Annotated in this window: 44 protein-coding genes and 1 tRNA gene (1 of these 45 running past the window's edge); 2 read left to right on the forward strand and 43 right to left on the reverse strand. The window is 35.9% G+C overall.

All coding sequences use genetic code 11. The annotated features are described in order from the left end of the window. Nucleotides 1-448: 448 nt before the first annotated feature. Together QMO11_RS19095 and QMO11_RS19100 are read left to right on the forward strand one after the other, a co-directional pair. Entirely contained in the window at nt 449-1,687 is a 1,239-nt protein-coding gene (locus QMO11_RS19095) for a tyrosine-type recombinase/integrase (RefSeq protein ID WP_282039276.1), read from the forward strand. 177 nt (nt 1,688-1,864) lie between these two features. Beyond that, a tRNA-Leu gene (locus QMO11_RS19100) sits at nt 1,865-1,948 on the forward strand. A 60-nt stretch (nt 1,949-2,008) separates the two neighbouring features. Here QMO11_RS19100 and QMO11_RS19105 read toward each other — a convergent pair. From QMO11_RS19105 to dnaG, 43 genes are all read right to left on the reverse strand, one after another. Further along, the gene (locus tag QMO11_RS19105) at nt 2,009-2,380 is read right to left on the reverse strand and encodes a heavy-metal-associated domain-containing protein (protein ID WP_282039278.1); all 372 of its coding nucleotides are present in this window, start codon (nt 2,378-2,380) and stop codon (nt 2,009-2,011) included. A 25-nt stretch (nt 2,381-2,405) separates the two neighbouring features. Next, a complete protein-coding gene (locus tag QMO11_RS19110; protein ID WP_282039280.1) occupies nt 2,406-4,301 on the reverse strand; it encodes an efflux RND transporter periplasmic adaptor subunit in 1,896 nt (631 codons plus the stop codon). Nucleotides 4,302-4,316: 15 nt separating this feature from the next. After that, nucleotides 4,317-5,552, reverse strand: coding sequence for a TolC family protein (locus QMO11_RS19115; protein ID WP_282039282.1), 1,236 nt, complete (start codon nt 5,550-5,552; stop codon nt 4,317-4,319). Nucleotides 5,553-5,556: 4 nt separating this feature from the next. Further along, a complete protein-coding gene (locus tag QMO11_RS19120; protein WP_282039284.1) occupies nt 5,557-9,351 on the reverse strand; it encodes an efflux RND transporter permease subunit in 3,795 nt (1,264 codons plus the stop codon). A 142-nt stretch (nt 9,352-9,493) separates the two neighbouring features. Further along, on the reverse strand, nt 9,494-9,871 hold the full coding sequence (locus tag QMO11_RS19125; protein WP_282039285.1) for an HYC_CC_PP family protein: 378 nt from the start codon (nt 9,869-9,871) through the stop codon (nt 9,494-9,496). A gap of 104 nt (nt 9,872-9,975) precedes the next feature. Beyond that, nucleotides 9,976-11,235: a permease gene (locus QMO11_RS19130; RefSeq protein ID WP_282039286.1), complete on the reverse strand. Its 1,260-nt coding sequence runs from the start codon at nt 11,233-11,235 to the stop codon at nt 9,976-9,978. An 88-nt stretch (nt 11,236-11,323) separates the two neighbouring features. Beyond that, nucleotides 11,324-11,866 (reverse strand): helix-turn-helix domain-containing protein, encoded by a 543-nt coding sequence (locus QMO11_RS19135; protein ID WP_282039288.1) that lies wholly within the window; start codon nt 11,864-11,866, stop codon nt 11,324-11,326. Nucleotides 11,867-11,933: 67 nt separating this feature from the next. After that, on the reverse strand, nt 11,934-12,731 hold the full coding sequence (locus QMO11_RS19140) for a cation efflux transmembrane domain-containing protein (RefSeq protein ID WP_282039290.1): 798 nt from the start codon (nt 12,729-12,731) through the stop codon (nt 11,934-11,936). Beyond that, on the reverse strand, nt 12,728-13,321 hold the full coding sequence (locus QMO11_RS19145) for a methyltransferase family protein (RefSeq protein ID WP_282039293.1): 594 nt from the start codon (nt 13,319-13,321) through the stop codon (nt 12,728-12,730). The genes QMO11_RS19140 and QMO11_RS19145 overlap by 4 nt, the downstream gene beginning before the upstream one ends. A gap of 67 nt (nt 13,322-13,388) precedes the next feature. After that, complete coding sequence (locus tag QMO11_RS19150; protein ID WP_282039294.1) at nt 13,389-13,799, reverse strand: Fur family transcriptional regulator; 411 nt, start codon at nt 13,797-13,799, stop codon at nt 13,389-13,391. Nucleotides 13,800-13,850: 51 nt separating this feature from the next. Next, the gene (locus QMO11_RS19155) at nt 13,851-14,420 is read right to left on the reverse strand and encodes a glycoside hydrolase family 108 protein (protein ID WP_282039297.1); all 570 of its coding nucleotides are present in this window, start codon (nt 14,418-14,420) and stop codon (nt 13,851-13,853) included. Next, entirely contained in the window at nt 14,417-14,827 is a 411-nt protein-coding gene (locus tag QMO11_RS19160) for a hypothetical protein (RefSeq protein ID WP_282039299.1), read from the reverse strand. The genes QMO11_RS19155 and QMO11_RS19160 overlap by 4 nt, the downstream gene beginning before the upstream one ends. Beyond that, nucleotides 14,824-15,156: a hypothetical protein gene (locus QMO11_RS19165; protein WP_068475754.1), complete on the reverse strand. Its 333-nt coding sequence runs from the start codon at nt 15,154-15,156 to the stop codon at nt 14,824-14,826. Before QMO11_RS19165 ends, QMO11_RS19160 begins: the two co-directional genes overlap by 4 nt. A 2-nt stretch (nt 15,157-15,158) precedes the next feature. Further along, on the reverse strand, nt 15,159-15,683 hold the full coding sequence (locus tag QMO11_RS19170; protein ID WP_282039301.1) for a P-loop NTPase family protein: 525 nt from the start codon (nt 15,681-15,683) through the stop codon (nt 15,159-15,161). A gap of 113 nt (nt 15,684-15,796) precedes the next feature. Continuing rightward, nucleotides 15,797-16,651: a hypothetical protein gene (locus tag QMO11_RS19175; protein WP_282039303.1), complete on the reverse strand. Its 855-nt coding sequence runs from the start codon at nt 16,649-16,651 to the stop codon at nt 15,797-15,799. Between the two features lie 42 nt (nt 16,652-16,693). Continuing rightward, on the reverse strand, nt 16,694-18,703 hold the full coding sequence (locus QMO11_RS19180) for an LPD1 domain-containing protein (RefSeq protein WP_282039305.1): 2,010 nt from the start codon (nt 18,701-18,703) through the stop codon (nt 16,694-16,696). After that, nucleotides 18,700-22,647, reverse strand: a complete 3,948-nt coding sequence (locus QMO11_RS19185; RefSeq protein WP_282039306.1) for a strawberry notch-like NTP hydrolase domain-containing protein — start codon at nt 22,645-22,647, stop codon at nt 18,700-18,702. The genes QMO11_RS19180 and QMO11_RS19185 overlap by 4 nt, the downstream gene beginning before the upstream one ends. A gap of 1 nt (nt 22,648) precedes the next feature. Then, nucleotides 22,649-23,392 (reverse strand): hypothetical protein, encoded by a 744-nt coding sequence (locus QMO11_RS19190; protein WP_282039309.1) that lies wholly within the window; start codon nt 23,390-23,392, stop codon nt 22,649-22,651. Between the two features lies 1 nt (nt 23,393). Beyond that, nucleotides 23,394-24,731, reverse strand: coding sequence for a hypothetical protein (locus QMO11_RS19195; RefSeq protein WP_282039311.1), 1,338 nt, complete (start codon nt 24,729-24,731; stop codon nt 23,394-23,396). A gap of 8 nt (nt 24,732-24,739) precedes the next feature. Then, nucleotides 24,740-27,529: a hypothetical protein gene (locus QMO11_RS19200; protein ID WP_282039313.1), complete on the reverse strand. Its 2,790-nt coding sequence runs from the start codon at nt 27,527-27,529 to the stop codon at nt 24,740-24,742. Nucleotides 27,530-27,548: 19 nt separating this feature from the next. Further along, a complete protein-coding gene (locus tag QMO11_RS19205) occupies nt 27,549-28,172 on the reverse strand; it encodes a hypothetical protein (RefSeq protein ID WP_282039315.1) in 624 nt (207 codons plus the stop codon). 14 nt (nt 28,173-28,186) lie between these two features. After that, the gene (locus QMO11_RS19210) at nt 28,187-28,663 is read right to left on the reverse strand and encodes a hypothetical protein (RefSeq protein ID WP_282039316.1); all 477 of its coding nucleotides are present in this window, start codon (nt 28,661-28,663) and stop codon (nt 28,187-28,189) included. A gap of 9 nt (nt 28,664-28,672) precedes the next feature. Further along, entirely contained in the window at nt 28,673-28,849 is a 177-nt protein-coding gene (locus tag QMO11_RS19215) for a hypothetical protein (protein ID WP_282039317.1), read from the reverse strand. Nucleotides 28,850-28,870: 21 nt separating this feature from the next. After that, nucleotides 28,871-29,974 carry a hypothetical protein gene (locus QMO11_RS19220; protein WP_282039318.1) on the reverse strand — a complete coding sequence of 368 codons (1,104 nt, stop codon included), beginning with the start codon at nt 29,972-29,974 and terminating at the stop codon, nt 28,871-28,873. A gap of 12 nt (nt 29,975-29,986) precedes the next feature. Beyond that, nucleotides 29,987-30,355, reverse strand: a complete 369-nt coding sequence (locus QMO11_RS19225; RefSeq protein WP_282039319.1) for a hypothetical protein — start codon at nt 30,353-30,355, stop codon at nt 29,987-29,989. Beyond that, nucleotides 30,352-31,539, reverse strand: a complete 1,188-nt coding sequence (locus QMO11_RS19230) for a hypothetical protein (protein WP_282039321.1) — start codon at nt 31,537-31,539, stop codon at nt 30,352-30,354. The genes QMO11_RS19225 and QMO11_RS19230 overlap by 4 nt, the downstream gene beginning before the upstream one ends. An 18-nt stretch (nt 31,540-31,557) precedes the next feature. Continuing rightward, on the reverse strand, nt 31,558-31,947 hold the full coding sequence (locus QMO11_RS19235; protein WP_282039323.1) for a hypothetical protein: 390 nt from the start codon (nt 31,945-31,947) through the stop codon (nt 31,558-31,560). An 89-nt stretch (nt 31,948-32,036) separates the two neighbouring features. After that, nucleotides 32,037-32,879 carry a hypothetical protein gene (locus tag QMO11_RS19240; RefSeq protein WP_282039325.1) on the reverse strand — a complete coding sequence of 281 codons (843 nt, stop codon included), beginning with the start codon at nt 32,877-32,879 and terminating at the stop codon, nt 32,037-32,039. Nucleotides 32,880-32,942: 63 nt separating this feature from the next. Then, on the reverse strand, nt 32,943-33,614 hold the full coding sequence (locus QMO11_RS19245) for a hypothetical protein (protein ID WP_282039327.1): 672 nt from the start codon (nt 33,612-33,614) through the stop codon (nt 32,943-32,945). Nucleotides 33,615-33,647: 33 nt separating this feature from the next. Beyond that, nucleotides 33,648-36,155 carry a hypothetical protein gene (locus tag QMO11_RS19250; RefSeq protein WP_282039329.1) on the reverse strand — a complete coding sequence of 836 codons (2,508 nt, stop codon included), beginning with the start codon at nt 36,153-36,155 and terminating at the stop codon, nt 33,648-33,650. Nucleotides 36,156-36,308: 153 nt separating this feature from the next. After that, nucleotides 36,309-39,503, reverse strand: coding sequence for a WG repeat-containing protein (locus QMO11_RS19255; RefSeq protein WP_282039332.1), 3,195 nt, complete (start codon nt 39,501-39,503; stop codon nt 36,309-36,311). Nucleotides 39,504-39,557: 54 nt separating this feature from the next. Further along, nucleotides 39,558-42,776, reverse strand: a complete 3,219-nt coding sequence (locus QMO11_RS19260) for a type I restriction endonuclease subunit R (protein WP_282039334.1) — start codon at nt 42,774-42,776, stop codon at nt 39,558-39,560. 95 nt (nt 42,777-42,871) lie between these two features. Beyond that, the gene (locus QMO11_RS19265) at nt 42,872-43,969 is read right to left on the reverse strand and encodes a PD-(D/E)XK nuclease family protein (protein ID WP_282039336.1); all 1,098 of its coding nucleotides are present in this window, start codon (nt 43,967-43,969) and stop codon (nt 42,872-42,874) included. Nucleotides 43,970-44,004: 35 nt separating this feature from the next. Next, entirely contained in the window at nt 44,005-45,030 is a 1,026-nt protein-coding gene (locus tag QMO11_RS19270; RefSeq protein ID WP_282039338.1) for a hypothetical protein, read from the reverse strand. A gap of 2 nt (nt 45,031-45,032) precedes the next feature. Continuing rightward, nucleotides 45,033-46,547, reverse strand: coding sequence for an AAA family ATPase (locus QMO11_RS19275; RefSeq protein WP_282039340.1), 1,515 nt, complete (start codon nt 46,545-46,547; stop codon nt 45,033-45,035). A gap of 39 nt (nt 46,548-46,586) precedes the next feature. After that, complete coding sequence (locus QMO11_RS19280; protein ID WP_282039342.1) at nt 46,587-48,554, reverse strand: ATP-binding protein; 1,968 nt, start codon at nt 48,552-48,554, stop codon at nt 46,587-46,589. A 129-nt stretch (nt 48,555-48,683) separates the two neighbouring features. Beyond that, a complete protein-coding gene (locus QMO11_RS19285; RefSeq protein ID WP_282039344.1) occupies nt 48,684-49,130 on the reverse strand; it encodes a hypothetical protein in 447 nt (148 codons plus the stop codon). Nucleotides 49,131-49,180: 50 nt separating this feature from the next. After that, entirely contained in the window at nt 49,181-50,353 is a 1,173-nt protein-coding gene (locus tag QMO11_RS19290) for a restriction endonuclease subunit S (protein WP_282039346.1), read from the reverse strand. After that, nucleotides 50,337-51,293 (reverse strand): PGN_0703 family putative restriction endonuclease, encoded by a 957-nt coding sequence (locus QMO11_RS19295; RefSeq protein WP_282039348.1) that lies wholly within the window; start codon nt 51,291-51,293, stop codon nt 50,337-50,339. The genes QMO11_RS19290 and QMO11_RS19295 overlap by 17 nt, the downstream gene beginning before the upstream one ends. Continuing rightward, entirely contained in the window at nt 51,293-52,096 is an 804-nt protein-coding gene (locus QMO11_RS19300; RefSeq protein WP_282039351.1) for a hypothetical protein, read from the reverse strand. The genes QMO11_RS19295 and QMO11_RS19300 overlap by 1 nt, the downstream gene beginning before the upstream one ends. After that, on the reverse strand, nt 52,097-53,668 hold the full coding sequence (locus QMO11_RS19305; protein ID WP_282039353.1) for a type I restriction-modification system subunit M: 1,572 nt from the start codon (nt 53,666-53,668) through the stop codon (nt 52,097-52,099). It lies immediately after the preceding gene. A 340-nt stretch (nt 53,669-54,008) separates the two neighbouring features. Then, on the reverse strand, nt 54,009-54,242 hold the full coding sequence (locus QMO11_RS19310) for a DUF4248 domain-containing protein (protein ID WP_282039355.1): 234 nt from the start codon (nt 54,240-54,242) through the stop codon (nt 54,009-54,011). An 893-nt stretch (nt 54,243-55,135) separates the two neighbouring features. Continuing rightward, nucleotides 55,136-57,671 carry the 3' portion of a DNA primase gene (dnaG, locus tag QMO11_RS19315; RefSeq protein ID WP_282039357.1) on the reverse strand. The gene runs 686 nt beyond the window's last position, so the window shows 2,536 of its 3,222 coding nt (coding positions 687-3,222); its start codon lies off the right edge, out of view; the stop codon is at nt 55,136-55,138.

Consider the following 57,671-nt stretch of genomic DNA (forward strand, 5'->3'; position numbering starts at 1 on the left):
GCAAATTATTCATTTGAAAAACTTACCAAAAATACGACTAAATTCAGACACGAGATATTGGCTAGTGTGTAACGGTTCGTATAAAAAATGTAGCCAATTTAATAGATAAACCAAATTGTTTATACAAAGCCAAGCTTTTGTTTGGATAACTAAATTACATTTTATGTTAGCAAAAAAAAAGTTTGGCGACCTTATTTGATATACAAACCCTCGAATCAATAACTGCTTGGCTATGATTTTTATACATTGTACATTATCTACGTTATATTACCTTATAGTGCTTAATGCTTCAATTTCAACCCAATAGAAACTTTTTAAGTTCGTTATATTACTCAATATTACTATATTTAACATGTATTTGTATGTTAGAATGTATATGAAGTATAACAATTTGAATTTCCAATTATAAAGGAATTACAATATAGTACTAAACGTAAAATAAATCTTTATGGGAGCTAAAGTCACGACCGCAATAGTTTTATATAAGGCACAAACTAAAAAAAATGGTAAACACCCAGCTAAACTAAGAGTTACTTATAACCGCAAACAAATGTACTATAGTATTGATAATAAAGAGCGTGTTTATGAATTTACTCTTGATGAATTTAATAAGGTAATAGCCCCGAAACCCAGAGGTGTTTTTAAGGACATTAAATTGGAGTTTTCATTAATCGAGGATAAAGCGAAAAAGATCATTACGTCAATGGATTCATTCTCTTTCAGGCAGTTTAAAACAAGATTTGGGATTGCTGGTGGTGACCTAACTAATATACTTTACTACTTTGAAAGGCGTATAACCGAATATGGTGATAATGACCAATGGTGTAGTTGGGCACAATTCACTACAGCAATGAGAACCCTAAAACGATATTTTGGAAGTAATCAGGTTGATTTCAGAGAACTTAGTGCTCATGAACTTGAAAAGTATGAACAATGGATGACTTCGCAGGGTCTTTCAATGTCCTCCATCGGTTCATATATGGCTGCTACTAGAACAATATTCAAGATTGCCCAACGTGAGGGAGCTATATCAAAAGATTTTTATCCTTTTGGCGAAGGTGGTTATAAATTACCTTCTGGTCAAAACATAAAAAGGGCATTGAAAATGAGTGAAATTGAAAAGATTTATAAATACGAATGTGAGGCATTTTCTCCCCGAGAAGAAGCCAAAGATTTATGGCTTTTCAGCTACCTTTTAAATGGAGCGAATATGAACGATATCATTAGATTAAAATACAAAAATATTAATGATGAATTCATCACCTTTATTCGACGAAAGACTAGAAGAAAAAGCAAGTCAACTAAACCAATAAGCGTTGCTCTTACTGATGATTTAAAAAGACTAATCGACAAATGGGGAAATAAAGATCGCTCTTCTGAAAATTATATATTCCGTTTCTTAAATGAAGAAATGACAGAAAAACAAATAAGAAGATGCCTAGACCGACTTATTAAAAGAACAAATGACCAAATGAAGAAAATAGCCAAAGAAGTTGGCATTGAAAAAACTGTGACTACCTATACCGCCAGGCATAGTTTCTCAACTGTTCTAAAACGATCTGGAGTTTCGACAGAGTTTATAGGCGAAAGTTTAGGTCATAATAACCTGAGAACAACAGAACTTTACCTAGACAGTTTTGAGGATGAAACTAAAAAAGAAGTGGCTAAACATTTAACTGCATTTTAGTTAAATAAATACAATATGGTAGACATGCAAGTTTTAGGGGCATTTACTTAACTCTAGTTACAATGAGCCACTAAAGCTGATTAATACTGAGTTTTTAAAGAACGTGAGGTAAAAATACAGAATTTATTCGGAAACAATTCGGAAACATTCTGTAAAAAGATAATTTTGAAACCTATTGCCCTGGTGGCGGAATTGGTAGACGCGTCGGCTTGAGGGGCCGGTGACCGCAAGGTCGTGAAAGTTCGAGTCTTTTCCAGGGCACTTAAAAAACTCCCGATTGATTTAGTTCAGTCGGGAGTTTTTTATTTGTATCAAATCATTTTAATGATGGTGACCGCTATGGTCTTCTTTCTTTTTAGCAGCTCTATCATATTTGCAACAACCAGGTAATGAGTTGTAAGTTTCATCTTTTGCTTTATGCATTTCAGTATCATGACCTGCTTTAGCAATCGCCATATGCACCTTATGCACATCAGTTTTTGAAGCATCAAAAGAAACAGCAATCATCTTGGTTTCTTTATTCCAATCAGCAGTAGTAACTCCATCTACTGACTTTGCTGCTTTTTCAATTCGGTTTTCACACATACCGCAGTTTCCATACACTTTGAACTTTTCAGTTTTAGCTTGTCCAAATACACTTGTTAAGCTCATTAGAGCTATTACCATTGTTAAATAAATCGCTTTTGTTTTCATATCTCTGTGTTTTTTATTGTAAGAATTAATCTCTTGTATATTGGCAGCACCCGTGAAGATTATTGTAGACTTCATCATCTGCTTTTTCCAATTCTGTATCGTAACCAGCTTTGGCTATGGCTTTATGTATTTCGACAAGTTTAACCTTGTCTGAATTAAAGGATACATGAATCATTTTGGTTTCCTGACTCCAATCTGCTTCATTCACACCTTCGAGAGCTTTAGCTGCTGTTTCGATAGTTTCTTCGCACATTCCGCAATTCCCCGAAACTTTAAATGTCTCATGTTGAACGTTTGCTTCTGTTGCTGTTTCCGTAGCTCTGGTGTATTGGCAACATGCAGGAAGGTTGTCATAAGCATCTTTTGTCGCAATCACTTCTTTGGTATCGTAGCCAGATTTAGCGATTGCTTTATGAATATCTGAAAGACTGCTTTTCTCATCATCGAATGATACATGCAATTCTTTTGTTTCAATATTCCAATTAGCCACGTTAACACCAGGTAATGACTTTGCGGTTGACTCAATGGTAGATTTACACATTTCACAATTCCCTGATACTTTAAAAGTCTCATGATTCAGGTTTACATCTGACATATCATGCCCGGCATGTTCATTTCCTCCTTTCATAGAAACATCGCCATGATTGTGTCCTGTAGATACCTGACCGCCACCCGGATTCATCATGCTCGATTTCCCTGCTAATTGAGCAGCTGCATCAATCTTAAACACTCCATTCATGGCAATTTCTTCGCCTTCAGATAAACCTTCACTCACTACATAAAAATTGCCTGCCTCCGGTCCTAATACAATTTCTCGATAGATAAAGGAGCTTGTTTCTCTATCCGGAACTTTCACATAAACCACAGCTCTTTTACCTGTCCATAGAATTGCTGATTTAGGTATTAGTAGTTCATTTGTGTTTTGAGCTGTATTTGATTTTAGAATACCATTGGCAAACATCTCAGGTTTAAGCTGACCATCGGTATTTCGTAGTTCAACACGTACCTGTGCTACTCGTGTTTGAGCATCAATAAAGGGGTCGATAAAAGTTACCTTCCCATTAAATTGTTTCCCCGGAACCGATTGAAGCGTAAACTCAATATCATCACCTTTTTTAATCCAAGGCAAATCGCTTTCGTAAGCATCAAACAGAACCCAAACCTTTGACAGATTAATTACCTCAAACAGTGGAGAACCTTCTTTTACGTAGTCTCCAATTGATACATGTCTTTTGGTAACCGTTCCGCTAATCGGAGATTGAATATCAAAGAATGTCTTTGTTTCTCCACGTGTTTCAATGGCATCAATTTGTTGTTCTGTTAAATCCCAAAGCTTTAGTTTGGCTCTCGAAGCCTTGTAAAAAGATGGATTAGAAGTCCTGTATTTTAATGCTTCCAATAATTCTTTTTGAGCTGTTATCAGTTCAGGAGAATAAATAGTACCAAGCTTTTCGCCTTTCTTAACTTGTTGTCCGGTGTAATTGATAAACAGTTTTTCAATTCGTCCTCCAAAACGTGCTGTTAATTCAGAAATATTACGCTCATCAGCTTTTACCTTACCCAGCAATTGCACATCTTTTTCAGGAATTCCCTTTTTAACAATGGTTGTTTGAACCGAAGCTAAAGCCAATGCCGATTCTGTCATTTGAATCTCATTAGGGTCAACGTGTTCACCCTCAATTGAACCTGTTTCCATAGGAACTAAATCCATTGCGCAGATAGGACATAATCCCGGTTTGTTTTGCTTAATCTGTGGGTGCATAGAGCATGTGTAAACCGTTTCTTCAGCTACGGTTTGTTCTTCATGGTTGTGTGAAGTTTCACTACTTAATGAGTGAAAAAACAACCATCCTAAAAATAAGCCTGCAACCATTGTAATGGCAATCAGCTTAATATCTCGTTTATTTATATTTGTTTTCATACTAATTCTTTTAAATTATTGACCTTGTAAGTATTGAATAAATGCAACGGCAGCTTCTTTATCGGCTGTAGCTTTTTGCATTTCTAAAGCATACTTTAAAAGCTTGCGTTCCATGCGTAGTATCTCTTCAAAATTCAAATTGCTTGTGGCGTATTCCGATTCAAGAATAGAAAGTGATTTCTCTGCCAACTCTTCTTGTTCTTTATATAGAACTGTTCGCCTAAGTGCATCCTGGTAATCTTTCCAAACGCTTTCAAACAATACCGTTATGGAGTTTTCCTTTTCGGTCTTTTCATTTGTTTTAGCTTCTTGTAAATAGATTACTTCTTGCACTTTTGCTTTGTACTTATTTCGATACAAAGGAATAGTAATACCCACCTTCGGGAACATAAAGGCATCTTGCCCTGCATTAGATGCTGTAGAATTTCCTTCGCCAATAAAGGTGTAGTCAAAACCAATATTAAATTGAGGTAATCCCTCTTTGGAAGCTACCTTCTGACGGTATTGTAAATCTTCAATCTGATAGTCGAATGCAGCTAATGTGTTGTTATTAATTAAAACGCTATCCAAAGCTAAACGTTTGTCTAAAAGGGTAATTCCCTTCAACTTATCAACTATTTCGATATTGGAATTCACATCAATATTTAAAAAACTATTGAATTTAACAGACAGCACTCGTGCATTATCTTTTAGTAGAGCCAATTGATTTTCAAGGTCGTTAATTTCCATTTGAACTCGATAGGCATCAACAGCAGAAGCCGAACCTGATTCAACTTTAATATTTGCCAAACCTTTAAATGAGGCTAAAATGTCTATGTTCTCAATAGTTATATCTATTGCCTGATGCATAAAAAACAGGTTGTAATAGGTAGATTTAACATCATAGAACAGCTTAGACTTAGCTTCCTCAAATACTTCGTATTTAGCCTTTGCCATTGCTTCAACTGAATTTTCACGAGATGACAATGTTCCAAACCAAGGAAACATTTGTGAAGCCGATATTTTGGCTTGCTGTGGGCCGACTCTTGTTTCAACAGGTTGAATAAAGTACCCAAAGGCTAATGTTGGGTCGGGTAAAGCTCCAACTTGTGGAACTTTTTCTAAGGCTGCCATATACTCATTAAACTTCACTTTAAGACCAGGATTGTTTTCTGCTGCTGTTTCCAAGTATGTGTTCAATTCGTTTTGTGCAGAAACCCTCACTGTTAAAGCAAGCATGAAGAATGACAGGATATATATTATCTTTTTCATGTGATTATGCTTTTAAATGTTTAGACATCTTCTTTACATTTCTCTCTTGCCACATACTATACAGTACCGGAACTACAAATATGGTTAGCGTAGCGATAAGCATACCGCCAACTGATGGTATAGCCATTGGAACCATAATATCAGAACCTTTACCTGTGGAAGTTAATACCGGAAGTAGAGCAATAATGGTTGTTGCTGTTGTCATCATTGCTGGTCGTACCCTTTTTAAACCAGCTTCTAATACTGTGGCTCTCACTTCTTCAATGGATTTAGGTGTTTTTTTATCGAATAACTGCTTGAGATAGGTACTTATTAAAACACCATCATCGGTTGCAATTCCAAAGAGCGCAATGAATCCAACCCAAACAGCCACACTTAGGTTTATGGTGTGAATTTGGAACATGTCTTGCAGATGTATTCCTCCTAAACTAAAGTTCATAAACCACGATTGGCTGTATAACCAAAGCATGATGAATCCACCTGAGAATGCTACAAATATGCCTGAGAAAATCAAGCTTGCTGCGGTAACAGAACGGAACTGAAAGTAGAGAATTAAGAAAATTACAATTAAGGATATTGGAATCACAATCAACAACCTTTTAGTTGCTCTAATCTGGTTCTCATAGTTCCCTGTAAATTTATAATTCACCCCAGCAGGAACATTAAAAACGCCTTGCTCTGCTTTCTCAGCTAAATAAGCTTGAGCATTTTCAACCACATCAACTTCGGCATATCCTTCTTTTTTATCAAAGATTACATACCCTACTAAAAAGGTGTTTTCACTTTTTATCAATTGTGGGCCTCGTGTATAATTAATGGCTGCTAATTCGCCAAGAGGCACTTGAACACCTGAAGGAGTTGGTATAAGAATACGTTTTAAATCTTCGGGATTATCTCTGTATTCACGAGCATAGCGAACACGAACCGGAAAACGCTCACGACCTTCAACCGTAGATGTAAGGTTCATTCCACCAATAGCACTACTCAAAGTCATTTGCAAATCGGCAATGGTTAAACCATAACGTGAAATAGCACTTCGGTCTATATCCAATTCCAGGTAAGGTTTTCCAACCACCCTGTCTGCAAAAACCGACATAGGTTCAACACCTTCTACATGTTTTAAATGATTTTCCAGTTCATAACCAACCTTTTCAATGGTTTCCAGGTCTGGCCCAAAAACTTTAATTCCCATTGGGGCACGCATACCTGTTTGCAACATCACTAAGCGTGTTTGAATGGGTTGCAATTTAGGTGCAGATGTTAATCCGGGGATGCTTGATTGGTTAACAATCTCAGTCCAAATGTCGTTTGGAGAATTGATATGCTCACGCCATTGTCTGAAATATTCACCTGTATTATCAGGAATTAATAGGTGTTTACTTATCACCTTAAAACCATCGGCAGGATTATAAGTAGAACCATCACTAAGCTCAAAAGCACCATCCTTATTCGTTTTAAATCTTAAACGATGACCGCTTTCATCAAGCATGTATTCAGACTTATAATTAATCACATTCTCGTACATTGAAGTTGGTGCAGGGTCAAGAGCAGAACTAACACGTCCCCATTTACCAATTACATTATCAACCTCAGGAATGGCATTAACCTTTTTGTCCAACATACGGATGACCTCAAGGTTTTCTTCAATACCTGAATGAGGCATTGTTGTTGGCATCAATAAAAACGAACCCTCGTCTAAGGCTGGCATAAACTCCTTGCCAATTCCGGGGAAAGTTTTATTTAGCGTAGTCCATGTGTCACTTTGTTTAATGCCATCAGGCATAAAGGAGAACACTCTGTCAACACCTTGCCACGCTACTATCCCAAAAAGAACTACGGCAAGTGGAATGCTCAGAAATTTGGCTTTGTTAGCCAATGCCCAATTTAATATTTTAGAATACGACTTAACCACCAATAGCATGAATGCTAAAACAAGACCTATTAGCAAACCTGTAAATATCAGGTTCGAAGCATCACTATTTTGTGCGCCTAATGGCATCCATTCCTTTGTAAGCAACCAAACAACAATAATGGCTATTATTCCAATATTTATGTAATTAGGAAACTCTTTTCGAGCTTCTGACCATTTGTAATCCAATAGGTTATTAACCCCAATTCCTACAACTGCAAATGCAATAAACACTTTGCCAAAGAATAAGAAGCTAATACCTAAAAGAACTAATACAATATTTAAGATTTGCTTCGTTTTTTTCCTGTCAATCTTTATTGAAAAGATAATGTGTGCCAAAGCAGGAATTATGGTTAAACCGATAATTAATGCTGATACCATTGCAAAGGTCTTGGTAAAAGCCAGGGGTTTAAATAATTTACCTTCGGCTGCTTGCATAGCGAAAACAGGCAGAAAACTAACTATGGTTGTTGTTAAAGCCGTAATTACTGCCGGAGCAACCTCCACTGTAGAGTCATAAATGGTAGTGAGTAATTTCTTACCCTTATTCTCAATATTCTCGACATGCCGGATTATATTTTCTGTGAAAACAACCCCGACATCAACCATTACTCCAATAGCAATTGCTATACCCGATAAAGCAACAATATTGGCATCGACACCAAACCTACGCATAGCAATAAAAGTCATTAATACACCAATGGGTAATAAACTAGAGATTAGGAATGATGCTCTAAGGTTTAGTACCAATATGATAATAACAATGATACTTATAAGAACTTCAAGCGTTAAGGCTTCTTGTAGTGTTCCAAGCGTTTCTTTTATCAAACCTGTACGGTCGTAAAAGGGTACTATAGTTACTTTTGAAACTGAGCCATCATCAAGAATTTTGGATGGTAATCCCGGTGATATTTCTTCAATTTTGTCCTTTACATTATTGATTACCTCCAAAGGATTTGCACCATATCGGGCAACAACAACTCCTCCTACGGCTTCAGCACCTCCCTTGTCTAATCCACCTCTACGGGTAGCTGGTCCGAAGCTCACATTAGCAATATCCTTTATGCGAATAGGTATATTGTTTTTAACGCTCACAACGCTTTTTTCAATATCATCTAAGCTCTTGATGTAACCTAAAGCTCTGATTAAATATTCTACACGATTAAACTCAATGGTTCTTGCTCCAATATCAAGATTACTCTTTTTTACAGCTTGCATGATTTGACCAACAGAAACGCCATGCGCTTTCATTGCGTTAGGGTCAATGTCAATCTGGTATTCTTTCACAAAGCCACCAATTGAGGCAACTTCTGAAACACCTTTAGCAGCGGTTAGTCCATACTTTATGTAAAAGTCTTGAATGGTTCTTAGCTCGTGGGGGTCCCATCCACCGTTTGGATTACCTTTTTTGTCACGTCCTTCTAAAGTATACCAATAGATTTGACCTAAGGCTGTGGCATCTGGCCCCAAAGATGGTGTTACGCCATTGGGGAGTGTTCCGGCAGGTAATGAATTGAGTTTTTCAAGTATTCGGGTTCTACTCCAATAAAACTCTACATCTTCTTCAAAAATGATGTAAATACTTGAAACTCCAAAAATGGAATTACTTCGGATAGTTTGTACACCTGGAATCCCCAACAAAGCGGTTGTTAAAGGATAAGACACCTGGTCTTCGATGTCCTGTGGTGATTGACCTGCCCATTCCGTATATACTATTTGTTGGTTCTCGCCAATGTCAGGTATAGCATCTACAGGAACAGGGTCAGAAGGGAGAAATCCTGTTTCCCAACTGAATGGTGACGAAATAATACCCCAAGCAATGAATATTACGAGAAGCAGGAATGTCACCAACTTATTCTCTAAAAAGAATTTTATGGTATTGTTCAACATATCTAAAAGGATTTGATAAACATTCAATTAATTCATGCCTACGCTAAAGAGCTTCGGCAGATAAATAAAAGTTTCGGCGAATAAAATGCGCAACAATACAACTCAACTATTAAAGCGAGTTGTAAATCAATTAATTAAATGGCTAACAAAGATATGTTTGTAGTAAAGAAAGGCGTGTTTGAATTGTGGGAGGCGGAGAAGTATCTGTATAAACTTCAAATGATTCACTCTCTATAGGAAACAGCTCAAAATGTAAAGCGAAAAGAATAGGGAACAGTACGTCTAACTCTGCAATTTTTGTATTGTCTATTTGCACAGGACTTACAAAATCATCTTCAACCTCAATATGAACTGTTTTGTTTTCACAACATCCACCTGTGCCATCACAACATGATTTGGCTTCTTTATTTATGGATGTGGAAACGTATTCACCTCCACAATAATGCATAGAGAAAGTCATCCCTGTGGTAGCTACCATTAGGAAAACCGATAAGACGATATGGATTATTCTTCTAAACATTATTATTATCCTATATACAAAGAAACGGAATTATTGATTAAATGTTTATACTATAGAGCATCGTTAACAAGACGTTAACCTCTAAATTAGAAATGCTTGATGTTTTAAATAGGCTTATAACCTAGTGATTCTATGGATTCTTTGACATTTTCAATTATTATATTTTCTCCTTCTAAAGTAACTGATTTTGTATTCAGATTTACCTTTGCACTAGTAATGAAGTCAAGCTTTTCTAAGTTTGTCTCAACATTGGCCTTGCAATGATTGCAGGTCATTCCTTCTACTTTAATTGTTTTAATTTCCATTGTACTATTATTTAAGTTGATTATTGTATTGCTTTTCGATTTCAAATATTTCTGAATATAGCCATTGATAATAAGGGCAATTAGTATAATACCTGACGTAATTTGCCACCAGTTAAGATGCTCTCCATGATTATGTCCAAGGTGTTGTTGTGTTATTTCTGTAAACCATTGTACAGGAAGGGCGTAATCAATGATTAATCCAAAACCTAAAGCCCCTGCGATGATAGTAGCCAGATAAGTAAACAAGCTTTTCCGTCCCAAAACTTTACCAATCATGGTTATTGTTGCAGCATTGGTAGCTGGGCCAGCCATTAATAAAACAAATGCAGCTCCGGGACTAATACCTTTTAAAATAAGTATGGCAGCCAATGGAATAGAACCTGTGGCACAAATATAAAGCGGTATTGAAACCACAAGAATTAATAGCATTTGTACAATGGGAGGCATATTTAATAATTCAAAAAACTCATTCGGAATAAGTGCCGATATTATCGCTGCCAATACCAAACCAATAACCAACCATTTTGATATATCCTGGATAAAATCAACAAATCCGTATCGGAATACATTAATTATCTTTTGAGAGAACGTTTTATGTTCTTCTGATTGTTCCTGAAAAGTTCTTTCTTCGGATTCATTTTTAGTAACAACACTTGTTATTAATCCTCCTGTGATTCCTGTCACCAATGCCGCAAAAACTCTTATAATTGCAAAAGGCAGTCCCATTAATGAGAAGGTTGCCAAAATAGAATCTACACCTGTTTGAGGTGTGGATATTAAAAAAGAAACAGTTCCTCCTTTTGATGCGCCATTTTTATAAAATGCCGTTCCTGTTGGAATAACTCCACATGAACATAGTGGTAAAGGAATACCAAATATGGACGCTAATACTGAAGATTTAAAGGGTTTACCATTAAAATAACGTTCGATTTTCTTTTGAGGTATGAAGGCATATAATAACCCGGCAAAGAAAAATCCTAAAAGAAGATAAGGAGACATTTCGCTCAATATCTTAACAAAATCGTTTAGAAAAGTGATAATATATTGTTGTACTTCCATAGCTCTGATTTTTTTATAATACAAAGTAAGGAAGTATCTACCCGATAGATATTACACGATTTTGGAAAAGAGTTATATCATTTTTGGATTACACTTTGTCAAGTGGTTTTCGCTTATTCTCTTTTAGCTTTTTAAAGTGTGAAGGAGTTAGTCCCGTAATCTTTTTAAACTGATTGGATAAGTGCTGAACACTACTGTAGCCAAGTTGATATGAAATTTCATTTAAGGTAAGTTCATCATAGACCAAAAGCTCTTTTACTTTTTCAATTTTCTGGTTGATGATATATTTTTCAATGGTAATACCTTCTACCGATGAAAACAAATTGCTTAAGTATGAATAGTCGTGTCCTAATTCTTTGGCAAGATATTCAGAAGTATTTATTGATTCAAAGCCAGATTCAGAATAATGGATTTTTTCAATTATGATAGTTTTAATACGGTCAATTAATTTACTTTTTTTGTCATCAATCAATTCAAAACCATTATTGTCAAGGACTTTTCTAACATCTTCAATTTTCTTCTCAGATAACTGTGGGGAAACATTGACTTTACCTAGTTCAATATCCTGTATATCCAAATTCAACTTTGCAAACTCATCCTGAACCACTTTAATGCAGCGGTTACAGACCATGTTTCTTATATGTAGAGTTGTTGAGTTCATTTTGTAAAGGTACAATTAAGACTGATTTATATTTTTATCAATTCCCAAGTTTTAGTATCCTAAATGCTCCTCTAACAACAATCAAGAAAACAATTGAACCAATTATCAAATCAGGATATTTCGACTGAGTTAGCAACACCAATACTCCCGCAAGAATAACACCACCGTTTATTATTATATCGTTTGACGTGAAAATCATACTTGCCTTCATGTGAGCTTCTTTGCTTTTTGATTTCTGTAGAATATATAAACAGGCTGCATTTGCTGTTAATGCAAGGATTGAAACGCCAATCATTATTCGGTAATCAGGCATAGCTTCAGAACCAATAAACCGTCTGGTTACTTCAATAATCCCTAAAAGGGCTAACGATAGTTGAAAATATCCACTTAAACGTGCTACTTTCTTTTTTCGCAAAACTGTTGAACCTACTGCCCAAAGACTTAATCCATACACAAAAGAATCAGCTAACATATCAAGTGAATCAGCAACTAACCCCATTGATTTTGAGATAAGACCTGTTGTCATCTCAATAATGAAAAAGCTAAAGTTTATTATCAATACCGACCAAAGGAGTTTTGACTGAACTTCTGAACTTTCCAGTATAACCTCACTTTCATCAATATTTTCGGTGCCAGATAACTTTGCTCCAAAATTTAATGCTTCCAACCGTTTTAGAATTTCTTCATCCGCTTTGGTATGAAAGACAGTAAGATTGCGGTTTTCAATATCGAATTCGAGTTTTTTAATAACATTTATACCATCCAATTTCATCCGAATCATATTTTCTTCGGAGGGACAGTCCATTTTAGATATGTGATATTCTGATTTTATCATAGCAACCATCTTTTAACATTATTCATGTATTCTTTGTACTCATCACCTAGCGAGTTTAACAAGAATTCTTCTTCCAAGCGAACTTGAACCTGAATCACTAATACTCCTGTAACCAGAATTATTGCTGTTACTGCATTGGGAATAATTAGGAAAAGACCGATAAAAACGATGATTACTCCAAGAAAAATAGGATTTCGAGAGATACCAAACATTCCTTTTGTAATCAGATTGACTTTGTTCTCATTATCTATTCCTATACGCCATTCATTTGCCATGTTACGTTGGGCAATAAATATTATTAAGAATGCAAGGTGAATTAAACCAAAACCTATCCAGACAATTGTGTCTGATACCAGACACTCAATTGAAACTAAATATTGAATTATTGAAGGAAGAAATGCATTTAGTGAAATTGTTACAAATGCAAAAGCTGATATGATTTTATAGGCTTTGCCCACGTAATTTATTGCAGTCTCTTCCTTGGTGAACTTAAAGGGATTTATACCTGTTCGTTTATAGGTAATATAGCTTGGTACTATAAAAAGTGTGATTAAAAAAACACAGTAGAATGAAAATAAATAAGTTGCCATCTTTCTTGTTATATAATTTATAATACAAATCTACGGAAGAAAGGCGTGCAACAGTATTGCAAAAGTATTACTTACAATTGGAACAAACGCCTTTCACAACGAAATTGGCACTCTCAAAAGAAAAGTCCTGGGGTAATTCCAATTTAGGAACAGGCATATCCTTTAAGCAATGCGTATGTCCACATTTATTACACAAAAAATGAACATGGAGGTCGTCAGGTTCACAAGTACAATCTTCATCACATAGGGCATATTTTACGGCTCCTGTACCATCGTCTACACTATGGATTAGTAATTTTTCCTGAAAGGTTTTGAGGGTTCGAAATATAGTAGAACGTTCTACGTTATCGAACTGCTGTTCTATTTCGTGAAGACTTAATGCTTTCTTGTTTTTATCCAATACCTCGTATACCAACTTTCGCATTGCAGTTGGTTTTATATTTCTTTGATATAACTTCTGTTCTATTTCGCCTTTCATTTAAACAAATATACTCAAATGAATAATAAAGCTGGGGTGGGGTGCTAGAAACTAATCATCAAAATCAATCTTACCTATCCTCTTCAACCAACCTTCTAGGAACAAATGATTTTTACCTTTTTTAGCTATTTTATGGTAATAGCGGATTCTTGCTTTTTTAATCTCCCAAAACAAATCTTTAGGCTCGTGAATATTAATAGCCGTCAGGGTATTGAAACCTATAATGCCATCCATCTTTAAGTCTTCATCAAAGAATTGATTAAGCACACGTTGTACACCTCTAGCTCCCCAATGGCCGCTATTGACACACCAATCAAAGATAATCTCTTGCAGAGAACCATGTTTAATTTTATCTATATTATATCGATGGTAAAACTCCGTTTTGTAGAATTCTTTAACCAATTGTGTTAGTTCCGGAACATCTATTTTAAAATTCCTCTTAATACTTCCATAGGTCTCTTTGTAGGCATCAATGTATTCCCAACCTTTCCAATCAGGATGTAGGTTTCGAGCAACTCCCATATAGGTCTCTCCTCCTCTATCTCCAATTACATTGGCATAATATCCTTCGTGCTTGATAGCGCCATCAAAAAGCTCCTCAAATGTTTTTATATGTTTCATGATCGTTTAGATTTCAGTTTTACATCATTTACTCCACTTATTGAGCCCCCAAATAGGAAGTCTATTATCGTGCTTAGTTTTGTAGATATGCCCCCATTGATACTGCTGATAAAGGCAATTTGCCAATCTTGTAACTCAATGGTTTGAAACACGAAATAGTTAAGCATCACGAATGTTAAAGTACACCATGCAACTAGGAAGAAGATTGCAAAGGTCTTTTGTAACCAGTTGTCTTTGACATACATGTTTCGTGCTGAGTTTCGGTCTGAAACAGCCATCTTAAAGAGTTCCATTTTACCCTGGAGCTTTTCCTCTTTGGTGGTGAAAATCTCATCTATCAATTTTGTTCCTTCTTTTAGTGTGCTTGCAACTCCTGCGTTGCTTAGTTTTGAAAATAGTTTTCTCATCGTTCTACAAATTTTAGTATGGTATCTAGCTTTTCGTTAAGCTGTTTAATGGTTTGATGGAATAGCTCCTTACTCACGTATATTTCCTTGGAGCTATCCCTTAAATCGGATATGCGTTTGTGCAATACGGCGAACTTTCCTTCGCATAAATTCAGTTCCTTTGCCAAGTGTTTTATGTCCTTTTCAAGCAGGTCTGTTTTGGCTTCCACCGTTTCTTTGGTCGCATTTTTTGCCAGTGCATTTCGGATGATGTAAGACAAAACACCCACTATTAATGAGCTAAAGGCAGCAATGACTACCCAATAAAATTTAATGGTCATTTCTTCCATGATTAGAATATTTTAATGGTTTCGTTACTGCCGTGTGGAAAACGGTTTTTCTCCATGGTGGCTGATTGATTTTCGATGTGCATAATGGCATCGCAATCATGCTCCCAGTCGCTTCCGCCTTTTGATGTACCATCACGATTGGCTTTAAATACAAGTACAAATGATGTATTGGGGAATTGTCGCTTCAATGCTTTAAAATCATCAGGTTTAATACCTATGGTTTGGGTACTATCAAAGAATACCACATCGTATGCTCTAAATTGCTTCGGGTTATAATCCTCCACGAAATCGATGGGCTGCGTGATATTTAAACGCAATAACTTCTCTTGAAGGGAGGCTTTTACGCCTTCTTCGTTGGAGATATAAAGCACCCTAAGCTTACATTTCACCAATGTATCAGCTAAAAGCATGGCTACGGAACTTTTCCCATTAAAGCGCTTACCATAAATCATCAGATAAAATGGACTGTAAGGTTGCCCGAGCAGTTTACCAAACTTACCGTCAATGCGTAAAGTAGAAAACTTCATTTGAGCCAATTCACTTGCTGATACCACTTGGTCTGGTGAAACGGAGATAGACTTATGTTGATTAGTTGCCCTTACTCTTGTACCACTACTTTTGGGCGATGGAGTAGTGGTGTTTACTTTCCCAATCCAGCTATTCCTTTTAGGCCATTGAGCTGAACACTTGTAACCAAAAGTTTATCACTCTCCAGGTAATCGTTTAAATGCTTTTGTACCTTCTTAATTTGATCGTACTCCTTTTCAGATTGCTTTACCTTTCCATTCTTCAGAGAATTGGTAATGGTAGTGAGTAGTCTTTGTGCTTTTTCCTTTGTGATGTTGCCATACAGGTTGATAAAACGTTTTATGAGTGCAACAGCTGGAGTAACACCATAATTGTCAACTATTCCCTTAAGTTTACTATATATTGAAGACGGAACTTCAAACTTACATGTGGTATTCATTTCCTTATAGGTCTTAATCAAATCATTGCTGATACTTTTAATCTCTGAGGCGTACTTACTTGTTTTTCGGATGGTTTTCTCTGTAGCTGCCTTTTGAATAACTTTATATAAAAGTGACACCTGACGTTCGGTAACGCTCTTGTTATGAAAATTCAGGTAGCGCCTGATTATCTTTATCTCCATGGGCATTAAATCCACTTCAATGGCTTTCCGTTGGGCTTGTTTAGGTGCTTTTGCCTTCTTAGTTTCAGTTCTTTTTGCAGCTGGTTTCTTAGCTGGTTTTTGAGTCTTAGTGTTAGACTTTTTAGCAGCTGTTTTTGTTGATGTTGTTGTTTTCTTTGCTGCATCCTTTAGATAGGGTTCTACAATCTTAAAGTGATTATCCAACATCTCTTTGATATCCTTATCCTCATTGTAGAAATCGGCAAATGAATCAAACTCCTTATGGGCTTCCTGAGCAACCTCTGGTAATTTCTTAAAATCAATTCCTTTAGTGGCTTCTTTGTAGTTCTTTATTGTAAGTTTCATATCTATCTGTATTACGTTTTAGTAGACTATTAATTATTCGCTTCATTTGGTAAGGGCTTGTTTTTGCTTTATGCGGATGGCTTTGGCTCTTATCTTAGCAAGAGCTAGTTTTCGATTTGTTCCCACAATTACACCTTTGTTTACACTGCCTTTCTCAGTCAAATCGATGTATTCATCTGCTCTTTGTTTGGTGAATGGCGTAAAGGACTTGAGCTTAAATTGTACCTTTGCTGCTTCTATCAAATTGTCGAAACACTTATTGATGTAGGAACGCTCTTTTCCCTGGGGGTAAACTGGATGAGCAAACATTCCTCCAGATACCAAGTAATTATTCTCCCGATTCTTTTCCTTCAGCTTATCGTAGATGTAGCATTCAAAGCTTCTGGCAAACAGTTCAGCCATATTCTTCCAATATGAACCTTGTTGTTTGGAATAGTGATACAAGTAGCTATCGGTTGATTTTTTCTCTTGGCTGTGTGCATCTGTAAAACTTATCAATGATTTGTCTTCATGATTGTAGCCAAAACGCAACATACTCACCAACGCTGCCATGCTTTTATGGAATGATGTCTGTGTGACTCCAGTTTCTATTATATATGCCAGAGTGCTTATGAAATAAGCCTTACGAAATGATTTCTTTGAATTGTTTAGATACGTTCTATTCCGACCAAATTTCTCCAGTATTAAATCGTAGGTAGTCTCCGACAATAGTGATAACCTACTCAAGCCAAATTCATTTAGATAGTGATCGAAAAAGTGTCCCCATTCGTGCGCCACAGAACCATCTCCATTGCGTTTGGTGAGGTTAATCAATTGCCGAGTTGGATAATAGGTTGCCATGGCTTTACCTCCTCGTCCAAATGCTCCAAAACCAATGGCCAGCTTTTGGTTTATACTCAAATCAATATCCAATATCTCGCATAAATCAACGATGGATGCTACAAAATGTCGTATGTGCTCCTGGGCTTCATTGTCCTTTACGTAGTTTCCAAGGGTAATCGATTTAAAATGTAGCTTATTTATAACTATCTGTTCATCTGCATTCTCTATGAATAAACCACCTGTGCGTTTAATATAGCTAAGCGGTATGGCTGCTATTTTGGGCTTTGTATTGCCTTCTGATTTTCTTTTTTGATTGGTATCTGACCATGACCAATCGGGTTTGAATTCTTTGTATGGAAAAAGCTCCTTTTTGGTATCAAATTCCCTTTTGTAATCATTGATAAAGCGAGTACAAACCGACTCCACATACTTCACGTATTCTGGAATGCTATTCATACTTGAAAGCATACCACCTCTAAAAGTTAGATCACTATATTTATGACTTTTTAAATCTGCCGATGAGATAATCTGTTTTGCTGAATCAATGCACTTTTGTTGTTTTTCAATGAGCTTATCGTAATAAGATTTTAGGTTCTGATAAAGAGGTGCAGCCGTTTCTTTGCTCACACCTGAATACTGACGAGCCTCAGTAAGTGTTTTCTTTGCCACACCAACACCACTCGAATAGCCATAAATTACACTCACGATATTCCTTAACTTTTTACCAAAAAGCATTGTAAAATCAGTTCTCGGAACAATTTGTTCGTCTGTTGCTATGGTATATAGCTTCTTCAAATCATCAATAACAATAGCTTCGCTTAGTACCTCATGGATTGCTTCTGCCATTTTAACGTACTGTGCCCTCGATTCTTTTGTATTCAGATAAGGCTTTGCTGGATATGCCTGGCGAATCTTCGATTTCAAAAATGCACAACCCGAGTCCGTTCCATTTTCCTTTTCTATTTGAGCATCAATCTTAGGAAAAACCTTATCCTTTTTGATTAATTCAATGGCTGTTGCTTCATCCTGTTCTATATTATTTAAATCCTTACTGCCAATGAGTTTGCTGTACATGGCTTGCTCTTTACGAGAGCCATGCACACGCTTTCCAGCATCTTTAAAAACACGGTTCTTTTGCTTGTCCTGCAAGGCTTTTTCCACATCATCATCAATACCCTTGAGTTCAGGGAAAAGGTCTGTACGTAAGCTTATTTTTGTAGTTCGACTCATAGTAGTGTCTTAATTTTAGGATGCATACCTAGTCCGGCTACATTGCTCATTTGCTTCTGCATTATCAAAATGGCTTTGGCTCGAAGCTTCACAAGCTTCAATTGCTTTCCTGTATCAAGCTTTACCTTTTTGCCTTTAGTTGCTGATTGTTTTTGTTTGGCCAGCTTTTGAGGGAAGGCCTTTTTATCCGTTTCAAACATTTGCATGGCCTCTTTGGTAAGGCTATCGATACTATCGCTTCGTTTTGAGCCACTTTTCAGAAACTCTTCAAAATAATAGCGAGGTACTTTTACAGATAGGCTGAATCGTTCTCCCAATAACTTGATCAGTTTGGGCATCTTTTCTGTGCTCACTGATGCCTTCATATTACCTGAAATCATCTCAAAACCATCTCGTGTGTTCTGTAATAGCTTCAGCACTTCCTTATCTGTATAAATAGGGATGTGACTCTTGGTTTTGGGCATGATGATTTTGAAGGTATCATCGAAATGGCGAGTAATCGTGATCTTATTTTCTGTGGTGATACTGGCGCTATTTCTAAGGCTTAGAATGTGCTTTTGAAGCTTGGCTATGGGTGCAACTACATAACTATTGGCTTTGTTATCTGCATTCTCTGGAGACCATGCTTCTGACATTAAAATGCCTTTTTGAACGCCTTTGCCTTTGGTGGTAAAGCTCACGAGCTTACCCGAAAAGTCCGCTGAGCCTTGCAGTATATTTCCTGTAACGATGTATCTGGTTTGTCGGTCCAGAGTAAAGTCTTTTATCGCTTCATCCCATCTATCAATTAGATTTTCCTTTTGGGAAGTCGATAACTGAAAACTGCGTGCCTGGATTCGTTCAATTTCTTTGGCCGTATCTCCTGAACAGGCCAATACAATGTATTTACGACTATCAGCTATGGCAAAGCGAAGCTTTACAGCTGATGGTGCATAGGGATTGTTGCGTTTAGCATTGATATCGAAACCCAAGAATATACAATAGGAATTATCGCTACTATCACTCTCAAAACTAAGCGCTGGATAAAAATATCCATGCCCGACTTGAAAGAAGCGGAAGAATCCATTTAAATATGATTTTCGGTTCTCGCTTTGCGTTTGAATTCGGGTAGTCTCTAGACTTTTGGCTTGTATAATTTCATCTTCTCTGTCGGTGATATATTGCATGCGTTGATGCTTCTCAAAGACAGGTATTTTCTGATATCCTTTTTCTTCGGAAATGCCATCCAATAGTTCTTTATACTTAAGTTCTAAAGCATTGATATCCGTTTTTAGCTTATGCTCTACATACTTGTCATGTACCTTAATTATTCCATCTGTAATCGAGTCTGGGTGCTGATTAGCAAGTTGCTTCTTAATCAGTTTATCAAGTTCTGTTTTGGTGTATGGTTTCTTCAATACATTACACTCACATTTTTCTAAAAAGGTATCATTACCGAAAACAGAACGCCCTCCTTTACCAGCAATCACAACGTTTTTTTCTTTGGATGCTGCCTTTAGGTTCAGCACTTCGACTTCTAAATCGTATTCATCCGATTGTTTGAGGTAGTCGATATAATCGTTATAGCGCTCTATCACTTCGCCATAGAACTTCTCTTGTTCCTTAACCGAGAGCACAGCCACACGTCCTGTAACCTTTGAGGCATCTCCTTCGGAGGGTGTTTCATCACTTTCTTTGCCTTCAAATTTGAGTGGATTATCCAAGGCTTTGTTGAGCTCCGGATTCTCCATCATATACTGGCGTACCACCTTATCTCCATATTTATTCAGGAAGTCATCCGATTCTAATTGTGATTTACTGCTCTTTTGGTTCGATGTAGTATTGGCATCCAATGATTTCAGCTTCTTTTTGAGCATCATCATAAAACGCTTTTGAGCTGGGATGGACGAAATAATATAATCGTAGATGGGCTTTAATATTTGCCCAGTTCGGTTGATACGTCCTCGCTTTTGAATCTCTGTATTGATGTTGAGTTCTGGTTGTAGAATCACCATCACACGTTGCTTAACCTTATCTGCAGGCACTTTATCGGTAACAATAGCATGTGCCGAAGCTCCTGTTGAACCACTTTGATTGATCAATAGACAATCAATCTCATTATCGTTGTATTGTCGAAATAAATCGGCTGTATTCTCCTTTTTTCGTTTGAGTACTAGTGCTGTCGTATTCTTGGCTTTAGTGGAATTGTATTGAACCGATAACTTACGTCCTGTGACTTCGCCAACTGTAAATCCAGCCTCCTTAATCTTCTGTATAATTAAATCCAAAGGACTGATAGTAATCCCTGTGGAAGCCAGCTCAATGCGTTTGATGATATCGCGATAAGCTAATTGAGCTTCTGCTGACAAATCAGATACATTAAAGGTTTTACCTTCTGTTTCACCATCAATATCTTTTTCGGTGTAACGCAATACTGAATCCAATCCTTTCTCTAGTACAGTCGAAAAATCGCCATTAATCACATCATCAGGCTTGGCCATGGCTTCCAAGAAGCTTCCCATGGTGGAGGCAAATGCAATGATGGGTTTCTTACCTTCCTTTAATCGTTTAATGGCGTGATCGGCCACATCAGAAGCATTCAAACTAAACAGCAATTGGTTGATTACATTGAATACTTTAGAGAAGTACGGGATATTATCCACACCTGCTTTACTGGTTCCCTTTCGGGTTTCCACTTCTTTTCCCTCGGCTGCAGCAATTTGATCCAATTCATTAACTTGCTTGTTGATGTACTTCTCCTGAAATCCTATTATATCACGAATGATAGAAGTAACCTTATCGGCAATATCAGCCTGTTCTTTGGCTTTTTCCTTCAGTTCGATGTAGTTTACTTCTACACCTTCAAAAGAGCGTTCACGCCTGATCATTTGTCCTTCAGACACCAATTGGGCTGCTAGTACTTCTTGTAGTGCTACACCGCCTTTTGTGATTGCTTCCACCAAATCCTCTTTGCTCATATTGGCATCACTCATGGATGTTTTTTGAGCATAGATGGGCATGTTATCTGGTCGTTTGGCAAAGGTAGCAGACAGGAAGCAAACGCCTTTGGTTTGGCGCAATACATCTTGCATAAACTCGCCAGTATTGGAGCTGCCCGAAGCATTGTGGGCTTCATCCATTATGATGATGTTATTCTTGGCTGCTGCGTATAAAAACTGTTGTTTGGCGGGTTTCTTGGGTTGATTGAATTGAGAATAAGTCGCACAAACAAAATTGTAGTTTTTCGGGATGCTTTTATCCTTTATGATGCGCTCCTGCATTGGTTTTTCAGGTGCTTTATAAATGATATCGCCATTCTTATTCTTGATATTGGTTTTGCTCTCTTTGGCATTCACTATAAATGGTACTAATGTGGAACTTCCAATGTCTGATAAATCACGATACAAATCGGTAAACAGATTGGGTTTTTCCGATAGGAATATGGGTTGTAATCCGGCTTTCACGCCATAGCGAATAAGAGCTGCTGCCGTTCTTCCTTTTCCGATTCCTGTTTGGTCACCTACGATAATACCTTGCTTGCGACTTTCGATATTGTAGATGGCTAAGGATACCGCATCGATCTGTTCACACGAAAGAGATTTAACCAAATTCTCATTCTCGTAATCCAGCTTCTCAGCCACAAAATCGAAGAGTGGCATCCCTATGCTTTTTTTGATTTTGCGGATGGCGATATGCATTTCGTGCCCCATGGAATCAGGAACGGTAGTATCCAGGATAAATCCTTTCTCCGCTGCAGGAATATAAGCCATACCCAAACCTTGAACACCCAACATGCCTTGCAAGTACTCATGTTCGTTTTGAGCGAGCTTTTGAGTACGAATAAAGGTCTTGTTGTTGGTCGTTTTAAAACCTAATTCAATAAGCCTTGTCGATATATGTTGAGGAGGAACACTTCCAAACCTAATGGCAATGTTGCTTTTGCATATTTTAATATCTGATTTCATACTATACTGCTATTGAATGAATATTTTTGGCTGTCCATTGGTCTGCCATTGCATTGGCAATTCCTGGAAAAGTTTTGCTTCTTACCCTACGTCTCTCATCGGGTGATAATTCTCTTGCCTTGTAATACCAAAGTGGCTGTCTACGCCAACTTTTTTTCTTTTTATCATACCAATACTTGTACTCTAGTTTGTTCTCATCAATAATCTTTGTAGGAACTAATAGAGGTAGATTTTTGAGCCAAAGACAGGTTGTTTTCTTAGCATTATCTCCAAAATGATAGGGTTGTATAATTTGGTCTGGTTTGCGTATTGCTGTACTGATAACGCCAACTGGGTTCTCAATAGCTATTTTATCTATCGGAGCTTTCATCAGTTTGCGGATAAAAGTCAATGCCTTTTTACGTTCCTTTTGTCGCAGAGGGTCGTGCATCCATGCATTACCAGAAACTGTAAGGTAGGTACACGGTGGAAAGGCTATCATTATATCCCAACCTTTATTAAGTTGATTCAATACGTCATCTTGAATGTGCCATTCAGGATGATTTCCTGTTGTTGGAACAATGTCACAGCTATACGCTTTGTGTCCTTGTTTACGAAGAGCGATTGTGACAACCTGGCTTTCTTCACAAGCTACCAAAATGCGTAGCTGTTTATCCGAAGGAGTACCACCTAAGAATAACTGCTTTTGCCTAATGACAATGGCTTTTGATTTAAGTTTTAATAAGTATTGACTACCGTTTTTCATATTACGTAAGGGGTTTAAACAGTAGCGGAAATCCTACTTTTAGATGAGTCACTAGGTTTTTAATTTCAGTATCTGGCAATGTTCTGTAACCAAAATCCGGGATAAAAAGTCTTAACTGATTCCATGTAATTACAAAGCGAGCTGTTTCAAAATTCCATTGATCTTCTCGTGCATATTTTAGCGAGAAATGAGAAACCACATCCCCATATTTATTGGGGTTCTCAAACAAATTCTTCACATCATAGACTCCTTTTAGGCTATTTAAATGGGTCAAAACGTCAAAATGCAGTACTTCGTAGTTTTGGGGCTCAAGTAACTGAGTCAATTGTTTTTGTTTAATGCGAATGGCTTTTGCTTTAATCAGGACACTACTCTTCTTATTTGTTTTTGAGGTTTGTGGTGACTTCTGAAGCTTTACTCTTTCCCAAAGTTCCTCATGGCTATTTACTATAGTATTATGCAACTCATTTTTCAGTGGAGCTGCACCTCCAGGCTTCAATTTTACACCATCAATAAGTATCAATCTGGTGTTAAAAGACGTCCCTTGTCGGGAGTATAATTTTTTACCATCGATCGGAATAATGTCCTCCACATTGTAAAAATGATAGAGGTAATTTAGGAAGATTCGATTGTTGCCTGCAGACACTCTGCCTTGTTTATCCCATGAGGTATGACCACCTATAATGATGGCTGCTTTTCCATCATCTCTCATGCATCTGAGGGCATTTAATGCCATGGCATGTTCCAAGCGTTTGATCTTAAATTTGCCAAAAAGCATGGCTTCTGAAAGCGTTCCAAAAGGTGGATTGGTCAGCACTCCTTCAAACTTTTTATTATACGCAAAAGGCGGTTTTAAGGCATCCCAATGACTTACTTTGGCAAAGGGTTGTTCCTTTAAATTATCTAGCCGAATATCATCCAATTCATTCACAAAAGTCTTGCGGTATGGAAGTGCAATGGTCAATAATCCATTGCCTGCTGATGGTTCTAAATACAGCGCTTCTTGTTTAGGATTTCGCACATAACTTGATGCCAGGAACGAAATGGGTGCTGGTGTGGAATACTGCTGCATCAACACGCTCATGCTGGTGCGCATGGATAGGTTAACTTGTGATTGGTAAAGAGCTACAATAGCAAGATATTTTTCGTAGGTATTGAGCGAAGCATCATGTGCGATCTCTCTTGCATTAAGAACTATGGCCAACTCGGTATATTCTTTCACCAAATTTTTATTGGTGATACCAAAACCCTTGGCAATCTTCTCAATAGTGGTTTTAGAGTGCTTATGTGCATTGCGCAAATCCTTACGAACCCTTGATATGTAGCCCTTTTTATCCATTCCAATGCTTATTGAAGTGTAATGGTTTTATCGCTATCATCCTTAAATGTGAGCTTCAGGTTATTGCCAGCAACATCTACAGAAAAGCTGTCCACATCTGCTTCCACGAAATTCTTCATGAAGTTTATCTGAAAGCTTAATAGCTCAGTTAGTTTGGTTTCCCAATCTTCACCAGATAAAATGCCTGAATCGGCATAGATTTCGACGAACTTTTTAAGAAAGTCCGGTATATTTTGAAGATTACTATTCCAATCTGCTCCTGCAGTTGCATTTTCTTCGATACCTGAAAGCTTATCTTCATCAGTTTGAGGATAGCTACGCTTTGCCGTATTTGCTTCAATAGCTGTTACTTGATCCTCGGATATGGTAGTGGGTTTATTGCTCACATTCATCTGCCAATCTGCGCCAACAGTCGCATTTTCTTCGATACCAGATAACTTGTTTTCATCAGTTTCGGGATAAGAACGCTTTGCCGTATTTGCCTCTATAGCTGTAGCTTGATCTTCCGTTATTGTCGTTGGCTTATTGGAAATGTTCAATTCCCAGTCTGCACCAGCAGTAGCGTTTTCTTCAATACCAGATAACTTGTTTTCATCGGTTTCGGGATAACTACGTTTTGCTGTATTGGCTTCAATGGCTATGGCTTGCTCTTCAGATATGGTAGTGGGTTTATTACTCAAATTGGAATTCCAATCAGCTCCGGCAGTGGCGTTTTCTTCGATACTAGAAAGCTTATCTTCATCTGTTTGAGGGTAACTACGTTTAGCAGTGTTTGCCTCAATAGCTGCAGCTTGCTCTTCAGATATGGTAGTGGGTTTATTACTCAAATTAGAATTCCAATCTGCACCAACAGTGGCATTTTCTTCGATACCTGAAAGCTTATCTTCATCTGTTTGAGAGTAACTACGTTTAGCAGTGTTTGCCTCAATGGCTGTGGCTTGATCTTCAGATATGGTAGTGGGTTTATTACTCAAATTAGAATTCCAATCTGCACCTGCAGTAGCATTTTCTTCAATGCCAGAAAGCTTGTCTTCATCTGTTTGAGGATAGCTACGTTTTGCTGTATTGGCCTCAATAGCTGTGGCTTGATCTTCAGATATAGTAGTTGGTTTATTGCTCACATTCGTCTGCCAATCCGCACCGACAGTGGCATTTTCTTCAATGCCAGAAAGCTTATCTTCATCAGTTTGAGGGTAACTACGCTTAGCTGTATTCGCCTCTATTGCTGCAGCTTGATCTTCGGATATGGTAGTTGGTTTATTGCTCACATTCGTCTGCCAATCTGCGCCAACAGTGGCATTTTCCTCAATGCCTGAAAGCTTATCTTCATCCGTTTGAGGATAAGAACGCTTTGCTGTATTGGCCTCAATAGCTGTAGCTTGCTCTTCTGATATAGTAGTCGGTTTATTACTCACATTCGCCTGCCAATCTGCACCTTTAGTGGCATTTTCTTCGATACCAGATAACTTGTCTTCATCCGTTTGTGGATAACTACGTTTAGCAGTATTTGCTTCAATGGCTGTGGCTTGATCTTCAGATATAGTTGTGGGTTTATTACTTACATTTTCATTCCAATCTGCACCTTTAGTCGCATCAGATGGGGCATGGTCAGCCTGGCTATGTTCATAGGCTACTTTACCCTGGTCGCCTCGATGTGCTGTCGTTTCTGTTTCACCCAATTCAAGTGCATTACCAACGAAAATGTATTCTGAACCACTCCAACGATAGGTTTTATTCTTTTCCTTATCGAGATATATTTTGCCTGTTTCTCCACTTTCGGGGAAATCAGTGAGTGTTGCAAACTCCAAAACATCGTCAACATAGGATGGTAACTGTGAAGATGGTATTTGCCCATCAACCAAGTCGGCTTTATAAGCTAAATCAGGTTTATCAGCAAGGTCGTTATAGCTAATACCTGTAACAGAACCACTAATACTATCGGCAAAAGTGGTACGTATCTCGATACCTCCATGCTCGTTTGATGTTGGGCTTGTTTGTAAAGCATCTTCTCCAGCTGGCTTAATGTTATTTGCATTACCAATAATGATAATACCGCCTTTCAGAAGCCCTGCTGCGGTGCGTGGTGCATAAGCAGCGTCTGAGAGCTGTGGATTAACCAAATTAGCTGTAGTTCCCGATTCTATCACATCAAAGATGCTCCCTGCATTGTTGGCTTCCATCTTGAACGATGGTTTAACTACCACAATTCTGTTCAATCCCAAATCTTTAAATACAATATCTCCTGCAGTAACATCTTGTTTGGCCTCAAAACCACACTCGGAAAGCGTAGCTGAGCTATTAAAGAGTTCCAAAGCTCCTTTTGAAGCAGGGTACTGAAAATTGATTAGCTCAAAATTGACGTTACTATTATTAATCAAGAAAGCGTTGTCTATATTGAATAGCACGTTATTGTCGGCTGCCAAGGGCTTTAGGTTGATGGTATATGCAAAATCACGAAATGCAATTCTAGCACCTGTATCATCCATGTAAGGACTATCTTCAAACAATAGATTAATACTGGTTGCATCATCATCGTTATACTTCAAAGCCTTGGGCAATGAGTTGATTAAGTCTACAATCTGTGAAAAAGGCGTATCTTTTTTTATGATAAAACCTTTCTGTTCAGGTTCAAAATCAAAACCTGAAACCGACTGAGATTCACTTAAATCAAAAATGCCCTGGAACACCTTGTACTCATCAAAGGGCATACCCAGATAAGCGTAATTACCATTGGTTGCCCACTCGCCATTTCTTAGTGTTGGAGGTACGCCTCCTTTGAATTTCTTTATAGTACTCATTTGTAAATCTTATAAGTTTCTAAATCATTGAATAGGCTTGTTCAAAGAGTTGTGGAGAGATATAGCTCTTTCCATTTTCAACCTTAGCCATTGAGAAAACCAAAAGCTGAAGGGTGTTTTTTGTGGTTAGTAATTTGGTTTTTGGTTGCACTTTTAAGTCTTTACAAACAGCATTTATATACGCTTTTGTATCATTCTCAAAGCTTGGTGCATATCGATGGACAATCTTCTCAACCGTATCGAACCCCTTGCCCATATAGTTCTTCAAAAGTTTAATCATAGCTCTCACACCATATTCCGGTGCTATGAACATCTCAAAACGTCGGTCTTTATTTTGTGCCTTTGATAGTTTCCCATGCCATTTACTGTTGCTTTGAATCATGTTTCCAGGATTGTTATTACGAATGCCTCTGGGCATGGCTAAGAGATAGGTATTACCACCATTCCAGTTCTTGAAATTTGATGGTAAAGCATTAGTGTTTGTGGTCAGAATATTTGCAGGATTGTTGTTATAACCACCTGAGGGCAATAGTCCACGCTTACGCCTGTTTCTTCTGCGAATCAGTAAAATGCTTGTCACTATTGCCCCGGTGGTTAACACCCCTCCCGAAATAAATAATATCTTCTTATTAGTTGCTCTCATAGTTTAATGTGTTTTTAGAGAGGGATTCCCCAGGCTTCAAACTTTGGCTTTATTTTGGCTATCTCTTTTTCGCTTAACTCAAATCGAAGCCATCCAATGAGATTATGGTTCTGCCCCAAAAGAGCTGCTCGACCACCCAATAAGTACATCTTTAATCCAAATGCTTTTATCACTAGTAGCATATCATCTTTAGTTTGGATTTTATCGATCGTGCTGTAAATGGTCGCTTCATCTGTACCAAAATCAAGCATTGCTCCATAAAGGGTATTGGCAAATAAGGCTGCATCCGATGGTGAAATACTCAGGTTTTGCTGCTTGATCTCCATTTTCTTCATAGATGGCGCAACACTAGCAGATGTGCCATCAGGGTTCCTACGTTTTTTAAGTGCACGATATATCAGAAAACCTCCGATACCCAATGCTAAAACGGGAATACCTAGTCGAATACCTGTACCTATGAATGCTGATTTACTCGCCTTATCCAACTCCATAACCTTACTTTAAATGTATCGCAATGCTGTTTTTACAATCTTTGGATTCTTAGCGACCTTACTAAGAAGCTTGATGATATCCTCTTGTTCCACTTTATCAACTGCATTTTGAATTAGATTTCCAACTTGCTTAACTGTTTCTGTTCTATCAGCTTCAATGGTTATTCCTACTTTAAACTTTCTCATAATCGTATGTGATTTAATTGTTTAATCTTCGTTTTCTAATTCTACCGCTCCGGTTTGAGATACCCCGCTTACTGCTTTATTTAGAAATAGTAGCGTCTGGTTGATCAGCTCTGCTTTATCTAGACACAATCCAACAATGTTTGCGATTTTTGCTACCTCTTGTAGTTCCCAAGTCCTTAGTGCATCGGCTAAGTTTTTAATGATCTCAGCCTTCTTTTGATCCTCTGGGGAGTTGGCTGAGCCCATATCGGTTATCTCAATATCTGTTTCAGGAACAGATGCTGATTCTTCTGAACTCTCATCAACCATTCCTAAAGCACCTTTGAGTTCCTCTGCTGAAAGCCCCAATAACTCTGCTGTTTTAGGACTATTGGTAAGGATGCGTGAGCCAATTCCTACTAAAGCACCTGTGGCAACTCGTTTCATCACTTCATTGGGAGCATATCCTGCTAAGCGACTTTCGAGCTCTGCCTTCTCAGTTTTTAGTTCTTTGTTTTCACCATAATAGCGGTCTTTCTCTGCACGTAACTCAGCATTCTCGCTGCGTAAGCGTTCAAACCTTTCTTCCAGGTTTGTATATCGTGTTTCAAACTTGAAGTCATCTAGCTGCTTTTGATAGCTGATTCTTTCTACTTCTTTGTTATTACCAGATAAGGCATTAAACAGTCCAAATAAGCTTTGAACCTTACCCTTTGCCTGTTCGTTTTCGCCTGTAATCAAACCCAACAAGCCATTGATTTCGCCTAGGCCATCTGTCTTATTTTGGATTTGTTGTTTCTCAACTTCTTGTTGCACTATGGTTTGTATATCCCCTCTTTCCAATGGCTCCTTTGGTGGGTTTAATAGTCCACTAATGTTGATAGTATAGTCATTAATATGTTTGGCATTATGGCTCTTACCTCCATATACATTAACTCGCAATGTGCCATGTGCCTGTTTGGCCTTTTCAATGGCTTTTTCAATATCACTATTAAACATCTCCGTACCAGCTGTTCTGGATGTCAGTGCCGTTTCGTCAATGCCTGTAATCAGATATATTTCATAAGCGTAAGGATATTTCTGTTCCACCTCTGAACGCTTGATAAACTCATATATGCTTTGTATTTGCTCTCTGTAATCCAACATGATGTAATGCTTTTAATGCCCACTGTGTGGGTTTCGGTGGGGAATAATTTTTACAAACTCTAAGCGATATGGCTTGAATATTTCTGCGATGGTCTTGATATCTATATAATCGGTAAAAACACAGAATCGAAATTCATCCATAAAATCGTATTCTTCGGGGGTGGCCGTAAATACATTATCGCTACTTACCATTTCAATTTCCTCGATATGCCCTGGAATTGCTTTGGTATTCAGAATCCACATATCATTATTTAAATCAATGCTATGATTAGCTGCAGTAACTGTTATCATCACAGGCTTTAATTGGTAGCTATCTATTGTTCGAAGTCCTTCTATGCGGTCTTTGGCAATGGTATGTAGCAGTTCGCTGGTATTCATCATAGCTTGGTCTCCTCTTTTTTGATTTCAACCTCTGCCTGTGTCTGCTTAAAATCTTCATACTGAATGTAAATTCGTATACTCAATGGCTCTACTCCACTTTTCATATTGCTTTTATAAACTGTATGAATGCTACTGTTTACTTCCAGAGGTTCACTAAATGATATGAGTTCTTTGGATAGGTATTTAACCGCTCTATTTGCTGTGAGTGTATAATCTCGGAGTAAGAAACTATTGCCATTAACAAGCAGACTCAAACTACCGCATTCATAGGCCTCTGGGCGTTGGTACTTCTGCACTGGACGAACAAATAAACCATTCTTATTTTGATAGATAAACGATAGTGTTTCTTGGGCTATACACTCTGCATAAGCAAGGCTTTCTAATTGTTTTCCTAACTCAAAGATGTTCACTTGTGCAAATAAATAATGCGCAAGTCCTTGTGTTTCCGTCTGCTCGTAGACCTGTTTTTCCTCCTGAAGCTCATTATACCTGCTGTCGTAATCCTGTAGCATAGAATTACCATAGGTATTGATGTGTTTCGAGACCGTTGAATAACTATCACTTGAACCATTACTTTGGATCATGTAATATACCTTATTGATTATCTGATCAAAGGCATTACTTCGATTTGATAGCGGAGTTTGAAATAGCACATCCACATTGGAAGAATCTAGATGTAGTTCCGGATCGAAACCAAATGCGCCATAGGTACTAGTTAGAAATGTATAAAGCGTTGTTTTGTATTCTGTAATTAATTCAGCAAAGCGTTGTTCCCAATCTATCTCTGGTTGGTTGCTACCTCCCATTAATAGGTCATTCAGTTTGGTACTAAACTCATGCTGCTGGCTATCATTTAAACACGGATATTTAATACCTCCAACTATTACATTGACCATTTGAGGTAGTATATCACTTTCAAAAAAGGCTTTACTCTCACCCAAGGTTGGACGTGTTCGCATATATGAATAAAAGAGATTAGCTACACTTTCAGAAGCCAATAAACGTGTAATCAAGCCTTGTGGAAAGGCTAATGAAATTGCAGTATCAATGGGCGCTGATTCTTTCTTAACTGTTGTTATCACTGCAATCCCTGTAATGAGTTTACAAGATGCTGGTAACAAGTCCTGTTCGTTCAGGTGCTCATTGTTTTCTGATCGCTTTTTTATGACGTGGTATCTTTTCATTTCAGGAGTATTAAGGGCTTACTTCTTCTTATTTTGGATGGCAAGTAGGTAAACACGAACATAGTAGCTATCATTAGATGCTAAGTTCTCGCTATCATCTTTATAGATGATGCGCACAGGGCTATTTTTTGCCTTTTCATCCACAGGAAATGTTACATCACTTATACTCATTTCGGCACTGTGGTGTGCAATGGCTACCTCTGTATCATCCGGAATAACTTCTACATCATCGAGCCACATGCGGAATGTTGAACCAGGCAATGCTTCTGCATTTGATAAGCGTAAAAAGAAACCTGTAATACGGTCATGCTCGGTTTTAGTATTTCCGTTAAACTCAAAGGTTTCACCTTTCTTCACTTCAAATTTGATGACCTGAAGCTTGCGTACTTTGTTATCTTGTTTCTCCATGACTGTATGTTGAAAAAAGGGGGAAGCAAACTTAAAGTAAACCTGAAGTAAACCTCCCCCAACGATTATGGTATATCAAAAATGAAAGACTACGCCTTTTCTGTAATGGTTCCCAATAACGTAACCTTAACGGCTGGGTTATAAACCTTATCTCCCGATACCGATTTTGGCATATTCAGCTTTGGTGTAATATCCATAGATGGCTTTAACCATTTAGGATTAGAAAGCTTGTATTGGAACTTACGTTTGGTAGTATCAGTATCATCGAATACTGCACATGAGATTTCAGGTACAATGACCTTAGTACCCAACGTCATTTCGAATGTTCCATTCAAGATGGCCGGAGGTAAAGCGAACTGCCCAAAAGAAAAGTCTGCCGGGTCGTTATCTTCTTCCGATGCACCATGAGCGTACTCCAATACAATGTCGGTTAATAAGAAATACTTACCAGAATCCAATTGGGCACGATTCAGGTTGGTACGTCCAGCCTTTTTATCATCCGATGCCTCCATCAAATCAATATCAGACTTGTCTTTAATTGATTTAACAGTGTAAATTGCGGTATCCACCGTTTGCATACGTGCATCCTTTAAGGCCTTTTGAATTTCTGGTGGAAGCTGCTGTCTGCGTAACTCAAACTGACCTTTTGAGGTCAAGTTTTTGGTTAAACCTGTTTTTACAGCCGTACTTCGTTGTCCTGCATTGTACGATCTACGTGCCGAACGTCTACGACTACTTCGTCTGCGCCCTCTGCGACTTCTTCTTCTTTTCCAACGTCTAGAACGACCTAATTCACCAATGCCTTCGGTGGCATCATCCTGGTCTTCTTCTTTTTCAATCGCTTCTTCCTCTTTATCGAGAATCGCTTCTTCTAAACCCTCAATATCTTCCATTGATGGGTACAAATCATTTTGCTCATTAATATCTGCCATGAAATTTGTTTTGCGGCTCAATAGCCTGTTAATAATTAATTTAATTGTTACTTTTTGCTATGCTTAGGAAGCCATCATATCCCCAGCAAACACATCTACATCCATGCTATCCGGGTCAATATTTTGAATCTTACCTACTGGTTCATCCTGACCTGAATAAGATGATTTACCCATTGGCTCATCACTCATGCCATAATCCTCAACGGCATTACCTATTGGGTCATCACTCATGGAGAAATCAGATGCTGCTCCTGATACCGAAGCTTCTATTTCTCGCTCAATATCAATGTCTGCTGCAGGTAAGGCTTGTGTGACAGGATTAAGAGCTTGTAAACCACTTACATCTTCGTAGTCTACATCCACAACATCATCCACCTCATCACCTAGTAATCCGGATAAACCTTGTAAGATAGTTTTGCCTGTTGCTTTTTTGATTACAGATTCTACACCTGCACCTGCTGCACCATAGAGCCCTATTTTTATGTAATCGTTTTTAGTGAATTGTTGTCCCACAAGAGCTGCTAGGGCTAGTGCTGCTGGTGCTACATAGCCTTTCATGTCTGTGCCCAAAAGGCCACTTACCGTGGGACTTTTCATTATCTTGTTTAATACATACTTTCCACTACCAAAGCCCATGACGGCAGCAATGGGCTTGCCTATGTCGTTGGTAGCTTTCATAAAGTCAATTTTAGTAGCTCTTGATCTACCTCTTGACGTTGTTTTTTTAACTGCCATGTTTTCTAAAATTTAATTATGGTTCACATTTATTTATTGAAGCTCAATGCTTCCTAATGTCTTCTTTACAGGGGATTTTCTGGTGCTTGACCTACGCTTGACTTTACTCGGTTCTTTCTTGCGAAAGGCGAAGTAAACTCCCGTACCAAGTAAGGCCACCGCCCCTATTCCAATACCTACTTTTGCGCCCTTACTCAATCCTTTTTTTCCTGGTGTGGTAGTTTGTGGAGCGAATGTGTTTGAAGGCGTAATTTGCGGAGTATAAGTCCTGGATTTATGCACTAATGTAGGTGTGTATTGATTGACCAGAGGAGCTTGGTGTTGATTTGGTTCTATAGTCTGCATTGCTGAAGTGGATGGTATTTGCTGTGTAATTGTATTGGATACTTGCTTTGCCTTAGTGAATTTGCTTTTGACTTTAGAAAAGATATTTTTCACTGGCTTGAGCCAATTTTTAATTTTAGCTAAAACACCCGTTGCTGCACCTACTGAAGCTGCTGTGGCTACTACTCCCATTTGTCCTAGTTCGGCTAGCTCTCCAATGGCTTCTAGCCCTTTAATATCGGCCAATAATCCATCTAAACCATTGAGAGAAAAATCACTGCTCTTTTGTTTGGCTCCTTTTAAAATGGCTTTTCTAAGGTTCTTTTCGCGTCCTTGCAATCCTCTAAAGAGCTTACGTACTCTTGAATGGCGCTTCTTTAAATCCTGAAGCTTTTGTGCATCAATTTGATGTTTTGTGGCTAAGTGCTCTGGTAAATAAGCGTATTGTAATTTTTTGGCTATGCCGAACATGTTCAGACGTAATGCAGCCAATAAACCATTACGTATAGCAATGGACAATGGATTAAATCGTACAATGGCCTTGGCAACCTTTTTAGCTGCTTTGCCTATAGATTTTACGCCCTTTTTAACTCCTCTCCCTATCTTTCGTCCAATTCGTTTTAATGATTTAAAAAAACCACCTAAGCCCCTGTTTCCATCAAGGCCATCCATTGACTCATCAATATCATCCTCATCTGATAAACCATCAATGGCTTCTGAATCGTATTTTATATGTCCATTTTGAACAAGTTTATTTTCAATTTTCTCCAGTTTAGTAAGTACCGCATCACGCTTTGATGTATTCCAAAATTTAATTGCCTGGTCTAACATGGAAATGAACTGCTCAGGATTTTGGATATGAGCCATCTTTGCTTTGTTATCCTTATTCTTTAATAGGAAATTGCGAGTACGAACCAAGTAGCGATAAGTGGCATCATCAGCATCACCTAATCCATTTATGGCCTCATCGAAATCAGTTCCTGAAACTATGGCTATGAGTTCTTCATGATCGCTTTGTGCTTGAACTCCTCCTACTAAATCTATTCCTGACAATACAGAGATTGGTAATCCTAGTGCACTTGTACCTGTAAAACCGTCAATACCTCTTAGTCCAGCTAGTTGCAGTGGAGACATATCAAAGTCTGACCTTTCAAAGCTGTATGGCTTTTGATAATCGAACTTTGATAGTACAGGATCAATGACAATCTCATCTTCTGAATCACCTATGGCAGGCACAATAACATAAATATGCTGAAAGTTCTTTCTGCCATCGTACTTGGTAATACGAAGCTTGAAAGGAATACCTAAATTCTTCAACAATGAACCCACGAAAATGCTATAATCATCACAATCTATACCTGCATATTTTCGGCCTTTTTGTTTGTATTTAATCTGGCCATCTAACCATGAGCGTGCAGGTGTTCGAAGTTGCTCGGTTCCTTCATCGTCTTTATGGTATTGCAGATAGGTATATGAGAAGTTGAAGATATTACGACACGTTTCCTTTAGGGTATCACTTTTTAACTGGCTGGCAAGTTCCTCTACCTCTCGGTAGTGCGAAGCAATGATATCGATACAGTTCTCGACTGTCTCAATCACATTACCATTTTTAATTAGTGTGTCTTTTCCATTTGCCTTTTTTATGAGGTGATTGAACTTCTTTCCATTTTGGGTATTTCTGGGTCCGGATACAATGCCCAGTTCTCCTAATCCGTTCATATGTTGTTCCTTTGATAATGATTGCGTGGTAGTGAGGCTTTCTCCATTAACACTGATGGTCATGGTGAAGGTCATGTCCTTTTTTAACTGCTCCGTATTGGATAGTGCTTTGAGGTTAAGACCTTTACCCATAAGATTCAGGTATGGCACTTGAAAAAGGATTTCAGGCTCTTGTGTTTTACCTGCTGCAATAGTAAGACCGTTAATGTCGGGTGTGGAATAAGCAACTGCCGAACCTTTGTAGTTTGCAACTACTTGGTTAACGGCTAAAGTGATGGGTGCATTTGAGGGATTATAACAACGCAGTTTAAACGCAAATTGAACTTCTTGCAAGTTCATCTTGTGGATGCGAAATCCCAAGAGAGCAAAGTTCATTTTTGCTCCAGATAGAAGCTTTTTACCTTTTTGAATAAGGTAGAAACCTCCGCCAACGGCAGCAACAGCTGCTAATGTACCTAGTATCTTTTTTATGCTTGCTTCCATAATGGAAACAAACATATAGTAGGTGGTAGATTGAGAGTTGGTTCGATTTGGTTAGCGTATCGTAGAATTGGTTAGATTTGGTTGTTTTTCGTTTTTAGAAATGAAAAAAGCCGGCGATCCGCCGACTTGAAATGTATTTATATAAATTTCTACTCCTGTCAGACAGGATTAATCAATATTCCAATATGCATCTGGCTCACCTCCTAAACCGTCTGATAGCAAATCATAATTATCTCTTTCTATATATCCTTTATCTCCATTTTCATGATATTGGGTCTGATCGTGATAGGTTTGGTTGATAGCGTTGCCATCCTTCGTGCATATAAAATGCTTGCCATCCTTATTAACTATTATAAAATCATCTTCAAATAAAAATAGTGATGAATTCTTAAAAGTATTTATATGGTTACCATCCAAGTCATATATAGAACAATCTTTATCTTTATTTGCATTTATTCTGTTATATTCTATATTTTCATACACATCCTTAAATTCGATTGGCACTATGATATTGTTACTTATATCTATTACTCCCCATAAGTTAGCTACTTTAACCTTAAAATAATTCTCATTTAGGATAACTACATCATCATAAAGAGGTTCTATTAACACTTTCCCTTCAATATTTATTATGCCATATTTATTACTTTCTTTATTACTAAATGAAACAATATTATCATATAAAGATCCTATACGGTAATCAATTGGCAAGCGTGCAACTCTTCTTTGAAACCTATCCAATATTATGTAGTCCTGCTCCAAATCGTATTTAACTATTGAATACTTCTGATTATACGCATAGATATATTCGAATTCACTAGAAACCACATCTCCTTTCTTATTGATAAAAATATATTTTCCTTCTTTTCTCACAGCTGCTTTTCCTCCAATAAATTTTCTGCCATGATCATAATTAAAGCCTAAAACTAAGTTTTTTTTTCTATCAATATATCCATATTTGGAGCTTGAGGAGAGACCATACTTAGTTTTCTTTTTCTTGTCCTCTTTTTTTGAAACAACAGCTAAATCTTCTGAATAGCTACTAACCAAAGTGCAATATTCAAATGAACCATTTTTTATCCTACTAATTTTCTGAGGGAATCTAAACTCCCAATCACATTCTTTTGAAAAGAAAATTTCAACCGAACTTTCTCTCGAGGTATCACCATCTTTATATATTTTATCAAAAAACGTTTGTGCATAAATAGAATATATTCCACCACCAATATTAGAGCCAAATGGTAAAATTTCATCATATTTAAAAGGAGTTAGTTCCTTGAACTCAGTATTGATGTATGTATACCTTGAATTACTTCTTACAATTGCAAAACCGTTATTAAATGAGGAGACGTATTCATATTTACCAATAATATGTGTACTTCCTTTTTTATCTATAAAGCAATATTTTCCATTATACCTCACTCTTGCAAAACCATTATTAAAGGTATCGGCAAGCTCAAACTTACTGTTAAATACTATTTCGCCATTAACAGTTATGTACTGGTAATGATTATCTATTCGACTGACGGCAAAGCCTTCGCAAAATGGTTTCAGTTCATCATAAACAAAGGGTATAATAATATCTCCATTGTTATTAATTCCTCCATATTTATCTTCCAATTTAGCAACAGCCACTCCTCCACTAAACTGGTTTAATTCTTTGTATATACAAGGAACTATTAGAACACCTTTGTCATTTACAAACCCGAAGCAGTCTCCACTTTTAACTTTTGCTATACCACTTGAAAAAGAATCAATGGAATCATAAATAAATGGGCAAACAATATTACCGTCAATATCAATCAACCCATATTTATAATTTTCACACACTATTGCTACCCCTTTAACAAAATCAGTTGACGCTAAATATTTTATTGGCACAACGGTGTCTCCTTCAGTATTAATATAACCAAATAGGTTATTATTACTAACAATAGCCCTACTCTCACAAAAAGAATAGGCATCACTAAAATTTAATGTTGTAATTTCGTTTCCATAAATATCAATAAATCCATAAGCATCATCTTTTTTCACCAATGCTCTATTCTCGCTGAATGGCTCAACACTATCATACTGTACCTCCTTTAAACTGATTAAAGAACTATCAAAAGAAACTATTAAATTTTCTTTAATCGCAACTATTCGCTCATCTGAACTCTTTATTACACAATCATACCATTTTTCAGGTACAGTATTCTTATTTGGATTAATTATTCCATACCTATCCTTTTTAGTGGAGATTCCTTTTTTTAGAATAACCTTATACAAGTTATCAGATAGTTCCTCAATATTATCGTACCCTGTAAAAATGGAAATTTCACCTTGTGTGTTGATTAGGTTCATTTCATGACTACTCAAGCGACCTTCTTTGGTGTATAAATTTATTTCATTACTTGTTATCCTAACAATAGCATAGCCATTATTAAACGGTGTAATATTTTTTAGTATTATATCAGGTTCACAAGAATTATTTTTGTCTGGTATGCAAAATCCGAAATATGGTTCAAGTATCTTTCCTCGACTATTTTTAATCTTATAACCTGCCACATCATCAAACACGACTTCCATTGAACTATCTGGTTCCTTTACGTTCAGCACAAAAAACCATATCTCGATCATCTCTTGAATGACATCGGCGTTAAAATAAAATTCCCCAGAAAGAGATTCTTTAATTTTATTTATACTTTGAGGATCTGTATTCTTTTCAACCGCAAACACGATTTTGTGGGCAATGGATGAGTGTAAGGATGCTAAGGCGATTGAGCGTTCTCTTGGGCATTCATGATTATCTTGCATATACGAAACCACGTTATGTTCAAAACAATCAATTACATCGTCTATATTATCAATGTTTTTATGTTTTTTCCAATATTTTAATAATGTATATTGAACCGGAGGGATATAAACACGTGAGCCTCCAAGTCCATGATTCATATAAAAACTAGACATATCCCAATGATTAATTCGGAAATTACATTCATCATCAAAATAATTAACCCAAAACCAAAATGCTTTTTCAACAAAACCTCGACTATAAATATTATCCTTGCTATTATATAACTTTTCAATAGCATTCTCAAAGGTATAATGCTGTTTGTCAATAATTAGACTAAAAACAAAACCTGGAATATCAATAATCAATGACAGCTCCTGTATTAGTAACAATGGCGCATTTGTATGTTTAGGCAAGACTAAAATTAGCTCAATCCTATCATCATCACTAAAGTTATTGGATAGGTCAGTAGTATAATGTTCGGTTTTTTTGTAATCTGAACTATTAAACTTTAAACTGAATTTTTGATGTTGTATAAACCTATTAATATTACCAACATCCTCACTTAAAACAATGTCTGTTTTTGCCATTTATTGAGATTAAATTGTTATTACAGATAATAAATGATGCATATAGCTAACAAATTACTGATACTTCTTAAAATTCTCTGCTTGGTCTAGAATTTCCTTATACACTTCATCTTTGGTAATTGGTGGATAACCAAACCTTGCAAGAAGCTTTATTAAATCCATTTTGAGTTCAGCCTTGATGTCATCACGATGATTCCAATCTACATATTTGGCTTTGTCGTCAACTACTTTTTTAACCTCTTTGGAGAGGTCTATACACTTATCGTCAGGATAATCGAAATCAAACTTCTCAGCAATCATTTTTAAAATATCGTAAAATGCTTTCTCTTCAAAATCAATACCCATGTCACCAAAAGACTCTTTCTCTTTTCTAAGGTCGTGATACATGTTAATGATTTCCTCCGTGAAATCTTCTAATACATCACTTTGAAGAACATCTGACTTACGTTCGTTGTAGTTATCTACCAAAGTTTTCATCTTTTTAGAAAAATCAATTCCCTTAGCCTTGTTTACCTTTTTAAATTCATCAATGGCTTTGGCTAATAATTGCTGCAAGAGTTTAATTTTGGTATTCGGCAGTTTTATTTTATCAATCTTAGCTAAATAGTCTTCGTCAAAGATGTCGATATTAGTTTCATTAGATTCACCTAGCTTAAATATTTCTTCAACACCATCACTTTCAATAGCTTCTTTAATCATTTCCCTGACTTTCTTATTCATCTGGGTAATATCAGGAGCTTCGCCCTTAGTTAGTTTAAATACAATTGAACGAACGGCTAAATAGAAGTGAATTAAATCTCTTTCACGCTGAGAGAACTCCTCACTACCACAGCAAATATCATAAGCTGCTTTTAATCGTTTTACAATGTTCATAAAACGGTTCTCTAGTTCTTTGGTGAGCTGAACGAATTCAGCAGCATCTTTTAAGCATTTTAATTGTACCAAAGAATCTTCAGTAAAATAACCTGAATTATCAAATTTGTGGAATAGCTTACCTAATAAATCTATTTGGTCTTTAACTGTAGTGATGGATTGCAAAACATCCTCAAAGTTGGTTTTATCTCCTCTAGAATATTTTTTAAGCGCTTTGTTCATAGCGCTTTTAATGCCAATATAATCAACTACCAATCCTTTTTCTTTACCTGGATAATTTCTGTTTACCCTCGAAATAGTTTGAATCAGGTTATGTAATTGTATGGGTTTATCAATGTACATAGTATCTAAGAATGGCACATCAAATCCTGTTAACCACATATCAACTACAATGGCAATTTTAAAGTTCGATTTTTCGTTTTTAAACTGAACATCCAACTTCTTGCGGTCTTCTTTTGTACCCAACAGATCATAGAGCAGTTCTACATCATCCTTACCTCGGGTCATAATCATTTTAATTCGCTCGATAGGAAGGATTTCTTTCTTTTCTTTTTCAGTTAGCTCAACACCATCATCACAAGCTTTAATCTCAGCCCATTCCGGTTTTAATGCGATTATTTCTTTATACAACTCATAGGCTATTGGGCGTGAGCTACAAACAAACATCGCTTTTCCTCTTACGGTAGAACCTTCTGCAATGCGTTTTTCGTAATGTTCTACAAAGTCCTTGGCTACTTCCTTTAATCTATCAGGGTCACCAATAATGGCATTCATACTAGCCGTAGCCTTTTTACTTTCTTCTATTTGGTGTTCGTTAGCACCTTGTTCTTCACATTGCTTATAGTATGCTTCTATATCTTTAAGTTTCTTATTATCAAGCAGCACTTTGGCTGCACGACCTTCATAAACTATTTTTTTGGTAATCTGGTCTTTTACCGATTCAGTCATAGTGTATGAATCCTCAATCTCTCCAAAAACATCTAATGTACCATCTATAGGTGTACCTGTAAAACCAACGTAAGTAGCATTGGGTAATGAATCGTGCAAGTATTTAGCAAAGCCATAAGTTTTCTTAATTGTTCCTTTTTCATGGTCAATACTAATTTTCTGGTCTAGGTTTATTTGGCTTCGGTGTGCTTCATCCGAAATACAAATCACATTGTTACGCTCAGTAAGCAATAATGTATCCTCAGTAAACTTGTGTATGGTGGTTAGAAAAACACCTCCACTATTGCGTCCTTGTAATAATTCTCTTAATTGCTTACGGCTTTCAACACTGATAACATTATTATCTCCAATGTAATTCTTAGCATTGGTAAAAGTCTTAGATAACTGGTCATCTAAATCGGTGCGGTCGGTAATTAGTACGATGGTTGGACTAGAAAACTCAACACTCTTCATTAGCAAACGAGCCAGAAACAACATGGTATAACTTTTCCCACATCCAGTTGCTCCAAAATATGTACCTCCTTTTCCATCTCCTTTAGGACGTTGGTGTAATTTAATACTATGGTATAGTTTATTGGCCGCATAATACTGCGGATAACGGCAAACTATTTTCTCATCTTTTTTTGAAGCATCTGGGATGTAAATAAAATTACGAATGATATCGAGCAAACGATTATGATTAAACATACCTTCAATTAATGAGTACATTGAATCAATACCATCAACCTCAGTTTCATTCCCTGTTACTTTTCGCCACGCATAATAAAAATCGTATGGAGCAAAAAAGGAACCTGCCTTATTGTTTACCCCATCTGATATTACACAAAAAGCATTGTATTTAAAAAGTTCTGGTATATCTCGCTTATAGCGGATAGTAAGTTGTTCATAGGCTGTATGTATTGTGGCTTCTTCTCGGATGGCAGACTTAAACTCAAAAACCACTACCGGAATACCATTAACGTACAATATCCCATCAGGAATACGCTTTTCATAACCTTCAATCTCCAACTGATTGACAATCTTATAGAGATTCTTATCCGTATTTGTAGCATATTCTTCTTTGGGTTCTGCAGCTAAATGAAGATTGTCATGCTCTATAGCCTCTGAATGATTTTGTTTGTTGGGATAGTCAATCAGATATATCCATAGGTCTTTGGCTTTTGGGTCTTCACGTTTAAAAACAAAACCATCAGCCAATAATTTCATAATGGATTTATTACTCTCATATAAGTCGGAGGCTGAATAGCTTACTAGTTTTCTAATAATTTGTTCTACCTCAGAGTCTGTTATATTGGCACTTTTGTACTGTTTTTTCAAGAAACTTCGTAAGTCATCTTTTAAAAGTACATCTTCAGGCTTGCGAACAATATCACTACCAATTAGGTGTGGTATGTCCTGACTACCTAGTAATTTTATAAATGCCTGTTCTAATTTATCTTCGGTGAATTTCATGTGTTATAGTTTTCAATTTCATATGATTACTACACAAAGAATACTTTCAACTTTGTTCTTGTAATCTCCTAGTCTATCTTTTTACTCAGCAAAACTTATTCATCATCGCCTAATAAAAAATCTTCAATCTTAGAAAAGATACTTTGTAGCGGACTTTTAGTTATTGCCTTAATAATAAAACTACTTAAGGCTTGAAAATCGTCTTTACTGACATCAAAACTTATGGCAGCAAAATGAGCCCAAGTTTCTGTCCCACTGAAAAAACCATCACAAAGTATAGATCTTTCATTTTCTTTAAGCTGTATATCTTTTAATGCTTGCCTATTTTTAACCAATAGTTCATTTTGTAACTCAACAACAATATCTAACTTCTTACTATTCTCTAATAAACCTCCATAGCAAACGGTATAAATTAGGTTTCCGTCTCTCTTGCAACTGTAATAATCATAGCCTCTATCAGCTCCACCATAACCTTTATGGAAGTCTAGATTTAATTGTTCGCATACTTTGACAACCTCAGATTCTACGTAATCTTTTACCGAATGTTTAAGTTTAGCCGCCTCGTTAATGTGTTGGGTATGTTGGTAATAGAAATCTAAATTTTGAGCTTCCATAGGATCACTTAGGTTTAATATGTTTTGATAAAAGTCTTTTAAAAAGATGGTAAACTTGTCGCTGGCTTCACAAATATAAGTTCCAAAATTTTGCATCACTACACTTAGTAATTCTAAATGAGTAATATTAATAAAACTATTATGGTGAATATGATGAATAGCTTTTAACGAGAGTAAAATACCCTGCTTGTTTGCTTGTGGTGTACTATCCCAATAATCTTCTAAGTCATTATTTAATAGATGGTTTACCTTGTTTTCTATAATTATAGCATCCGTATCGTTAGACAATAGTAGATCAATACGTCCATTGTTATTAGTGGAAGATTCCGTATGAATATTATAATTAGTGGTGAACTGAAAAGCCTCTTCCTGTTTACTATTAACAATTTGCAGCAAGCTTTTAATAAATAGGTCTTTTAAACCATGCTCAGCATCAACATTAAAATAAAAGGCGTATATATTTGACCATACATTTTCGTAATGAGGTTGTTTTGCAATACCTAAAAATGTGAGTGGCTTTTCTTTAATTTCAGGTATGTTATTTTTGTTAAAAAATAAGGATAAACTATTTAGGTTCATTATATATTGTTTTTACTCCTTGAATGTGGTAATAATTAATTTAAAAGATCATTGGTTTTATGGGGATGAAACATTACTTGACAATCTTCAACAGGATTATCAGGGTTGTTATCTATTTTACTAAAATATATATTCAAGTCCTCTAATTCCTTCATAAACAAAGGTTTGTTTTTAGATTCAAGACATAAATCTACTCGAATATCTGATTCATTATTTATTTTTCCTGACGGTTGGAAGTAATTGAAGCTATCTTCCGTTTTTATTCTTAAATAATTTGTTAGTATATACCTCGAGTGTAATCCTTCAAATCCATCAGGATAATAGCGTTTATGATGCTTCACTATATTTATTTCTGCATTGAAGTATCCCTTTGACCTTATATGCGCCAATATTTGACCCCTAATTTGTTTTATACATTTCTTACTTGGCATTGTTATAATAGTAACTGTTACTACCTGATATGATCTACTCTTGGCTAGCAAAATTTCCAATAACGGATACAGATTATCTCTAAGTCTCTGAAGATCTGAATCTTTTAGTATATAGTTGTCAAATACAATAATACTTGTTAGGGGAGTTGAAATAAAATCTAATTTAGACCAAGCGTCGACCCTTTGTTCTTCAGGTATCAAAGTGCTTTTTGTAACTTTTAGAGGTACACCTTTTCTTATTTCATTAAATACCTTCCAATTTGATTCAATATTTCTATCATTTAAATAAACAAACCCATATTTAGAGGTAAGATCATTACATACATTATTAGATTCATTGATTAAGAAAATATTATACTCTCCTAGATCATCATAAAACGCATCTTCTAATATATACGAACTAATATTTTCTTCATAACAAAAAGTATTCATATTATCGATTAGAATATCCCACATTGGATTGTCTTCCATATGTTTCTTATAATCTGAAAGTTTAATATCACAAATCAGTTTGTAACCTCTATAATCATTACAAAGAAACTTGTAAATATCCATTCTCTCATTAGAATCATTATTCGTAATGAATAAGTTACTCAGAATCTCCTTTTGAACAATTAATGTAGTTTCCATAATTATTTATTAATTGCTTTTCTTTGTAATAGTTTTAATTTAAGATCAGTAGCCTCGTCAATAAAACCTTTACCAAAACTATCACTTAATGTACCATTTCCATTTATAGTGATTTCTTGAACTTTATACTCCTTTTCATAAGCCAACGGATTGAAGTAGAATAAATTAATATAATCTGTAGGTATTTTTTGTTCTGCAATATTTAGTTGAGATTTACGTATTAAATATTCACTGTGTGTTTCAACCAAAAATCTAATTTCGAAAGTTTTAGTTGCATCAATTAGAAAATCAGAGAGTAATGATTGAAGATTAGGATGAAGGTTCGTTTCAGGTTCTTCTAATAAGATAAGCTTTTTGACTGTTTTTAAACCATTAAGAACTTTCTTAATAGGAACTTCCAATGCGATTTTTAAGAGTATTGGTAGAAATTGTGTTATTCCATAACCGAGATCTGCGAGAGCAATTCTTTCTTCGCCAGTAACTAAATAAATTGATGTTGCAACCCCCTCAATATTATCAAAAACAATCTCATCAGAAATCCCAAATCGACATAACCATTTATTAATAAACACCTTAGATTCTTGTGGCAAATCTCTAGCATGGTACTCTAGTATTAAATCATTAAAGGAAGTTCCTTGTGCATCATTAGTATATAATCTCTTTGTATTTGCTCTTACAGCTTCTATATATTCACTATTATTAATAATAGAAGCAAAATTACTTAATAGTTGCCTAATCGGCTGCCCTAGAAGAAAGCTATGAATCTCAGACAATTTTCCAGATTCAATGTTTTTTGACAAGAATTTTTCAAAAAGTTTTGAAAATACTAAAACCGGTTCATCATAAAATTGGTTTTTCCCATTTTCTTTAAGAGAAAAATGAATAGGAATAGAATAAAGTTCTTCGTCATCAGGTCGAGACAATTTAATATTTCTTCCCATAATACGGCCGAAAAAAAGCGAATTAAAATAGCTATTTTTGCTCATCGCTTGATAATTAATTCTTAGAGTATGACTACGAGAATCCTGATGACCAATAGTTAAGGAAAGTATTGGTTTTTCAGACTCAGGAATAATAATTCTCAATATGGCCAACTTCCCACTACGTTCATTCTGTCTATATGTGAGTTCCATTGTTACATCTTGATATGATTTCGAATCCGTCTCTTTAAGAATAGTGTAAACATTTCTTTTTGTTGTTACAGGTTCATCAATAAATGTAAGAAATGGCTGCTCTCCTAAAGCCAATGAAGCCTTGATTCCAAAAGTAATGTTAGGTTCTGAACTTTTTTTATTGACAGTATTCTCAAAGGTACCTAAGTTATGTTTTGTACCAGAAAAGTCAAGAACTTGTAGGTTGCTACTTTTATTACTTTTGAGTAGTAATAGCCCTTTAAGGAAAGAACTTTTTCCGGATGAATTTGGTCCCGTTAAGAACGTTATCGGACAAGTTTCAAAATTATATTTAGATTTAAATACACGGAAATTTTTAAAATATATACTTTTTAGATGTGACATTCTATTTTACTTAAATGATTATTGATAAAATTATTGCCTCTATTTTTTAACGGTTGGTATTATTTCTTCTAAAGTGTTTTTTTGCGACAAAGAACCTCTTTCTATTTTTAACTTCTCTAGGAGGTATTTTAGTCGCCTTTCAACTTCATTTACAACTTCGCTCCATTTTTTTAAGTACAGAGAATAGTTATCACCCTTAATAACCAAACCAGTTTCTTTATTAAGGATTCTTCGGCTAAGTATATCATCATAATCTTGACCTATTAAGAAAAAAGTCCACTCTTCGTTTGCATCATTAAAACAATCCTGTTTTAAAATAACATCCATATATTCCTCAATCTGAGTCATGTGTACAGATTTTAAACGCTTAATACTTGTTGGACTTTTGATTTCAATAATTACGTTATGAGGTTTGCCATCCCTAAAGTCGGTGCCAGCTAAGAATAAATCCATTTCTTTATACTTATCAGGATGTTCAATAAACTCTTTTTTGTTTATTCCTCTAAGTATATAAATATAACGTCTTAACGCTTCTTCGAACTTTACTTCTTCGGCACATACCATTCGGTATTCTTCACCGAATATCCAATAGTGTTTCTCGACAAATTTTTGGAGGTGGTCTCTTTCGTTAGCTTTTAGGTCGTGGTTGAATACTATTTTTTTTAGATTATCAACAATAATCAACCTGTCCTTGATAAGGTTTATGGTTGAAATGACTTGTTTTAAGCGTGTCATCTCCAAAATCTTTGCAAATTCCTTTCTGTCAGCAGAATCTAATTCAATTACAGCATCAATAATTTTAAATAGGCTATCACTTTCTGATTTGTCCATCACTAAATTTAGTAACTCAAGAAATATCCTTTTTTGTTCCTTATTGAGCTTCATAAAAACAGCAGGTTCAACTTCGTATATTTCCTTTACAAGGTTTTCTAATCCTTGCTTTCGTACCTGATCCCACTCATTGTCGCTATAATTAGGGAAAACCTTTTCATCTTCATATTTTTTAACGAGCTTATCTGCTTGAACTCTTAAAAATGGTCGTCTTTTTTTCTTCAGATACTCATTAAGCTTATTAATAAGTTCCTTAAATACTTTCCGTTCCTGACCAGTTCCAAATAGTTCTAGAGTTTCTTCCTCGTTACTATCATCTTCGGATGTTGGCGTATTGAAGAAATCACCGACAATTACCAAACTATGCCAGAAATCATCTCCCTTTTTGTTTAATGAGGTGGTTTTTGTCTTTTTTATTGCCAAATCTTTATTTAAGAAATAGAAGCGAGAGTACTCATCATTTAGCTTCTTTTTCCAACGAATGTATTTGCACTCAAATTTTAATACTTCTTCTTTCGACTTTATCTCGATTGGATAACTATCAACTTCTTCAATGATAGAGGAATAATCAAGTTCTTTACCATTAATGAATATTTTAAACTCTTCCTTTAGCTCAAGAAACCAAGCGAATTCGGCTTTTAGATAAGGAATTAATACATTATCTATAAACTTAGGCGATACAGTTGCATGTAGTTCAATAAACTCAACGGATGTACCAGTTTTTGTGTTCGATTTGATTGGTATTGTAGGGGTATATTCTTTCAAATTTTCACTATTCATGCTTATATCATAAGCCAATAGTTCATTCTCGCTTTTTTTATAAACTGTACTCCAAGTGGCAAAACGTGCAAACTTATGAAAGGTAAATCTACCATATCCGTTTTTCCCTTTTGTTAAATTAGTATTGCTTGTACTAATACTTGATTTATTAGATTCATAAAACTTCCTGAAACGCTCTCCTAGCTCTTCGTAGACAATACCCTCTCCATCATCCGAAATCGTTATTGATTTGAACGATTCAATTTTCGTAGTATCAATTTTAAAATCAATATTTATTTCTGTAGCCTTTGCATCAAATCCATTCCAGATGTATTCTGCTATAGCCCTTTCAGGTGTATGTTTTCGTAATACTTTTTTTATCCCGGAACTTGTTATTTCAACGGATTGGGTTATCATAGGTCTTTAATTTAAAACTAGCGAGCTGATTCATTTTCTGTTTCTACAGGTTGCTGATGTACACTATATTTTGCCATGTGACGTTACTATATTTTAATTCTTTTATTTAATAATAAGATAGTTAACCCATTATGAACCTATTAACAAATTAACATCATCTGCATTCATATTTGGGGGAATAATTGAGTCAATCTTTTCTTGTACACCTGGGGCAATTTCCTCTATATAAGCATTTAGCCAACCTTCATAACTCGCCTTGTATTTTTTTAAATCATCTAAGACTCTTGTTGATTTCAAACCATCAGTACTAAATCCATTTTTTGAATTTGATGGTGACTGGTAAATACTCATGTACTTTAGTTCTAATTTAAAATATGAATAGTGAAAATTAGTACTTTTGCTAGTTGAAAAAAGATGCCAATAACTCTGAGACAAGCCTACTAGCTCGACCAATTTATCTACATGAAGAGTATTTTTATCGTTGGTATGATTCTTAAATATTAATTCAAAAATACCTTTATCGTTTTCTATGGCTACTAAGGCCATATATTCTTTTAGTTGTTCTTTAACTGTCATAATATGTATCCTTTACTTATCGTTCTCACTATTATCAATCAAGATCTAAACTAAATAACTTCTTTTTCGATTTCTACTTTTGTCATTTTAGCAAGAAGTAAGTTCTTCATAGTATTTAATAATTTGATCTCCTCTGATCTAGTTTTAATTTGTTTAAATATACTGCTAACATTTTTGTGAAATTCTGACATATTCAAACTGGTTGCAATATTAACCTTATACTCTTTTAAGTAATCACTATGTACTCTTTGTCTCCCTGAAGAACCAACCATACTGCTAATAGCATAGGCTCTAAAGTTATCATCCCTTGCTAAACAGTAAACCCAAAATGGACTTACTTCATTCTTCGCTCTCATAACAATAAATTCTGTTGAGCCGTATGCGACATCTTTATCTTTTAAACAATCAACAAAACCAATTTTCCCATTTTCTAAACAAGGTGTAATGCGTGCAAAAAGTGTATCCTCATTTTTAAATTTTGAACCTGAAGTAAATTCTCTTTTAATAGTTTTTTTGATGCTCATTGCACTTTCCTGTACATCAGCCATTTCAATATAGCTTACCGTGGAATTCTTTTTTATAGAATGTTTAGGATTAAAATCTATGTAGTTATCCAAATCAGTTAAATCTCCATTCGGAAACTCAAAATCAACAAACCAATGCTTATACAAAGCTTGTGCTGTTTCTTCCAATTTCAGATTAAGCTGCTTGTTAAGTTTTATACGATTTACTATGGTGTTGTATTCTTTTACAATCTCACGTTGTTTTTCTATAGATGGGATGGGGAGTTCTAAATTGCAAAATAATTTCCATGGTAATCCTCCTCTTACATCTGCATCTGTATGAAACCATGCATTTCTATCAAACTCTTTACGAGAAAACCACATCATCAAATATTCAGGATGTAAAATTGAAGTATCAATTATTTCAAATACATCGTAAGCAGGTGATACAATAAATGGTTCCTCTCTCTTAGATAAAGCAACGGGAATTCGATAATCACGACCTACATGCATTCTATTACATGCAAACTGATTGTTTTCTACAATTTTGTATTTAGATAAGTCAGTTCCTACCACATTAGCTACGGAAGGCATAAAAAACTTATCAATATTGATACCTAATAGTTCTTTTGCCCTCAGGTCCTTATTTTTAACCTTGATGGGTTTAATATATTCACCGAGTTTCTTATAATCTGAATGTATATTAGTTATATCGTGCATTTAAATAATTGTAAAGGTTCTTGTAATTTGGATTTTTCTTAATCAGCGATAATATATCTCTACCATCAACCACCTTAAATTTTTCGGGATTTAATAATTGGTTGTTCCACAATTTCTCTAATCCACTATTCTCGCATTGGTGGCTGTTGTACAACAACTCACTATTGGCTTCTGGAATAATCAATACATGTAAAAAATCATCAGCCATGCCACTTTTAACTATTTGCTCTGCCAATAAAGTTTGTCGGGCTATTTCGTAAAAAGGTTCATGGTAGTACAAACAATTTTCGAATTGTTTAGGAGTTTTCAATTGTTTAGATGATTCTATCAACTGATTGTATCGCTCTTGTCTGGTTTGTCCTTTGCCTGGTTCCTTTGCTTTGTTATCAGAGTTGGGATAACTCTCGGTATATTTCCACTCAATGGGAATTAATATTTTCTCATCGTTACACATTCCTATCATAAAAGCATCAATAGATGTGCAATATTTACCCCTTTTGGCATTGGCTTCTTTCTCGTTTAATAGCTCAGCGTTATTGTATGTAAATTCAAAAGCAATATAGCCACCATCTTTATCTTGGTTAATAGGTAGAATATCTGATATGTTGGCATTAAACAGTTGAGCTAACCTGAGTACCATGTCTTTATCTTTACGCAAGGCAAAGAGATAGTTTAAGCATTGTATTTGCGAGGATAGAATATGACCTGGTGGATAGAACTCATTATCGCCCCACCAGGCAATATCGTTTTCTTTGAAGTACGCAACGGCATCCTCCGTAATTTCATTAAACAGGTTGTTTTTACCATCCTGTAATACAAATATTAAGCTTTTGTAATTACCAAAGCTAGCACCACCTGTATCATTATTGAATAACTCAGGTAAATCATATAACAGACGCTTGGTCTGCAATTTTCGTTGGTGTAGTTTGTAATTGCTCATTATAGAATGAAATTTGAATGCGTTGCATCGATGTAAATTACATCATATTTATGTTTGTATTGTTTTTTAAATTGTATTTGTTCTTCTGCTGTATTGAATACAAAAACATAGGCAAAATCAACACTTGCACCCTGAAGGTTATTGATAATACCCCTTGTGTTAAAATTGTATATGCCCAACTGTGCTTTCGTATTTATTATGCTTGTCACATCATCTATTAGTGTCTGCTTAAATTCAGGATGATTAATGTGCTCTGTAAATTTAGCATGATGGTCGTCAACGCCTGATTCTCCATTAAGAGCATTAAGGCCTTGTTTTAATTCGAGCAGAACGATTTTTTGTTTCTCTAAATCAACAGCTACTAAATCGAAACGGGTATTCTTATTTGTTCTATCCGTAAGCAAGTTTTGTGCAAACTGATATTCCATATCTACTACCAAATAACGCTTGTAAATGGAGTTATTTGCAGCTATTATTTTTTGTTGAATATCGAACTCAAGGTTATTCTTTTTTTTAGAGAACTCATTCACCAACCTTTTGGCTTCAACAAAGTATTCATTAGGTGTATTTAAATCTAATATTGGTTTAGACTCATTCTTCCAATAACCCTTATCCAAAACAGTAGGATCCTCTTTTCGAGGATGTATTGTTAATACTTTAGACTTTTGATAATAAACTATTGCAGTACTATGTATTCTCACCTCAATAGCAAGTTCGGAGTCTCTCTTTATGCAATCTAATAGGGTTGCATAATCACCTGTGCATAGTTTATTAATTAAAGAAGTATTTAAAGACCTTGCCATTTAATCGAGTTCTATTTTATAACCTAATTCGTTAAATACATTGAGCAAATCGGCTTTTGATTTATTCTCAGCTTCAAGTAATTCTTTAAATTCCCCCTTTAGGGTAGTCATTTTGGTATCGAAATCAATATTTTCGTCACGATTCACAAACTCAATGTACTTACTTGGCACAAGTGAATAATCTTTTTTAGCAACATCAGCTTTGGTAGCTCCAAAGCAGTATTCCGGCACATCCTTAAAATCGGGATTTTGCTGCCAATCATGGTATGTAGCGGCTATTTTTCTTATATGCTCTTCTTGATTGAATTGAATATACTTCTTCTCAAAAGGTTCTCCCATCTCACGTAAATCCATAAAAAGGATTTCTTCTTCACGATTTCTATAATTGCGTGTTTCATCAGGATGCACAACTACACGTTCTCGTTTATTATTGTTAAGAACCCAAAGCGTTACACTAATATTAGTGGTATAGAACATGTTCTGAGGAAGAACACAAATTGCCTCCACCAAGTTATTTTCAATCAATTGCTTTCGTATTTTGTATTCTTCGCCACCTCCAGATAAAGCACCATTAGCCAAGATAAAACCAGCTACACCATTTTGAGAGAGCTTGCTTGCCATATTCAATATCCAAGCATAGTTTGCATTGCTAGTTGGAGGAGTTTCGTAGCCTGCCCATCGTGGGTCATCAGTTAACTCATCACTTGCTCGCCAATCCTTTTGATTAAAAGGAGGATTAGCCATAATGTAATCCGCTTTCAAATCTTTATGTTGGTCTTTACCAAAGGTATCGGCAGGTACAGCACCAAAGTTGGCAGCAATACCACGTATGGCCAAGTTCATTTTAGCCAACTTATAAGTGGTGGCTGTGTATTCTTGTCCATAAATAGAAACCTCTTTTTTGTTACCATGGTGGTTTTCTATAAACTTCATACTTTGTACAAACATACCACCAGAGCCACAAGCAGGGTCATAAATAACACCTTTGTATGGTTCAATCATTTCGGCAATCAAGTTTACAATACTCTTAGGTGTATAGAATTCTCCTTTACCTTTTCCCTCGGCAATGGCAAACTTACTCAAGAAGTACTCATAAACTCGACCTACAATGTCTTGTTGTTCATCCTTTATGGTATCAATGTCGTTAATCGTATCTAGCAAGGAAGCTAACTTACTCACATCCATATTTAAGCGAGAGAAGTAATTATCGGGCAATGCACCTTTTAATGTCTTATTATTCTTCTCTATGGTATGTAATGCTGTATCAATTTTTAATGCGATATCATCTTGCTTAGCATTATCAATGATATAACTCCATCTACTTTCTTCAGTTAAGAAGAAAATGTTTTTACTCGCATAGAACTCTTGCATATCAATAAAGTCCTGTTCACCATCAGCAATCATTTCTTCTCTTCGAGCTTCGAACTTATCACTTACAAATTTTAGGAATATTAATCCTAAAACTACGTGTTTGTACTCACTACTTTCTACTGTCCCCCTTAATTTATTGGCAGAATCCCAAAGGGTTTCTTCCATCGATTTTTGCTTCTTAGGTGCTGCTTTTTTTGCCATATTTTGTTTGATATCTTTAAATCTAAATCCTGTAAATTATAAGTATAGTTCTTTCAGACGAATGTCTCTCATTGGGTTGTCTGATTACGTCAAAAGTAAGAAAATAACGCACCAAATAATAATATACTACAAGTATTTATAAGATTATGTGTGCAGTGTAGAGTTAACTGATATTTTTAGTTTTTCATTAAATACTCTCTTCGTTAAAACAAAGTCTATTAGCTTTATTATAAAACAATGTAACTCTTCTACAAAATAGCACCTTATCAGAAAATTGGTAATTATTCTCCTATGTCAACATTGCATCTTTAGAGGAGATATAGTGCAATTCTTAAATAGGTCATAACTTTTCAAATTCTTCTAGCGTAATACAAAAGTGTTCCAGAATTAAAAGAAGCTGCTGTTTGGTGTAATAATGCCTTCTGGAGTTTCCTATTTGTTCAATCTTCTTCTTTAGTTCGGGAGAAATATCAATTTCGTTTCGGAGTTGTTGCATAGCCGATTTAATGGAAATACTATTTGGGTATAACTTTTTCACTATATCCTGCTTTAATATGGTTCTGCGGACTATCATATGGCTGGGTTTATATTGATTAATACGCCAAAAGGCAAGTGAAATATTGATACAAGTAGCCTTGTAGTGTATATTTTGAGGGCTTGAGACTGCTTTTGTAAGCTTTTTAAAATATTAAGATAATATGAGCGAACTTTCAGATATTGTTGAGACTGCTTTGTTAAGAAAGAAAAAAATTGAAGATCATATTTTGAGTGCTTTATTCTGAATTTGAAAAAATATATCCAACACGAAGCAATATGCTCAACTTTTGTGGCTGCATTTATTAGAATAGAGTGTTTAATTATTAAAATTTGAAGTGCTTTGCTGGTTCCAATCTCATACCAGGAGATTACATGGGAATTATCGTGACTAAAACGAAGAATAAGGTAATAAAAGGTAAAACCACAATGTACTATAAACACGAAAAGCCCCAATAAGAGGCTCATTTTAAGTAATCTGCAAGAAGCTTTGGGCATAATTTTAAGTTTTATACCCTTGGTAATTAGCTATGTAAATATAGAAATAATTGAAGCTAAATAAAAGGAATATTAGAACTGGAATATAAACCTATAGCTTGGTCATTTATAATTAAAAATGTATTTCTATACGACCTATGGTATTTCTAAAAAAGTGTCCTCACTCCTCACTTTATGATTAATTATCTGAATATCAATATTATAATTTGAGGACAATGAGGACAAGTGAGGAAAAACATAAATAATTCCTCACCTGTCCCTCATATTTTTGCCTTTTTCCTCACTCGTCCTCACTTTTAGTCATTTACAAACTATACTAATATATTATATATCAATACTATAACTATACACATAGATACTAAGTGAGGAAATGAGGACGATTTTTGTAATAACACCATTATTATTGGCTAAACAGTTATTATACTTATATATAGTTTAAATACTAAATCGTTCTAGCTCGATGCCCTGGTCTTTTAGTGTATCGTAATTCATGATGTAGGCACTTGTTCTATTACTTCCGAACTTTACGTTCTTTCTGCGGTAATCGATAAACGAGCGATGCTTCTTTAAATACTCACCAATAACGGCTTGGTCTAGTACTGTTATGCCTTCCTTTCTCGCCTGCTCTCTATATAATCCATGAATTGCACCCACTCTTAAATATAAGTGCTTTTCATTATTCTCTGCTGCTTCCATTTTGTAATGCGTATTCTCAGAAATCTTATATAGATTAAGTAGTGATTGTAATACATGAAAATACTGTTCTACTTCATCGCTTTGGTTCTGAACTGATATGGTAAGCTTTGCTGATCTTGTTAAGGCATTTTTAGCCGTCAAAAAATCAAAGGGAAAACCCAAGTCCGAATACTCCATTAATATCTTCATTGGTGTTAATACCGAGGAAATATTAAGCACTGTTCTTCGATCAACATTACCATATTCTCTGACGAGATCATCCATAACTTCTGAACTGATCTCAGGTTCTATCTTAGAATAATACTCTTCTATTAAATACCGGTAATCGAATACAGCACAAGTAATATTGGTAAACTGCAAACTTTCTTCTGCAGATTTAAATAGTTTCAAATCGGAATAATTACCTCTATTGTTATCATCAAACTCTCCCAATAAACTTCGACTACTAAGTGCTGGGTCTTGAGTAGGTAAATCCTGACCACTGATAATTCCCGAACCTCTAGGCCTTGCGATTTTTGTTTCGTTACCGCCTGACTTTACACCTGTAAGCTTACCATTACGATCTGAGATACCTTTGAGTGCTTCAATCGTATTTTTGTGTATGCTATTCTTATACTCATTTCCCCAGAATGGATGATTAGTTGTAGAATCCATACTCCGCTGCATACCTGTACTGGTACTACCAGATGCGAGATTGATACCATCTTCCATAGGTGGTTTACCAAACATATACATAATACTTCGGGCTGCTGTACTCTTACCCGATTGGCGTTTTCCAAAAAGGAATAATATAGGAAAATACCCGAAGTTGGCTCTGTATATCAGGTCACTAAATATGGTGGCAATATAATAGGCTATCAGTAATTCAGAATTACCTGGATACACCTTAGTCATCGATTTTGCCCATTGCGCAAAACTCCAACTACTACCTTTAATCGGCTTCACATATTTAGAGTTTTCTTTAAATGGATTGCCACCATCGGAACTACCTATTTTTAAAGATTTGCCATAAGGCAGATAAAAGAAATGAAGTAGGTGCACCTGGCATTTATCAATGCAGCTCTCCAATTTCTTTTTACCATATCTACCTATAAATTCTGATGTCGTATTTAAAACGTGAAATGTATCCTTAATGCGAATCTGACTTTCTGGAGGAATCTTATCAAATTCATCCATATTATTTATCTGAGTGGTATGAGTACTAATACCATACTCATCAATGGGATGAAAATTCTTATTATAGTATAAGCCATTGGCAAATACCCAAAATTTATTGATTTCGTCGAAACCGACACGCTCTAACTCTTTGGCTTCAGGAATACCCAATAGTTTCACATTTTTAATGTTATCCAGCTGGCTATCGTTACCATACCAAAAGAAACCATGACGACGGTGAACCTGCTTTTTAAAGGATGCTGGAGTACAGAAGTCATCTGATGAAATTATAGCCAAACGCTTCCTTCCATATTGACTTATCAAACGCAAAACGTATTTCAGGTCTAGCTTACCTTGTGGGTCTTTATGAAACACACAAAATATGGCTTCGAATGTGAAGTTAGAAATTTGCTTAGGGTTCTTACCTTCCATAGTATAATAAGCCCCATTTTCTTCATAAAATTGATTTTCTAATAAATTCTCCTGCTGCTCTTTTTTCAGCTTTATAATATCGCTGATATTCTCCTTCTTCTTTAGTTTCTTTTCGCTAGGCTGATTATTGGTTTTTAGAGCATCTTGCCAGGCTTTTTTAGGTTTGATTAGCTCCGCTACAAAATCGAGATATACTTCTTGCTTTGTTTTATCATAACAAGATATGAGAGAAGAAATTCGCTTGATGACCTCTGATTTTTTAACCGGATCATTTGCAAATTTATCACTATAGAACCCTGTTTTATAAATCAGATAATCCGACTGAGTTTCCGCATACTGAAGAAAGTCGGCTTTAGTAGTAAAAGTTGAATCAGGGTCTTGCTTTTCGGGCAGTAAAATAACTGATACATGAAATTCATTCTTGATAAGTATTTCTGCATTCCGATCAGTAGCTAGTAGTCCAGCTGCATCACCATCAAATATCAAAGTTACTTTGTTGGTATATCGTTTCAATAACTTTGCTTGAGCTTGAGTTAGTGCAGTACCGCATGTGGCTACCGTATTTTCAATACCGATATCATGCATACGCAATACATCTGAATAACCCTCCACTATATAGGCCATATCGTTTTTCTGTATGGCAAATCGTGCTACATTCAAAGCATACAGTTCATTCCCTTTAATGTAA

Source organism: Saccharicrinis aurantiacus, from assembly GCF_947489045.1.
Lineage (GTDB): Bacteria > Bacteroidota > Bacteroidia > Bacteroidales > Marinilabiliaceae > Saccharicrinis > Saccharicrinis aurantiacus.

What these genes read in the sequence shown, in the direction of transcription:
- QMO11_RS19200 (WP_282039313.1), bottom strand. Translation starts at nt 27,529, where the DNA reads ATGAGTACTATAAAGAAATTCAAAGGAGGCGTACCTCCAACACTAAGA.
- QMO11_RS19260 (WP_282039334.1), bottom strand. Translation starts at nt 42,776, where the DNA reads ATGAAATTCACCGAAGATAAATTAGAACAGGCATTTATAAAATTACTA.
- QMO11_RS19220 (WP_282039318.1), bottom strand. Translation starts at nt 29,974, where the DNA reads ATGTTGGATTACAGAGAGCAAATACAAAGCATATATGAGTTTATCAAG.
- QMO11_RS19225 (WP_282039319.1), bottom strand. Translation starts at nt 30,355, where the DNA reads ATGATGAATACCAGCGAACTGCTACATACCATTGCCAAAGACCGCATA.
- QMO11_RS19305 (WP_282039353.1), bottom strand. Translation starts at nt 53,668, where the DNA reads ATGGCAAAAAAAGCAGCACCTAAGAAGCAAAAATCGATGGAAGAAACC.
- QMO11_RS19160 (WP_282039299.1), bottom strand. Translation starts at nt 14,827, where the DNA reads ATGAGAAAACTATTTTCAAAACTAAGCAACGCAGGAGTTGCAAGCACA.
- QMO11_RS19190 (WP_282039309.1), bottom strand. Translation starts at nt 23,392, where the DNA reads ATGAAAAACGGTAGTCAATACTTATTAAAACTTAAATCAAAAGCCATT.
- QMO11_RS19105 (WP_282039278.1), bottom strand. Translation starts at nt 2,380, where the DNA reads ATGAAAACAAAAGCGATTTATTTAACAATGGTAATAGCTCTAATGAGC.
- QMO11_RS19240 (WP_282039325.1), bottom strand. Translation starts at nt 32,879, where the DNA reads ATGGCAGATATTAATGAGCAAAATGATTTGTACCCATCAATGGAAGAT.
- QMO11_RS19285 (WP_282039344.1), bottom strand. Translation starts at nt 49,130, where the DNA reads ATGACAGTTAAAGAACAACTAAAAGAATATATGGCCTTAGTAGCCATA.
- QMO11_RS19255 (WP_282039332.1), bottom strand. Translation starts at nt 39,503, where the DNA reads ATGGCAAAAACAGACATTGTTTTAAGTGAGGATGTTGGTAATATTAAT.
- QMO11_RS19145 (WP_282039293.1), bottom strand. Translation starts at nt 13,321, where the DNA reads ATGGCAACTTATTTATTTTCATTCTACTGTGTTTTTTTAATCACACTT.
- QMO11_RS19230 (WP_282039321.1), bottom strand. Translation starts at nt 31,539, where the DNA reads ATGAAAAGATACCACGTCATAAAAAAGCGATCAGAAAACAATGAGCAC.
- QMO11_RS19290 (WP_282039346.1), bottom strand. Translation starts at nt 50,353, where the DNA reads ATGCACGATATAACTAATATACATTCAGATTATAAGAAACTCGGTGAA.
- QMO11_RS19180 (WP_282039305.1), bottom strand. Translation starts at nt 18,703, where the DNA reads ATGAGTCGAACTACAAAAATAAGCTTACGTACAGACCTTTTCCCTGAA.
- QMO11_RS19210 (WP_282039316.1), bottom strand. Translation starts at nt 28,663, where the DNA reads ATGGAGTTGGATAAGGCGAGTAAATCAGCATTCATAGGTACAGGTATT.
- QMO11_RS19130 (WP_282039286.1), bottom strand. Translation starts at nt 11,235, where the DNA reads ATGGAAGTACAACAATATATTATCACTTTTCTAAACGATTTTGTTAAG.
- QMO11_RS19280 (WP_282039342.1), bottom strand. Translation starts at nt 48,554, where the DNA reads ATGATAACCCAATCCGTTGAAATAACAAGTTCCGGGATAAAAAAAGTA.
- QMO11_RS19170 (WP_282039301.1), bottom strand. Translation starts at nt 15,683, where the DNA reads ATGAAGTTTTCTACTTTACGCATTGACGGTAAGTTTGGTAAACTGCTC.
- QMO11_RS19195 (WP_282039311.1), bottom strand. Translation starts at nt 24,731, where the DNA reads ATGGATAAAAAGGGCTACATATCAAGGGTTCGTAAGGATTTGCGCAAT.
- QMO11_RS19270 (WP_282039338.1), bottom strand. Translation starts at nt 45,030, where the DNA reads ATGGAAACTACATTAATTGTTCAAAAGGAGATTCTGAGTAACTTATTC.
- QMO11_RS19295 (WP_282039348.1), bottom strand. Translation starts at nt 51,293, where the DNA reads ATGAGCAATTACAAACTACACCAACGAAAATTGCAGACCAAGCGTCTG.
- QMO11_RS19205 (WP_282039315.1), bottom strand. Translation starts at nt 28,172, where the DNA reads ATGAGAGCAACTAATAAGAAGATATTATTTATTTCGGGAGGGGTGTTA.
- QMO11_RS19250 (WP_282039329.1), bottom strand. Translation starts at nt 36,155, where the DNA reads ATGTTTGTTTCCATTATGGAAGCAAGCATAAAAAAGATACTAGGTACA.
- QMO11_RS19120 (WP_282039284.1), bottom strand. Translation starts at nt 9,351, where the DNA reads ATGTTGAACAATACCATAAAATTCTTTTTAGAGAATAAGTTGGTGACA.
- QMO11_RS19155 (WP_282039297.1), bottom strand. Translation starts at nt 14,420, where the DNA reads ATGAAACATATAAAAACATTTGAGGAGCTTTTTGATGGCGCTATCAAG.
- QMO11_RS19300 (WP_282039351.1), bottom strand. Translation starts at nt 52,096, where the DNA reads ATGGCAAGGTCTTTAAATACTTCTTTAATTAATAAACTATGCACAGGT.
- QMO11_RS19115 (WP_282039282.1), bottom strand. Translation starts at nt 5,552, where the DNA reads ATGAAAAAGATAATATATATCCTGTCATTCTTCATGCTTGCTTTAACA.
- QMO11_RS19265 (WP_282039336.1), bottom strand. Translation starts at nt 43,969, where the DNA reads ATGAACCTAAATAGTTTATCCTTATTTTTTAACAAAAATAACATACCT.
- QMO11_RS19235 (WP_282039323.1), bottom strand. Translation starts at nt 31,947, where the DNA reads ATGGAGAAACAAGATAACAAAGTACGCAAGCTTCAGGTCATCAAATTT.
- QMO11_RS19185 (WP_282039306.1), bottom strand. Translation starts at nt 22,647, where the DNA reads ATGAAATCAGATATTAAAATATGCAAAAGCAACATTGCCATTAGGTTT.
- QMO11_RS19095 (WP_282039276.1), top strand. Translation starts at nt 449, where the DNA reads ATGGGAGCTAAAGTCACGACCGCAATAGTTTTATATAAGGCACAAACT.
- QMO11_RS19175 (WP_282039303.1), bottom strand. Translation starts at nt 16,651, where the DNA reads ATGAAACTTACAATAAAGAACTACAAAGAAGCCACTAAAGGAATTGAT.
- QMO11_RS19165 (WP_068475754.1), bottom strand. Translation starts at nt 15,156, where the DNA reads ATGGAAGAAATGACCATTAAATTTTATTGGGTAGTCATTGCTGCCTTT.
- QMO11_RS19125 (WP_282039285.1), bottom strand. Translation starts at nt 9,871, where the DNA reads ATGTTTAGAAGAATAATCCATATCGTCTTATCGGTTTTCCTAATGGTA.
- QMO11_RS19140 (WP_282039290.1), bottom strand. Translation starts at nt 12,731, where the DNA reads ATGATAAAATCAGAATATCACATATCTAAAATGGACTGTCCCTCCGAA.
- QMO11_RS19310 (WP_282039355.1), bottom strand. Translation starts at nt 54,242, where the DNA reads ATGATAGTCCGCAGAACCATATTAAAGCAGGATATAGTGAAAAAGTTA.
- QMO11_RS19215 (WP_282039317.1), bottom strand. Translation starts at nt 28,849, where the DNA reads ATGAGAAAGTTTAAAGTAGGAATAACCATTGAAGCTGATAGAACAGAA.
- QMO11_RS19135 (WP_282039288.1), bottom strand. Translation starts at nt 11,866, where the DNA reads ATGGTCTGTAACCGCTGCATTAAAGTGGTTCAGGATGAGTTTGCAAAG.
- QMO11_RS19245 (WP_282039327.1), bottom strand. Translation starts at nt 33,614, where the DNA reads ATGGCAGTTAAAAAAACAACGTCAAGAGGTAGATCAAGAGCTACTAAA.
- QMO11_RS19150 (WP_282039294.1), bottom strand. Translation starts at nt 13,799, where the DNA reads ATGAAAGGCGAAATAGAACAGAAGTTATATCAAAGAAATATAAAACCA.
- QMO11_RS19275 (WP_282039340.1), bottom strand. Translation starts at nt 46,547, where the DNA reads ATGTCACATCTAAAAAGTATATATTTTAAAAATTTCCGTGTATTTAAA.
- QMO11_RS19110 (WP_282039280.1), bottom strand. Translation starts at nt 4,301, where the DNA reads ATGAAAACAAATATAAATAAACGAGATATTAAGCTGATTGCCATTACA.